This window comes from Roseateles sp. P5_E1, assembly GCF_054049335.1.
On record NZ_JBFUMN010000015.1, the window covers coordinates 1 to 56,614 of the forward strand.

At 66.8% G+C, this 56,614-nt stretch carries 53 protein-coding genes (1 of these 53 cut by a window edge); 40 read left to right on the forward strand and 13 right to left on the reverse strand.

Annotated elements, in window-relative coordinates:
* Positions 1 to 124 precede the first annotated feature (124 nt).
* From rpmF to acpS, 21 genes are all read left to right on the forward strand, one after another.
* A complete protein-coding gene (rpmF, locus tag ACXJKJ_RS14270; RefSeq protein ID WP_056204281.1) occupies positions 125 to 310 on the forward strand; it encodes a 50S ribosomal protein L32 in 186 nt (61 codons plus the stop codon).
* A gap of 111 nt (positions 311 to 421) precedes the next feature.
* Positions 422 to 1,519 carry a phosphate acyltransferase PlsX gene (plsX, locus tag ACXJKJ_RS14275; RefSeq protein ID WP_457326064.1) on the forward strand — a complete coding sequence of 366 codons (1,098 nt, stop codon included), beginning with the start codon at positions 422 to 424 and terminating at the stop codon, positions 1,517 to 1,519.
* Entirely contained in the window at positions 1,516 to 2,514 is a 999-nt protein-coding gene (locus ACXJKJ_RS14280) for a beta-ketoacyl-ACP synthase III (RefSeq protein ID WP_457390584.1), read from the forward strand. The genes plsX and ACXJKJ_RS14280 overlap by 4 nt, the downstream gene beginning before the upstream one ends.
* Positions 2,515 to 2,571: 57 nt before the next feature.
* Positions 2,572 to 3,519 carry an ACP S-malonyltransferase gene (gene fabD, locus ACXJKJ_RS14285; protein WP_457390585.1) on the forward strand — a complete coding sequence of 316 codons (948 nt, stop codon included), beginning with the start codon at positions 2,572 to 2,574 and terminating at the stop codon, positions 3,517 to 3,519.
* Position 3,520: 1 nt separating this feature from the next.
* The gene (gene fabG / locus ACXJKJ_RS14290) at positions 3,521 to 4,264 is read left to right on the forward strand and encodes a 3-oxoacyl-ACP reductase FabG (protein WP_056204269.1); all 744 of its coding nucleotides are present in this window, start codon (positions 3,521 to 3,523) and stop codon (positions 4,262 to 4,264) included.
* Between the two features lie 87 nt (positions 4,265 to 4,351).
* Positions 4,352 to 4,591 carry an acyl carrier protein gene (acpP, locus tag ACXJKJ_RS14295; protein ID WP_056204266.1) on the forward strand — a complete coding sequence of 80 codons (240 nt, stop codon included), beginning with the start codon at positions 4,352 to 4,354 and terminating at the stop codon, positions 4,589 to 4,591.
* 36 nt (positions 4,592 to 4,627) lie between these two features.
* Positions 4,628 to 5,872 (forward strand): beta-ketoacyl-ACP synthase II, encoded by a 1,245-nt coding sequence (fabF, locus tag ACXJKJ_RS14300; protein WP_056204262.1) that lies wholly within the window; start codon positions 4,628 to 4,630, stop codon positions 5,870 to 5,872.
* A gap of 15 nt (positions 5,873 to 5,887) precedes the next feature.
* Complete coding sequence (locus ACXJKJ_RS14305; protein WP_457390586.1) at positions 5,888 to 6,301, forward strand: hypothetical protein; 414 nt, start codon at positions 5,888 to 5,890, stop codon at positions 6,299 to 6,301.
* The gene (locus ACXJKJ_RS14310; RefSeq protein WP_457322302.1) at positions 6,298 to 6,891 is read left to right on the forward strand and encodes a sigma-70 family RNA polymerase sigma factor; all 594 of its coding nucleotides are present in this window, start codon (positions 6,298 to 6,300) and stop codon (positions 6,889 to 6,891) included. Before ACXJKJ_RS14305 ends, ACXJKJ_RS14310 begins: the two co-directional genes overlap by 4 nt.
* Entirely contained in the window at positions 6,885 to 7,433 is a 549-nt protein-coding gene (locus ACXJKJ_RS14315) for an RseA family anti-sigma factor (protein ID WP_457390587.1), read from the forward strand. Before ACXJKJ_RS14310 ends, ACXJKJ_RS14315 begins: the two co-directional genes overlap by 7 nt.
* Positions 7,434 to 7,488: 55 nt before the next feature.
* A complete protein-coding gene (locus ACXJKJ_RS14320; protein WP_457390588.1) occupies positions 7,489 to 8,958 on the forward strand; it encodes a DegQ family serine endoprotease in 1,470 nt (489 codons plus the stop codon).
* A 514-nt stretch (positions 8,959 to 9,472) separates the two neighbouring features.
* A complete protein-coding gene (lepA, locus tag ACXJKJ_RS14325; RefSeq protein ID WP_056204249.1) occupies positions 9,473 to 11,281 on the forward strand; it encodes a translation elongation factor 4 in 1,809 nt (602 codons plus the stop codon).
* A gap of 21 nt (positions 11,282 to 11,302) precedes the next feature.
* Complete coding sequence (gene lepB, locus ACXJKJ_RS14330; RefSeq protein ID WP_082533020.1) at positions 11,303 to 12,286, forward strand: signal peptidase I; 984 nt, start codon at positions 11,303 to 11,305, stop codon at positions 12,284 to 12,286.
* Between the two features lie 7 nt (positions 12,287 to 12,293).
* Positions 12,294 to 12,677 (forward strand): DUF4845 domain-containing protein, encoded by a 384-nt coding sequence (locus ACXJKJ_RS14335; protein WP_457355644.1) that lies wholly within the window; start codon positions 12,294 to 12,296, stop codon positions 12,675 to 12,677.
* A gap of 16 nt (positions 12,678 to 12,693) precedes the next feature.
* Positions 12,694 to 13,386: a ribonuclease III gene (gene rnc, locus ACXJKJ_RS14340; protein WP_457390589.1), complete on the forward strand. Its 693-nt coding sequence runs from the start codon at positions 12,694 to 12,696 to the stop codon at positions 13,384 to 13,386.
* Positions 13,383 to 14,309: a GTPase Era gene (gene era, locus ACXJKJ_RS14345; RefSeq protein ID WP_457355642.1), complete on the forward strand. Its 927-nt coding sequence runs from the start codon at positions 13,383 to 13,385 to the stop codon at positions 14,307 to 14,309. Before rnc ends, era begins: the two co-directional genes overlap by 4 nt.
* Before the next feature lie 102 nt (positions 14,310 to 14,411).
* The gene (recO, locus tag ACXJKJ_RS14350) at positions 14,412 to 15,182 is read left to right on the forward strand and encodes a DNA repair protein RecO (RefSeq protein WP_457390590.1); all 771 of its coding nucleotides are present in this window, start codon (positions 14,412 to 14,414) and stop codon (positions 15,180 to 15,182) included.
* Between the two features lie 121 nt (positions 15,183 to 15,303).
* Positions 15,304 to 16,749, forward strand: coding sequence for a hypothetical protein (locus ACXJKJ_RS14355; protein WP_457390591.1), 1,446 nt, complete (start codon positions 15,304 to 15,306; stop codon positions 16,747 to 16,749).
* Entirely contained in the window at positions 16,736 to 17,215 is a 480-nt protein-coding gene (locus ACXJKJ_RS14360) for a hypothetical protein (RefSeq protein WP_457390592.1), read from the forward strand. Before ACXJKJ_RS14355 ends, ACXJKJ_RS14360 begins: the two co-directional genes overlap by 14 nt.
* A gap of 37 nt (positions 17,216 to 17,252) precedes the next feature.
* Positions 17,253 to 18,020, forward strand: a complete 768-nt coding sequence (locus ACXJKJ_RS14365) for a pyridoxine 5'-phosphate synthase (RefSeq protein WP_056204223.1) — start codon at positions 17,253 to 17,255, stop codon at positions 18,018 to 18,020.
* On the forward strand, positions 18,017 to 18,415 hold the full coding sequence (gene acpS / locus ACXJKJ_RS14370) for a holo-ACP synthase (RefSeq protein WP_056204219.1): 399 nt from the start codon (positions 18,017 to 18,019) through the stop codon (positions 18,413 to 18,415). Before ACXJKJ_RS14365 ends, acpS begins: the two co-directional genes overlap by 4 nt.
* A gap of 22 nt (positions 18,416 to 18,437) precedes the next feature.
* On the opposite strand, the gene ACXJKJ_RS14375 is transcribed toward acpS, so the two are convergent.
* The 4 genes from ACXJKJ_RS14375 to ACXJKJ_RS14390 form a co-directional block, all read right to left on the reverse strand.
* On the reverse strand, positions 18,438 to 19,454 hold the full coding sequence (locus ACXJKJ_RS14375; RefSeq protein ID WP_056204208.1) for a hypothetical protein: 1,017 nt from the start codon (positions 19,452 to 19,454) through the stop codon (positions 18,438 to 18,440).
* A 123-nt stretch (positions 19,455 to 19,577) separates the two neighbouring features.
* The gene (locus tag ACXJKJ_RS14380; protein WP_056204205.1) at positions 19,578 to 21,281 is read right to left on the reverse strand and encodes a COG3904 family protein; all 1,704 of its coding nucleotides are present in this window, start codon (positions 21,279 to 21,281) and stop codon (positions 19,578 to 19,580) included.
* 59 nt (positions 21,282 to 21,340) lie between these two features.
* Positions 21,341 to 22,897, reverse strand: coding sequence for a POT-type proton-dependent oligopeptide transporter (locus ACXJKJ_RS14385; RefSeq protein ID WP_457390593.1), 1,557 nt, complete (start codon positions 22,895 to 22,897; stop codon positions 21,341 to 21,343).
* A gap of 89 nt (positions 22,898 to 22,986) precedes the next feature.
* A complete protein-coding gene (locus ACXJKJ_RS14390; protein ID WP_457390594.1) occupies positions 22,987 to 25,911 on the reverse strand; it encodes an Rne/Rng family ribonuclease in 2,925 nt (974 codons plus the stop codon).
* A 625-nt stretch (positions 25,912 to 26,536) separates the two neighbouring features.
* Between ACXJKJ_RS14390 and ACXJKJ_RS14395 the strand changes: the two genes are divergently transcribed.
* The 5 genes from ACXJKJ_RS14395 to sppA are packed head-to-tail and all read left to right on the forward strand — an operon-like array spanning position 26,537 to position 30,915.
* Complete coding sequence (locus tag ACXJKJ_RS14395; RefSeq protein ID WP_457390595.1) at positions 26,537 to 27,529, forward strand: RluA family pseudouridine synthase; 993 nt, start codon at positions 26,537 to 26,539, stop codon at positions 27,527 to 27,529.
* Complete coding sequence (locus tag ACXJKJ_RS14400; protein WP_457390596.1) at positions 27,526 to 28,839, forward strand: hypothetical protein; 1,314 nt, start codon at positions 27,526 to 27,528, stop codon at positions 28,837 to 28,839. Before ACXJKJ_RS14395 ends, ACXJKJ_RS14400 begins: the two co-directional genes overlap by 4 nt.
* A 37-nt stretch (positions 28,840 to 28,876) precedes the next feature.
* Positions 28,877 to 29,542 carry an HAD family hydrolase gene (locus tag ACXJKJ_RS14405; RefSeq protein ID WP_457390597.1) on the forward strand — a complete coding sequence of 222 codons (666 nt, stop codon included), beginning with the start codon at positions 28,877 to 28,879 and terminating at the stop codon, positions 29,540 to 29,542.
* On the forward strand, positions 29,535 to 29,921 hold the full coding sequence (locus tag ACXJKJ_RS14410; RefSeq protein ID WP_457390598.1) for a Rieske (2Fe-2S) protein: 387 nt from the start codon (positions 29,535 to 29,537) through the stop codon (positions 29,919 to 29,921). Before ACXJKJ_RS14405 ends, ACXJKJ_RS14410 begins: the two co-directional genes overlap by 8 nt.
* Position 29,922: 1 nt before the next feature.
* The gene (sppA, locus tag ACXJKJ_RS14415) at positions 29,923 to 30,915 is read left to right on the forward strand and encodes a signal peptide peptidase SppA (RefSeq protein ID WP_457390599.1); all 993 of its coding nucleotides are present in this window, start codon (positions 29,923 to 29,925) and stop codon (positions 30,913 to 30,915) included.
* 61 nt (positions 30,916 to 30,976) lie between these two features.
* Here the strand turns inward: sppA and ACXJKJ_RS14420 are convergent, their stop codons facing one another.
* Positions 30,977 to 31,261 (reverse strand): hypothetical protein, encoded by a 285-nt coding sequence (locus ACXJKJ_RS14420; RefSeq protein ID WP_082533018.1) that lies wholly within the window; start codon positions 31,259 to 31,261, stop codon positions 30,977 to 30,979.
* 122 nt (positions 31,262 to 31,383) lie between these two features.
* Here ACXJKJ_RS14420 and ACXJKJ_RS14425 point away from each other — a divergent pair, with 122 nt between their 5' ends.
* The 4 genes from ACXJKJ_RS14425 to ACXJKJ_RS14440 all read left to right on the forward strand — a co-directional run bounded on the left by ACXJKJ_RS14425 (position 31,384) and on the right by ACXJKJ_RS14440 (position 35,351).
* Positions 31,384 to 32,997 (forward strand): gamma-glutamyltransferase family protein, encoded by a 1,614-nt coding sequence (locus ACXJKJ_RS14425; RefSeq protein WP_457390600.1) that lies wholly within the window; start codon positions 31,384 to 31,386, stop codon positions 32,995 to 32,997.
* A complete protein-coding gene (locus ACXJKJ_RS14430; RefSeq protein ID WP_457390601.1) occupies positions 32,975 to 33,367 on the forward strand; it encodes a PPC domain-containing DNA-binding protein in 393 nt (130 codons plus the stop codon). The genes ACXJKJ_RS14425 and ACXJKJ_RS14430 overlap by 23 nt, the downstream gene beginning before the upstream one ends.
* A 143-nt stretch (positions 33,368 to 33,510) precedes the next feature.
* Entirely contained in the window at positions 33,511 to 34,782 is a 1,272-nt protein-coding gene (locus ACXJKJ_RS14435) for an MFS transporter (protein WP_457390602.1), read from the forward strand.
* On the forward strand, positions 34,779 to 35,351 hold the full coding sequence (locus ACXJKJ_RS14440) for a GNAT family N-acetyltransferase (protein WP_457390603.1): 573 nt from the start codon (positions 34,779 to 34,781) through the stop codon (positions 35,349 to 35,351). Before ACXJKJ_RS14435 ends, ACXJKJ_RS14440 begins: the two co-directional genes overlap by 4 nt.
* A gap of 22 nt (positions 35,352 to 35,373) precedes the next feature.
* Here the strand turns inward: ACXJKJ_RS14440 and ACXJKJ_RS14445 are convergent, their stop codons facing one another.
* From ACXJKJ_RS14445 to ugpB, 6 genes are all read right to left on the reverse strand, one after another.
* Positions 35,374 to 35,829, reverse strand: coding sequence for a hypothetical protein (locus tag ACXJKJ_RS14445; RefSeq protein WP_457390604.1), 456 nt, complete (start codon positions 35,827 to 35,829; stop codon positions 35,374 to 35,376).
* Positions 35,829 to 36,584: a glycerophosphodiester phosphodiesterase gene (gene ugpQ, locus ACXJKJ_RS14450; protein WP_457390605.1), complete on the reverse strand. Its 756-nt coding sequence runs from the start codon at positions 36,582 to 36,584 to the stop codon at positions 35,829 to 35,831. The genes ACXJKJ_RS14445 and ugpQ overlap by 1 nt, the downstream gene beginning before the upstream one ends.
* Entirely contained in the window at positions 36,581 to 37,636 is a 1,056-nt protein-coding gene (locus tag ACXJKJ_RS14455; protein ID WP_457390606.1) for a sn-glycerol-3-phosphate import ATP-binding protein UgpC, read from the reverse strand. The genes ugpQ and ACXJKJ_RS14455 overlap by 4 nt, the downstream gene beginning before the upstream one ends.
* A complete protein-coding gene (ugpE, locus tag ACXJKJ_RS14460) occupies positions 37,637 to 38,485 on the reverse strand; it encodes a sn-glycerol-3-phosphate ABC transporter permease UgpE (RefSeq protein WP_457390607.1) in 849 nt (282 codons plus the stop codon). It abuts the gene before it with no gap.
* A 162-nt stretch (positions 38,486 to 38,647) separates the two neighbouring features.
* Positions 38,648 to 39,535, reverse strand: coding sequence for a sn-glycerol-3-phosphate ABC transporter permease UgpA (gene ugpA / locus ACXJKJ_RS14465; protein WP_457390608.1), 888 nt, complete (start codon positions 39,533 to 39,535; stop codon positions 38,648 to 38,650).
* Positions 39,536 to 39,620: 85 nt separating this feature from the next.
* The gene (gene ugpB / locus ACXJKJ_RS14470; protein WP_457390609.1) at positions 39,621 to 40,925 is read right to left on the reverse strand and encodes a sn-glycerol-3-phosphate ABC transporter substrate-binding protein UgpB; all 1,305 of its coding nucleotides are present in this window, start codon (positions 40,923 to 40,925) and stop codon (positions 39,621 to 39,623) included.
* A gap of 235 nt (positions 40,926 to 41,160) precedes the next feature.
* Between ugpB and ACXJKJ_RS14475 the strand changes: the two genes are divergently transcribed.
* Both ACXJKJ_RS14475 and ACXJKJ_RS14480 read left to right on the forward strand, forming a co-directional pair.
* Positions 41,161 to 45,015 carry a DUF3683 domain-containing protein gene (locus ACXJKJ_RS14475; RefSeq protein WP_457390610.1) on the forward strand — a complete coding sequence of 1,285 codons (3,855 nt, stop codon included), beginning with the start codon at positions 41,161 to 41,163 and terminating at the stop codon, positions 45,013 to 45,015.
* The gene (locus tag ACXJKJ_RS14480; RefSeq protein ID WP_457325694.1) at positions 45,012 to 45,452 is read left to right on the forward strand and encodes an HIT family protein; all 441 of its coding nucleotides are present in this window, start codon (positions 45,012 to 45,014) and stop codon (positions 45,450 to 45,452) included. The genes ACXJKJ_RS14475 and ACXJKJ_RS14480 overlap by 4 nt, the downstream gene beginning before the upstream one ends.
* Here ACXJKJ_RS14480 and ACXJKJ_RS14485 read toward each other — a convergent pair.
* A complete protein-coding gene (locus tag ACXJKJ_RS14485) occupies positions 45,425 to 45,922 on the reverse strand; it encodes a hypothetical protein (RefSeq protein WP_056204144.1) in 498 nt (165 codons plus the stop codon). The two genes, ACXJKJ_RS14480 and ACXJKJ_RS14485, sit on opposite strands and share 28 nt — an antisense overlap.
* Before the next feature lie 437 nt (positions 45,923 to 46,359).
* On the opposite strand from ACXJKJ_RS14485, the gene ACXJKJ_RS14490 reads away from it, so the two are divergent.
* Positions 46,360 to 48,177: a S8 family peptidase gene (locus ACXJKJ_RS14490; protein ID WP_457390611.1), complete on the forward strand. Its 1,818-nt coding sequence runs from the start codon at positions 46,360 to 46,362 to the stop codon at positions 48,175 to 48,177.
* Between the two features lie 275 nt (positions 48,178 to 48,452).
* Here the strand turns inward: ACXJKJ_RS14490 and ACXJKJ_RS14495 are convergent, their stop codons facing one another.
* Positions 48,453 to 50,483, reverse strand: a complete 2,031-nt coding sequence (locus ACXJKJ_RS14495) for a M13 family metallopeptidase (protein ID WP_457390612.1) — start codon at positions 50,481 to 50,483, stop codon at positions 48,453 to 48,455.
* Between the two features lie 114 nt (positions 50,484 to 50,597).
* On the opposite strand from ACXJKJ_RS14495, the gene pstS reads away from it, so the two are divergent.
* The 7 genes from pstS to ACXJKJ_RS14530 form a co-directional block, all read left to right on the forward strand.
* On the forward strand, positions 50,598 to 51,641 hold the full coding sequence (pstS, locus tag ACXJKJ_RS14500; RefSeq protein WP_457390613.1) for a phosphate ABC transporter substrate-binding protein PstS: 1,044 nt from the start codon (positions 50,598 to 50,600) through the stop codon (positions 51,639 to 51,641).
* A gap of 11 nt (positions 51,642 to 51,652) precedes the next feature.
* Positions 51,653 to 52,045, forward strand: a complete 393-nt coding sequence (locus tag ACXJKJ_RS14505) for a gamma-butyrobetaine hydroxylase-like domain-containing protein (RefSeq protein ID WP_056204136.1) — start codon at positions 51,653 to 51,655, stop codon at positions 52,043 to 52,045.
* A 17-nt stretch (positions 52,046 to 52,062) separates the two neighbouring features.
* Positions 52,063 to 52,794: a bifunctional demethylmenaquinone methyltransferase/2-methoxy-6-polyprenyl-1,4-benzoquinol methylase UbiE gene (ubiE, locus tag ACXJKJ_RS14510; RefSeq protein ID WP_457390614.1), complete on the forward strand. Its 732-nt coding sequence runs from the start codon at positions 52,063 to 52,065 to the stop codon at positions 52,792 to 52,794.
* A gap of 459 nt (positions 52,795 to 53,253) precedes the next feature.
* Entirely contained in the window at positions 53,254 to 54,252 is a 999-nt protein-coding gene (locus ACXJKJ_RS14515; RefSeq protein WP_457390615.1) for an EpsD family peptidyl-prolyl cis-trans isomerase, read from the forward strand.
* 5 nt (positions 54,253 to 54,257) lie between these two features.
* Entirely contained in the window at positions 54,258 to 55,088 is an 831-nt protein-coding gene (gene epsE / locus ACXJKJ_RS14520) for a polysaccharide export protein EpsE (protein WP_457390616.1), read from the forward strand.
* A 16-nt stretch (positions 55,089 to 55,104) separates the two neighbouring features.
* Positions 55,105 to 56,538 (forward strand): chain length determinant protein EpsF, encoded by a 1,434-nt coding sequence (gene epsF / locus ACXJKJ_RS14525; protein ID WP_457390617.1) that lies wholly within the window; start codon positions 55,105 to 55,107, stop codon positions 56,536 to 56,538.
* 31 nt (positions 56,539 to 56,569) lie between these two features.
* On the forward strand, positions 56,570 to 56,614 hold the start of the coding sequence (locus tag ACXJKJ_RS14530) for a polysaccharide biosynthesis tyrosine autokinase (protein WP_457390618.1). It continues 810 nt past the right edge of the window; only the first 45 of its 855 coding nucleotides appear in the window; it begins with the start codon at positions 56,570 to 56,572; its stop codon lies beyond the right edge, outside the window.

Sequence of the window (56,614 nt, forward strand, 5' to 3'; positions counted from 1 at the left end):
CATCCGGTGCTACACTCGTGGGCTTTTCTGCGGTCTGGAGTTCGAGCTTTGATCTCACTCCCCGGGGTTGTGACCACAAGGCCCCACAGTCCGCCCCCAAATCCCGCAGAGTCTGGAGAATTTCATGGCTGTTCAGCAAAACAAGAAGTCGCCTTCCAAGCGCGGTATGCACCGTTCGCACAATGCCCTGGTCACCCCGGGTACCGGCATCGAGCCGACGACCGGCGAAGTGCATCTGCGTCACCACATCAGCCCCACCGGTTTCTACCGTGGTCGCAAGGTGCTGAAGAGCAAGGCCGACGCGGCCTGATGGTGCCCGGTGCCGCCAGGCGCGGCGCCAAACTATCGATGAATCTGCCGACCCGGCCTGCGTACCGCGCAGCGCCGGGTTTGGTCTTTGTGGCTCACGAAAACCACTGACATGACCGCAGTACCCCCGCCTGAACCGATCCGCCTGGCTGTTGACTGCATGGGCGGCGATCACGGCCCCTCGGTCACGCTGCCGGCCTGCCGCGCCTTTCTGGACAAGCATCCGGGCGCCGAGCTCATCCTTGTGGGCAAGCCCGAGGAACTGACGGCCGCAGCGGCCTGGCCGCGTTGCCGTGTCGTCGCGGCCAGCGAAGTCGTCACGATGGACGACCCCATCGAGGTCGCGCTGCGCCGCAAGCGCGACTCGTCCATGCGCGTCGCCATCCAGCAGCTCAAGGCCGACCGCGATGGCAACCCGGCTGTGGCCCATGCCTGCGTGTCCGCCGGCAACACTGGCGCGCTGATGGCCGTGGCCCGCTACCTGCTGAAGACGCTGGACGGCATCGACCGCCCGGCCATCGCCACCGTCATGCCCAACCAGCGCGGCCGCTTCACGACCGTGCTGGACCTGGGCGCCAACGTCGACTGCACGGCCGAACACCTGCTGCAGTTCGCCGTCATGGGCAGCGCGCTGGTGTCGGCCGTGGAGGGCAACGAGGAACCCAGCGTCGGCCTGCTCAACATCGGCGAGGAAGCCATCAAGGGCAGCGAGACCATCAAACATGCCGGCGAACTGCTGCGTGCCGCTGGTACGGCCGGCCAGTTGAACTTTTTCGGCAATGTCGAGGGCAATGACATCTACAAGGGCACGACAGACATCGTCGTCTGCGACGGCTTTGTCGGCAATGTCATGCTGAAGACGTCGGAAGGCCTGGCGACCATGATGGGCGGCTTCATCAAGGAAGAGTTCAATCGCAATTGGCTGACCAAGTTGGCCGGCTTGATCGCCATGCCGGTGCTGAATGCCTTCAAGCACCGTGTCGACCACCGTCGTTTCAACGGCGCCGCCCTGCTGGGCCTGCGCGGCCTGGTGTTCAAGAGCCATGGCTCGGCCGACGCCTTTGCCTTCGAGCAGGCCTTGGCCCGCGCTTATGATGCCGCCCGCAACCGGCTGCTTGACCGGGTCCACGACCGCATCGTCGCCACGCTTCAGGCCAAGGCGAATGATGCTGGAGACAACGCGGCGAACTCCGTCGCGCAGGCTGCATGAGCCCCATCGCCACCTCTACCACTCGCTATTCCCGCATTCTCGGCACCGGCAGTTTCCTGCCCGCCGACCGCGTGACCAACCAGGCGCTGGCCGACCGCCTCGCGGCCGACGGCGTCGAGACCTCTGACGATTGGATCGTCGAGCGCACGGGCATCCGCGCGCGCCATTTCGCGGCGCCTGACCAGACTGCCAGCGACCTCGCCTTGCCGGCCGCGCAGGCGGCGCTTGAAGCCGCCGGCATCGCTGCCGAAGAGATCGACCTCATCATCGTCGCGACGTCCACGCCTGACATGATCTTCCCGTCCACGGCCTGCCTGCTGCAGAAAAAGCTGGGCGTGCATGGCTGCGCGGCCTTCGATGTGCAGGCCGTCTGCTCGGGTTTCGTCTATGCGCTGAGCGTGGCCGACTCGATGATCAAGAGCGGCGCTGCCAACAAGGCTCTGATCGTCGGCGCCGAAGTGTTTTCGCGCATCCTCGATTTCAAGGACCGCACGACCTGCGTGCTGTTCGGCGACGGCGCGGGCGCCGTCGTGCTGGGTGCGAGCTCCGAGCCCGGCATCCTTGCGACAGAGTTGCACGCCGATTCGCGCCATGTCGACGTGCTATGCACGCCCGGGACAGTCGCCGGTGGCCAGGTGTTGGGCAGCCCCTTCCTCAAGATGGACGGCCAGGCCGTTTTCAAGCTCGCTGTCGGCGTGCTGGAGAAGGTGGCCCGCTCGGTGCTCGAGAAGGCCGGCCTGACCGAGGCCGACCTCGACTGGCTGATCCCGCACCAGGCCAATATCCGCATCATGCAGGGCACGGCCAAGAAGCTGAAGCTGGACCTGAACAAGCTCATCGCCACCGTCGACGAGCACGGCAATACGTCGGCCGCTTCCGTGCCGCTGGCGCTGGACGTCGCGGTGCGCAATGGTCGCATCCAGCGTGGCGACACCCTCATGCTGGAAGGGGTCGGCGGCGGTTTCACCTGGGGCGCCGCCCTGCTGAAGTACTAGCCGTCCAGATGCTGCCGCATCGGCACCTCTGATTGCTACTGATTTGGAATTGTTCTCATGACCGCACCTTTCGCCGTTGTCTTTCCCGGCCAGGGCTCGCAGGCCGTCGGCATGCTCGACGCCTGGGGCGACCACCTGGAAGTCCGCCGCACACTGGAAGAGGCCTCGTCCGCCCTCGGCGAGGACATCGGTGCGCTCATCCATGCCGGTCCCAAAGAGCAGCTGGACCTGACCACCAACACCCAACCCGTCATGCTGACGGCCGGCATCGCCTGCTGGCGCGCTTTCGTCGCCGAGACGGGTGCGGTGCCCGTCGCTGCGGCTGGTCATTCGCTGGGTGAGTACAYGGCGCTGGTGGCTGCCGGCGCGCTGAGCCTGGCCGATGCGCTGCCGCTGGTGCGCTTTCGTGCCCAGGCGATGCAGGAGGCGGTGCCTGTCGGCGCCGGCGCGATGTACGCCATCCTGGGGCTGGACGGCGAGGCTGTCCGCGCGGGCTGCGCCCAGGCCGCAGCCGAGACTGGCGAGGCGGTCGAGGCGGTCAACTTCAATGATCCCAAGCAGACGGTCATCGCCGGCAGCAAAGTGGGCGCCGACAAGGCCGCCGAGATCCTGAAGGCCGCCGGTGCCAAGCGTGCGCTGCCGCTGTCGGTGTCCGCGCCGTTTCACTCCAGCCTGATGAAGCCGGCCGCCGAGCGGCTGAAGGAAAAGCTGGCGACCGTGCAGTTCCATGCCGCCGCCTTCCCGGTCATCAACAACATCGACGTGGCCATCACCGACAACGACGCGACACTGCGCGACGCCCTCTACCGCCAGGCCTTTGGCCCGGTGCGCTGGGTCGAGGTCGTGCAGGCGCTGAAAGCCCGCGGTGTCGGCCACATCATCGAGGCCGGCCCCGGCAAGGTGCTGACCGGCATGGCCAAGCGCATCGACGCCGAGCTGCAGGCCGCCTGCGTCTTCGACCCCGCTTCGCTGGCCGAAGCCCGTGCGCTGCTGGGAGGCGGCTGAAATGACTGAATCCGCACCCAAGGGCGTCGCCCTCGTCACCGGCGCCAGCCGCGGCATCGGCCGCGCGATCGCGCTGGCCCTGGCCAACGAAGGCTGGCGCGTCATCGGCACAGCCACCTCTGAATCGGGCGCCGCTGGCATCACCGAGGCCCTTGGCCCCCAAGGCGGTCGTGGCATTGTGCTGAACGTGACCGACGCGGCCGCCAGCCAGGCCGCCGTGGACGACATCGTCGCCAAGGAAGGCGGCCTGCATGTGCTGGTCAACAACGCCGGCATCACGCGCGACGGCCTGTCCATGCGCATGAAGGACGACGATTGGGACGCCGTCGTCGACACCAACCTGAAGGCGGTCTTCCGCCTCGCCCGCGCCGCCACCAAGCCGATGATGAAGCAGCGGTCGGGCCGCATCATCAACATCACGTCCGTCGTCGGCGCCTCCGGCAATGCCGGCCAGGCCAACTACGCTGCCGCCAAGGCAGGTGTGGCCGGCCTGACGCGCTCGCTCGCCCGTGAACTGGGCAGCCGCAACATCACGGTCAACTGCATCGCACCCGGCTTCATCGCCACCGACATGACCGAGGTCTTGCCCGAAGCCCAGAAAGCCGCACTGCTGTCGCAGATCCCGCTGGGCCGCCTGGGCGCCCCCGAGGAAATTGCCGCCGCGGTCGTCTTCCTGGCGTCACCGGGCGGTGCTTACATCACTGGTTCCGAGCTGCACGTCAACGGCGGCATGTACATGGCCTGATTTGGCCCGGGCGCCCTGATCTAGGGGCGTCCATCTAGAGCCCGTAGAATGCTGGGCTGTTTTCAGCAAATCCCTCCTGGAGGATTCATGAGCGATATCGAAGCACGAGTCAAGAAAATCATCGCCGAGCAACTTGGCGTGGCGGAAGCCGACGTTACGAACGAGAAGGCTTTCGTTGCCGACCTGGGCGCYGATTCTCTGGACACCGTGGAACTGGTGATGGCCCTCGAAGACGAGTTCGGCATCGAGATCCCGGACGAAGAAGCCGAGAAGATCACCACCGTGCAGCTGGCGATCGACTACGCCGTCAAGCACCAGAAGGCCTGAAGGCTTTCTTTCTCTCGCAACTCTGATCCGCACTGCATGAGCCGTCGCCGCGTCGTCGTCACCGGTCTTGGCCTGATCAGTCCCGTCGGCAATACCGTTGCCGAAGGCTGGGCCAATATCCTCGCCGGTCGTTCCGGCATCGCCACCGTCACCCGTTTTGACGCCAGCAATCTGGCGTGCCACTTCGCGGGTGAGGTCAAGGGCTTCAAGATCGAGGACTACATCCCCGCGAAAGAAGCCCGGCACATGGATATCTTTATCCATTACGGGCTGGCGGCGTCCATGCAGGCGGTGCGCGACGCCGGTCTTCCGACCGGCGATCAATTGACCGAAGAGCAGGCCGAGCGCATCGGCGTGCTCGTCGGGTCCGGCATTGGCGGCCTGCCGCTGATCGAGGACACCAAGACCGAGCTGATGAACCGCGGCCCTCGCCGTATCTCGCCGTTCTTCATCCCGGCTTCGATCATCAACATGATCTCGGGCCATGTCTCCATCCAGTTCGGTTTCCAGGGACCGAATTTGGCGATCGTGACGGCCTGCACCACGGGCCTGCATGCGATCGGCGAAGCTGGCCGCCTCATCGAGTACGGCGATGCCGACGTGATGGTCGCGGGCGGTGCCGAAGGCGCGGTGTCACCGCTGGGCATCGGCGGTTTTGCCGCTGCCCGCGCGCTTTCCACCCGCAACGACGACCCCGCGACCGCTTCCCGCCCGTGGGACAAGGACCGCGACGGCTTCGTGCTGGGCGAGGGCGCCGGCGTGCTGGTGCTCGAGGAGTACGAACACGCCAAGAAGCGGGGCGCCAAGATCTACTGCGAGCTGTCCGGTTTCGGCATGGGCGCGGACGCGTACCACATGACCGCTCCCAACGTTGATGGCCCCAAGCGCTCCATGCGCGCGGCGCTGCGCAATGCGGGCATGAACCCCGACCAGGTCCAGTACATGAACGCTCACGGCACCTCCACGCCGCTCGGCGACGTGAACGAGACCAACGCGATCAAGCTGGCTTTTGGCGACCACGCCAAGCAGATGGTCATCAGCTCGACCAAGTCCATGACCGGCCACCTGCTGGGCGGCGCGGGCGGCATCGAGTCGGTGTTCACCGCGCTGGCCATCCGCGACCAGGTCGCGCCGCCGACGATCAACATCTTCAACCAGGACCCCGAGTGCGACCTGGACTACTGCGCCAACGAGGCGCGGCCCATGAGGATCGACGTCGCAGCGAAGAACAACTTCGGTTTCGGCGGCACCAACGGCACGCTGATCTTCAAGCGCGTCTGATCGCGCTCGCCGGCGATGCGCCGCACGCCGCCGGTCGTCGTGCATCTGCAGCCCCAACGGGCGGTGCAGGCCTTCGTGTCATGCATCGCGACCTTGGCCTCGGGTGGCCTGGCTGCCTGGGCACTCAGTTACCGGGCTCTGGCCTGGCCCATTCTGCTGGCCGTGCCTCTGGTCGCCTGGTGGGCCTGGCGCATGGCCGCCGTGCTGCCGCGACGGCTGCGCTGGGACGGCGAAGCCTGGTGGCTGGACGAGCCCTGTCGCGATGACGGGCCCCGAGTGCAACTGGCCGTGCTGATCGATCTGGATGCCTGGCTGTTGCTGCGCGCCAGCCCCGGCCCACGCTGGCTGCCTTTGTCGCGTACCCAGCAGCCCACGCAATGGACGGCACTGCGCGCGACGCTGTTCTCCGCACCGCGGGCGCCGCAATGAGTGACGCCGATGCCGACGCCCTGCTGGTGCGTGAAGCCCAGGGCGGCAGCCGCGTGGCATTCGACATGCTCGTGTTGAAGTACCAGCGTCGCGTCGAGCGCCTGCTGTCGCGCAGCGTGCGCTCGCCCGAAGACGTGGCCGACCTCTGCCAGGAGACTTTCCTGGCCGTGTATCGCGCATTGCCGGCCTTTCGCGGTGAGAGCGCGTTCTACACCTGGGTCTACCGCATCGCGATCAACGCAGCCAAACGCCACAACGCCCATCGCGCCCGCCAGCGGCCCGTCGAATCCCTGGACGACGGCGAGGGAACTTTCGGCACCGACGCGACTCCAAGCGACGATGCGACCCCCGAGGCCCTGCTCGCCGGTCGCCAGCTGGCACGGGAACTGGACGACGCGGTCGCAGCCCTGGCCGAGGATCAGCGCCGGGCGCTGTTGCTGCGAGAGGTGGATGGCTTGAGCTACGACGAGATCGGCGACCTGATGAACTGCCCGCCGGGCACYGTGCGYTCGCGSATCTTCCGCGCCCGCGAGGCCGTCGCGGCGCGGCTGCGGCCGCTGCTGGGCGGCGGCGGAGGGCGGCGATGGTGAGCGCTGCCGACAACTCACTGAACGAAGCGCTGTCCGCCGTCATGGACGGCCGCGCCACGCCGGTTGATTGGGCGCGCGTGAACGCGGCCTGGGCGAGCGACCCGGGCCTGCGCGAGCGCTGGGCGCTCTGGCATGCGGCCGGTGATGGCCTTCGCGCCACCGAACTGCCGGAACTGCACCGGCAACCTCAAGCGCTGCTCGCAGCCCTGCATGCGCAATTACCGACCGAGGTGGTCGACCACCCGCGCCGACGCGACTGGCTGGCGCCCGTCGCGGTGGCCGCCAGCTTCGTGGCCCTGGCCCTGGGCGTTGGCCTGCTGCGGCCTGCGCCTGCGCCGGACGCCCAGGTCGCCGCTGCACCGAACACAACACCGCGCGCGCAGGGACTTGGCGGCCTTAGCTTTGCGCAGACCGCTGCAGGCCGTACCCTGCCTGCCGTTGGCGCGGCGCGGGAGGCCGGATTGCCAGGAGAGGCGCCGGCAGAGATCATTGATTGGGGCTTGGCCCTGCCGGAATCCGCCGCCTCGCAGTCCCGTCCTTGAAGTGACGCTTCGATGCCCCATCTGCCTTGTCCTGCTGAATCCCTGGAACTCCCTTATGCACGCTGAGACCCGCCTTCACCCCGCGCGCGCGCGCTTTCTGTTTTCCGGCACGGCGCTGGCGCTTGCGCTGACGCTGGGGCAGGCACCCGCCACGGCGCAGTCGCGCGAGCTGCCGGACTTCGCCGAGATCGTGGAGCGCGTCGGTCCAGCGGTCGTCAACATCCGTACCGCCGAGAAGGTCAAGATGGCCGAAGGCCAGGCGGAGATGAACGAGCAGATGCAGGAGTTCTTCCGCCGCTTCGGCATCCCTGTGCCCAACCAGCGCCGCGGCGCGCCGCGCGGTGGCGGCACGCCCGACGACGACGGCCCCATGCGCCGTGGTGTCGGCTCCGGCTTCGTCCTCAGCGCCGATGGCTATGTGCTGACCAATGCCCATGTCGTGCAGGGCGCTGACGAAGTCATCGTCACGCTGACGGACAAGCGCGAACTCAAGGCCAAGCTCATCGGTGCCGACCAGCGCTCCGACGTGGCGGTCGTGAAGGTGGAGGCGACCGGCCTGCCGGTAGTGAAGGTCGGCGACAGCAACAAGTCACGCGTCGGCGAATGGGTCATGGCCATCGGCTCGCCTTTCGGCCTGGAGAACACTGTGACGGCCGGCATCATCAGCGCCAAGCAGCGCGACACCGGCGATCTGCTGCCGCTGATCCAGACCGACGTGGCCATCAATCCTGGCAACTCCGGCGGCCCGCTCGTCAACATGCGCGGCGAGGTCATCGGCATCAATTCGCAGATCTACAGCCAGAACGGCGGCTACATGGGCATCTCGTTTGCGATCCCCATCGCCGACGCGATCCGCGTGGCCGATGAGCTGCGCGCTGGCGGGCGTGTCGTGCGCGGCTACCTGGGCGTGCTGCCGGACGACATCACCAAGGAAATCGCCGAGGCCATCGGTCTGGGCAAGCCGCAGGGCGCCGTGATCCGCTCCGTCATCGCCGGCAGCCCGGCCGAGAAGGCGGGAGTGGAAGGCGGCGACGTCGTCACCAAGGTCGACGGCAAGACCGTCGACAAGGCGGCCGACTTGCGCCGCCTCGTGGCCAATGTGAAGCCCGGCGCCAAGACGACGCTGACCGTCTTCCGCCGCGGTGCGACCAAGGATGTCGTCGTCACCATTGGCGAAGACGAGCGCAGCAAGAAGCCGGGTAGCGGCAGCGAAGGCGGCAACGAGCCGGCGCCGGCGGCGACGGCACCCAGCGCGGCCCTTGGCCTGAAGGTGTCGGAACTGACCGATGCGCAGCGCAAGGAAATGAAGCTCAAGTCCGGTGTCAAGGTCGACAGTGCCACGGGTGCAGCCGCTCGCGCCGGGCTGCGCGAGGGGGACCTCATCCTGTCGGTGGACAACGTCGAGGTGTCCTCGGTGAAGGTCTTCCAAGCCCAGATCGCCAAGGCGGACAAGAACAAGGCGATGAATCTGGTCGTGCGCCGGGAGGACGTCACCAGTTTCGTGCTGCTCAAACCGGTGCGGTGAGGCGGCAAAACCTGGGCTGTCTGCTCGGGCTTTCCGCGATGCGGTAAGCCCGCTGGGCGCCCCGACCCGGGTTGTCCACTGAATATGGAAGTTGGCGCTGGCTAACTCTTAGATAAAGGCGGGGATTGTTCGCGTCCGCCGCTAAAATGGCGGCTCGATGCGTCCTGGAACGGGTGTCTGACGGTGGAATCGACGCCCACCGGCAACGCCTTGATTTGATCCACAGGCGATCCACAGGAACTTGTGGATAACCTGTGGTTAAAATTCCTTGTTGGCAGCCTGCAACGACCGGAAAACCAATACTGGTGCGGCTTCCCGGCTGGGCCTTTTGGCTACAATGAAGGCCCAACAAGCAGTTGCCATACCTTTTGTTGGAAGGCACGTCGCCTCTTCGACGTGCCTTTTTTTTAGCTGTAGCACGCCGCTTCGCGGCTTCACATCGCAAGCGATGTGAGCTTGCGCTGCAACGGCCTTCGCCGTTGTGTCCTGCTCCGTTGGCGTGCCCCCGATCTCCATGAATCACATCCGCAACTTCTCCATCATTGCCCACATCGACCACGGCAAGAGCACGTTGGCCGACCGCATCATTCAGCGCTGCGGCGGCTTGAGCGATCGCGAGATGGAAGCGCAGGTGCTGGACTCGATGGATCTCGAGCGTGAGCGCGGCATCACGATCAAGGCGCAAACCGCGGCACTCCAGTACAAGGCCAAGGACGGCCAGATCTACAACCTCAATCTGATCGACACGCCGGGGCATGTGGACTTCTCTTATGAAGTCAGCCGTTCGCTGTCGGCCTGCGAAGGCGCACTGCTCGTCGTCGATGCCTCGCAAGGTGTCGAGGCGCAGACGGTGGCCAACTGCTACACGGCGCTGGACCTGGGCGTCCAGGTCGTGCCGGTGCTGAACAAGATGGACCTGGCATCCGCCGACCCAGAGAACGCCAAGGCGGAGATCGAGGACGTCATCGGCATCGACGCCGACGACGCCATCCCCTGCTCGGCCAAGACCGGCATGGGCATCGACGAGATCATCGAGGCCGTCATTGCCCGCATGCCGGCGCCGCGCGGCAACCCGGACGGCCCGCCGCGCGCGATGATCATCGACGCCTGGTTCGACAACTACGTTGGCGTCGTCATGCTGGTGCGCGTGGTGGATGGTGAGCTCAAGAAGGGCGAGCGCATCCGCATGATGAACACCAACACGGTGTACCCGATCGAGCACATGGGGGTGTTCACGCCCAAGAGCGAGAACCGCGATGGCTTGAAGGCCGGCGAGGTGGGCTTCATCATCTGCGGCATCAAGGAGCTGGCGGCGGCCAAGGTCGGCGACACCGTCACGCTGGAAAAGAAGCTGCCCAACAATGCCGGCCCGGCCACCGAGGCCTTACCCGGCTTCAAGGAAATCCAGCCTCAGGTCTTCGCGGGCCTGTATCCGACCGAGGCCAGTGAGTACGACCAGCTGCGCGATGCGCTGGAAAAACTCAGCCTCAACGACTCGTCGCTGCGCTACGAGCCCGAGGTCAGCCAGGCGCTGGGCTTTGGCTTTCGCTGCGGCTTCCTGGGCCTGCTGCACATGGAGATCGTGCAGGAGCGGCTGGAGCGCGAGTTCGACCAGGATCTCGTCACCACCGCGCCCAGCGTCATCTACGAAGTCGAGATGAACGACGGCGAGGTCATCCAGGTCGAGAACCCGTCCAAGATGCCCGAGATCGGCCGCATGAAGGAGATCCGCGAGCCCATCGTCACGGTGCACCTCTACATGCCGCAGGATTACGTCGGTGTCGTCATGACGCTGGCCAATCAGAAGCGCGGCGTGCAGCTCAACATGGCCTATCACGGCAAGCAGGTCATGCTGACCTACGAGATCCCGCTGGCCGAGATCGTGCTGGACTTCTTCGACAAGCTCAAGAGCGCCTCGCGCGGCTACGCGTCCATGGACTACGAGTTCAAGGAATACCGCGCGGCCGACGTCGTCAAGGTCGACATCATGATCAACGGCGAGAAGGTCGACCCGCTGTCCATGATCGTGCATCGCAGCCAGAGCCAGTACCGCGGCCGCGGCGTGGCCGCCAAGATGCGCGAGCAGATCCCGCGCCAGATGTACGACGTGGCCATCCAGGCCGCCATCGGCGCCAACATCATCGCCCGCGAGAACATCAAGGCGCTGCGCAAGAACGTGCTGGCAAAATGCTACGGTGGTGACATCACCCGCAAGCGCAAGCTGCTGGAAAAGCAAAAGGCCGGCAAGAAGCGCATGAAGCAGATCGGCTCCGTGGAAGTGCCGCAAGAAGCCTTCCTCGCCATCCTGCAAGTCGACGATTAACTCCCCATGCCCCTTCAATCGATGAGCGTTCTCACCGGCGTTTTGTATGCGGCCCTGGTGGCCTACTTGGGCGGCTGGTACGCCGGCCGATGGAACGGCAACTTCGCGCTGCTGCTCTTTGTCCTGACGGCGGTGACGCTGTTCTACTGGCTGGCCGAGCGCTTTCATTTCGCGCCGGCACGCCGCGCTGCAGCCGACGCGCTGGTGTCCAACGACGCCAAGCGCCGCGAGAACCTGGCTGCTCAGGGCATCGCCCGGGTGGATGGCGACGTGGAGCCCGCCCGCCAGCAAATCCTGCAGCAGCCCTGGTGGCTGGACTGGACCGCCGGCCTGTTCCCGGTCATCCTCGTCGTCTTCCTGCTGCGCAGCTTCCTGTTCGAGCCGTTCAAGATCCCATCGGGCTCGATGGTGCCGACGCTGCTGGTCGGTGACCTCATCCTGGTCAACAAGTTCCACTACGGCATCCGCCTGCCGGTGATCAACAAGAAGATCATCCCGAACAACGACGTCAAGCGTGGCGATGTGATGGTCTTCCGCTACCCCGAAGACCCGAGCACCGACTTCATCAAGCGTGTGGCCGGCATCCCGGGCGACGAGATCAGCTACGTCAACCAGAAGCTCTACATCAACGGCCAGGCCGCGCCGGTGCAGCCCCAGGGCAATTTCTATGACGACAGCGGCTCGCCGCGCGTCTACCGACCCCGCTTCCTGGAGAAGCTCGGCGACAAGGAGCACGAGATCCTCGTGCAGCCGCAGGCCCAGACCTTCTTCCGTGCCGACCGTGCCGACGGCCCCTTCCCTTTCCAGGAGAATTGCCGCTACACCATCGAGGGCGTAACCTGCAAGGTGCCCGCCGGACACTACTTCATGCTGGGCGACAACCGCGACAACTCGCGCGATTCGCGCTTCTGGGGATTCGTGCCGGATGAAAACATCGTCGGCAAGGCCTTCTTGGTGTGGATGAATTTCGGTAACCTCAAGCGCATCGGTACCTTCTTCAATTGACACGCAGATGAGCAGCAGCCGCCTTTCGTCGCCGACCTCCTCTCGCCGCCAGCGTGGCGTCACGCTGTTCGGCCTGCTGTTCTGGGGCATCGTTCTCGCCGCCACGGCCGTCGTCGGCATGAAGGTCTTCCCGACGGTGCTGGAGTACTACACCGTGCAGCGCGTGGTCGACCGTATCTCGGCCGGCAACCCTTCCACCGTGCCTCAGGTGCGCCAGGAGTTCGACAAAGCCATCGCCGTCGAATACTCGATCCAGAGCCTCAAGAGCAGCGACCTCGTCGTGACCAAGGACGGCAATGACCGTGTCGTCATCGAGTTCGCCTGGGACAAGGAGATTGACCTCTTCGGGCCGGTCTACCTGCTGATCAAGTACCACGGCAAGTCGCGTTGACCTTGCTTCCGCTTCGATGAGCGCCGTGCTTGAGGCCCTGCAACAGCGCCTGGGCCATCGTTTCCAGCGACCCGAACTACTGGCACGCGCCCTGACCCATCGCAGCTACGGCGCCGATCACAACGAGCGCCTGGAGTTTCTCGGCGACGCCGTGCTCAGCCTGGCCGTATCCAGCCTGCTGTACGAGCGCTATGCCGGCTCCGACGAAGGCGACCTGACCCGCGTGCGCGCCCATCTCGTGCGCGAGGAAAGCCTGCACAAGTTGGCGCTGGCCATGGGCTTGCCGGCGGTGCTGAAGATGTCCGACGGCGAAGCCCGCGGCGGCGGCGCGCAGCGCCCGTCCATCCTGGCCGATGCTGTCGAGGCCGTGCTGGGCGCGGCCTTCATCGACGCTGGCTACGACGCTGCTTTGGCCATCGTGCGCCGCCTGCTCGGCGAGACCATCACGACCGCCACCAGTGCCGGTGACTTCGCCAAGGACGCCAAGACCGCGTTGCAGGAATGGCTGCAGGCCCGCCGCATCGCCGTACCCAGCTACCGTATCGTCGCGACGCGCGGCCAGGCCCATGCCCAGACCTTTGAGGTCGAATGTGCGGTGCCGGCCCTGGACGTGGCCGAACTCGGCGAAGGCCGCTCCCGCCGCACCGCCGAGCAGGAGGCTGCCAGCCGCCTGCTGGATAGACTCACCGCCGAACGAGGCAAATCATGACCACCGACGCTGTACCCCCTGCCGCCGCCACCGCTGACGGTCCTCCCCAGCGTTGTGGCCTCATCGCCATCGTCGGTCGCCCCAATGTCGGCAAATCCACGTTGCTGAACGCCCTGGTCGGGCAGAAGGTCAGCATCACGTCCGACAAGGCCCAGACGACGCGCCACCGCATCACCGGCGTGCGCACTGTCGAGGAGGCGCAGTTCGTCTTCGTTGACACGCCCGGCTTTCAGACCAAGCACAACGCCGCGCTCAACCGCACGCTCAACCGCACCGTACACGGCGTGCTGGCCGACGTTGACCTCGTGCTCTTCGTCGTCGAGGCCGGCCGCTTTGGCCTGGACGACGCCAAGGTACTGGGCCTGCTGCCCGAAGACAAGCCGGTCGTGCTGATCGCCAACAAACTGGATGCGGTGCACCGCCGCGCGGAGCTGGCCCCCTGGCTCAAGGGCATGCAGGAGCGCCGCAACTTCAGCGAGTTCGTGCCGCTGTCGGCCAAGAAGGAATCCGACGTCACCCGCCTCTTCAAGATCCTCAAGCCTTATCTGCCCGAGCAGGGCTGGTTCTACGAAGAGGATGCGTTGACCGACCGCAGCGAGAAGTTCCTTGCCAGCGAAATCATCCGCGAGAAGCTGTTTCGCCTGACCGGTGACGAACTGCCCTATACATCCACCGTCATCATCGACAAGTGGGAAGAGGAGGGCGAGCTGCGCCGCATCAGCGCCAGCATCGTCGTCGAGCGCGACGCCCACAAAGGCATGATCATCGGCCAGGGCGGCGAGCGCCTGAAGCGCATCGGTTCGGAGTCGCGCCAGGAGCTGGAGCATCTGATGGATGGCCGAGTCTTCCTGGAGCTGTGGGTCAAGGTGCGCTCGGGCTGGGCGGATACCGAAGAGCATTTGCGCAGCTACGGCTACGAGTGATCGTCAAAGACAACACGGCCACAGAGGCACGGAGACACAGAGGAAAACCTTGAATTTCCCTGTGCCTCTGTGCCTCTGTGGCTTTGTTCATCGGCCGAGCCGATGCGGCTGACGCGCCCGCCTGCGGTCCAGCAGGCCTACGTGCTGCACCAGCACGACTGGAGCGAGTCCAGCCTCATCCTCGACCTGTTCACGCGCGAGTCCGGCCGGCTCGCCGTCGCGGCCAAGGGCGCCAAACGGCCCTACTCGCAGCTGCGCGCCGTACTGCTGCCGTTGCAGCGMATCTCTGTCAGTCTCTCCAAGCCCGCCAAGGCGGAGGGTGGTGAGGTGCAGACCCTGCGCAGCGCGGAGTGGGGCGGCGGTGCGACCCTGCCGGCGGGTGCGGCGCTGTTCTCGGGCTACTACCTGAATGAGCTGCTGATGAAGCTGCTGGCCCGCCACGACCCGCATCCCCAGCTCTTCGACGCGTACGCCGACACGCTGGCCCATCTGGCCGAGGGCGACGCGGCGCTGCGTGCCTTCGAGATCAGGCTGCTGGCCGAGCTGGGCCTGCTGCCCGACCTCAGCGTCGTCACGACCACGCAGACTGCCATCGACCCCGCGCGCCGCTACCAGCTCTCGCCCGAGTCCGGCCTCATCCCGCCCACCAGCGACGCCAGCTTGCCCGGCACGCTGCTCATCCAGCTCCAGGCCGCGCTGCTGCACGGCAGCCCCGCCGCGCTGCGTCAGGCCTGCGCGGTGGAGCTGCAAGGCCTGAAGACCACGCTGCGCGGCTTGCTCCACTACCACCTTGGCCACCAGCAGCTGCGTACCCGCTCGCTGATGGTCGACGTGCAGCAATTGCTGGACGGGGCTAGGGTCAGCCGCAGCTAGGGTTGCGCCGCGGCTAGGGCCAGACGCAGCTTTCGGCGCGGCCAGGTACTGCCAAGAATGCGCGGCATGAGCTGGTGCTGCATGACTGCCCGGCGCCTTGCAATCCGACCGAGAGCCCACCATGCCGCCCAACACCGTCGACAGCGCCGTCAAGGACATCCGCCACCACATGGAGACGGGCTGGTTCAACCCCGTCACCAACGGCGACATCAAGAGCGTCAAGTCCATCCTGTCCAACCTCGACGCGGCGGACAGCCGGGCGGTCATGGCGAAGCTCGGCGCGGACGAGTTGCGCCAGATCGCCGACGAGATGAACGACGACTCGTGGTTCGGCAATGGCGGGCTGAGCCAGGGCGAGCGGCGCGACTTCTTCAACGAGATGGCCCGCGACCTCAGCGGCGCTGATCTGGCCAAGCTGTCACAGGCATTCGACCGCACCACCGGCCGCCAGACCTCGCGCGACCGCCTGCTGTCCGACGACAACATCACCGACCTGGCCGCCGCCGTCGGTCAGCACGGCAGCAACCAGACCAAGCTCGACTTCGTCAAACAGCTGGCCGGCGCCTCGACAGACCAAACCGCCATCGACACGATGAACGAGTCGCGCCTGCACGATCCGCAGGCTCGCGCGATCGCCGAGGTGATCGGCAGCATGGATTCCGCCACCGCCCAGCAGGCCCTGCAGGGCCTGCTGCCCGAGCAGCGCCAGGCGGTGCTGAAGGCGGCCACCAACGAGACCCTCCTCGTCGCGGGTGGCATGGGTGGCGGCGTCGGCGCGGTGCGCACCGACACCAAGCCGCTGGAGCAGTTGCTCAAGGTCGCCAGCGGCATCGGTGATGCCGACACCAAGGCCCGCGTCTTCGCCGACGCCGCTTCGGTGATGACCGATCTGGCGGGCCGCGGCCGGCCCGACGCCGCCGAGAACGTGCGGCGCAGCATGGGCCAGCTGATCCTGAGCGACACCAATGGCGTCATGCGCGAACTGGCCGCCAACCGCGAAACGGCCAACGGCTCGGCGCTGGCGGCCTATGCCAAGGCTTCGCTGAACGCCAAGGACTTCAATACCCTGGGCGAGATCCAGGCGCAGATCTCGCTGGGCAACGGCAAGAACGAGAACCCGGCCGCGCGCTTCGAGGCCCAGACTGCTGCTCCCGGTGGCGGCCAGCGCTTCGTCAACGCGGAGACGGCCGGCTACTACGCCGGCGCCGTGAGCKCAGCGGTCAAGGACATCACCCAGGACGCGAAGGAGCAGGGCGACCTGATCAATGCGACGCTGAAGAGCGTGCTGACGGTTGTCGACAAGACCGCGGGCCGTGCCAATCCGGCCGTGGGCATTGCCGCCTCGGTGCTGAAGGAATGGACCCAGTTCGGCGTCAAGGCCGCCATGGACGCCAAGATCAGCGACCAGGTCAGTGCCGACGACAAGCTATTCTGGGCGCTGGTGCCCAGCGTCGCCACGCGCACCCTGCCCAACGGCCGTCCCGATCTGGAGCAGGCCGCCAGCAGCGGCGCCGGTGCGGCCTTCAACGGCACCTGGATCGTCACCCGCGAACATGCCAAGCCATGAGTCCCAACTTCCCACCGACCCGGCCCGCCGCGCCTGCCTGCTCGCCGGCGTGGGCTTGCTGATGATGAGCACCGCCGCCACCGCAACGCCGGTCGTGGCGCTGCCCACTCCGCCGGCCGGCGCCGTGGCGGTGGACTGGGATCATTTCGGTGAGCCTTCGCTGTCCGCCGCTCGCCGTGCCAACGTGGTTGTCAGCAAGGCGATGCAGGCGCGGGTCGTGGACACCCAGCTCTACCGGCTGCCCGGCGATACCGCCTGGGAGGTCGTGCTGGGCCATTACCAGCAGGCTGCCACGCCGGCCTGGAAGCTCGCCGCCAGTGCCGGCCGCGTGGAGACCGGCAACCCGGCCTGGCAGCAGCGCTTCACGGCCGCCGGGGACGCGAAGCGCGGTTTCTCGGTCGTCTGGCTGCCGGCCGGTGGTGACGTGCGCGACGGACTGCTGATGGTGCTCAGCACCTCCCCCTGACGCGCCAGGGGTTGTGACGCTCCACTACGATGGGGGCATGAACCCGCTTGCCCACGCCGGCGCCCGCTGCGCGCTGTCCGTTAACGTCAACAAGGTCGCGCTGCTGCGCAACACCCGCCACCTGGGCATTCCCAGTGTGCTGCGTGCTTCGGAGCAATGCCTGCTGGCAGGCGCCCAGGGCATCACTGTCCACCCCCGCCCCGATGCGCGGCACATCCGTGCCGGCGACGTCGACGACCTCGCTGCCTTCCTGAAGGACTGGCCCCAGGCCGAGTTCAACATCGAGGGCAACCCGACGCAGAACCTGATGGACTTCGTGCGCAAGCACCGGCCCCATCAGGTCACCTTCGTGCCGGACTCGGAAGAGCAGTTCACGTCCGACCATGGCTGGATGCTGCCGCAGGACGCCGGGCGACTGAAGCCGTTGATCCATGAAGCGCAAAGCCTGGGTGTGCGCGTCAGCCTCTTCATGGACCCGAATCCGGCCGCGATGGCGGCCGTGGCCGAGCTGGGCGCGGATCGCATCGAGCTCTATACCGAGACCTTTGCCAGCGCCTTCGGTACCGAACGCCAGGACGCCGTGCTGGCCGGTTTCACGGCCACGGCCGAGGCGGCGCTCAAGGTCGGGCTGGGCATCAATGCCGGCCACGACCTGAATCGCGACAACCTCAGCCTGTTCCTGCGCCATGTCCCGGGTGTACAGGAGGTGTCCATCGGCCATGCCCTGATCGCCGATGCATTGGAGCTGGGCTACGCCGATACGGTGCGCGGCTATCAACAGGTCATTGCCACGGCCTACCAGTGATTTACGGCATCGGCACCGACGTCTGCGACATCCGGCGCATCCGCGCCACGCTCGCCAGGCGCGGCGAGCGCTTCGCCGAGAAGGTGCTGGGGCCGCACGAACTGACCGTCTTCAGGGAGCGCCGCGCCAAGGTCGACGCGCGCGGCGAGGCCTATCTGGCAACGCGCTTCGCCGCCAAGGAGGCCTTCTCCAAGGCCATTGGCATGGGAATGCGAATGCCCATGACCTGGCGGGCCATGGAAGTTGTCAAGGCGCGCAGTGGCAAGCCCGAGATCGCATTGCATGGAGCGCTGGCCGATTGGTTCGCCGCCCGGGGCTTGAGCGCCCATGTGACGGTCAGCGACGAGCAGGACTATGCCGTCGCCTTTGTCGTCGTGGAGAAGTCGGCGCCTTAGGGTCGAGTCCTGGCGCCCCCGCTCAGGGCGCCTTCTTGACCGCTGGCTTGGCGGCAGCGGGCTTGGCGAGGGACTCGCCCTTGGACTGCACGACCATGTCCATGTCCATGAACATCCGGCCGTTGTCGGGCCCGTTCATCGTCATCTTCATGTCCATGGCGAGCTGGCTGGCCAGCGGCAGGCGGTCGGCCAGGCGCAGCGAGCTCGTGCCTTTGCCACCACCCGTGATCTGCATGTGCAGCATCGGCGGTGCAGCGTCCGCGGCCGCGCCGCTGGCCGCGGATGCAGCAGCCGCGGGCCTGGGCAGCGGGGTGTCGATGTTCATGTTGAGATCCATGCTCAGGTCGAAATGCGCCACACCCTTGTCCACGCGGGCCAGCGTGTAGCGCACCAGGCCTTGCATGCCGCCGGCGCCGCCTGGCAGCGGCATGGGCAGGGCCATGTTCAGCGGCACCTCAACGCTGTCGCCGACCTTCAGCGGGCGCTGGCTCAGGGCCTTGAGCAGTTGCAGGGACTCGCTGATCGCGGCCTTGCCCTGGTTGCTCATGGCCTCGCTCAGCTCGGGTGAACCGCCCTCGACCTTCTGCACCTCGAAGCCGAAGTCCTTGGGGTTGAAGCGCGCTGCAATGCGCATGTCGGTCTTGCCTAGACTGGGCAGCGGTGCGGGCTTGCCACCGATTTCCACGCTGCCGCCCTTGGCGCCGACCGACAAGCTCAGCGGCAGCCAGCCCTCGCCGTCCGCAGCGCCGACCTGCATGGTCTGCTCCATGTGCATGCTCATCTTCATCGGCCCCATCAGCGCCATGCCCTCGGCGGCTTGAGCCGCCTTGGCGCGCTGCTCGTCCGTCGCGTCGGGGCCGGCCTCGACGCGCATCTTCATGACGGCCTGCAGGTCGATCTGCTGTCGTTGATGCTGGCCGGCACGCGGCGTGGTGTCGAAGCTGACGGCGGCGGGCGCGCTCGGTGCCGCCTGGGCGGCGAGGTTGAGGCCGAGCAGGGCGCCAAGCAAAGGCAGGCGCAGCGGGGAGGCGATGGTCACGAAAGCAACTCCATGAAAAGCGGTGCCGAATTGGCAACCGAGCGGTATCGTAGAAAGGGCGAAGGGACGACCGGCATCAGCTGGCCTGGGTAATTTCACCCAAGCGAACTTATGCGGTCCTGATCAGCGCGATGGCTGGAAGAGCAGCCGCTCCGCCAGGTCCCGGCGGGCCGGGGGCTGGCCCTGCAGGCGGTCCAGCATGGCGATGGCGGGGTCGCAGCTGGCAGCGACGCTGGGTTTGGCCGCCTCGGGCGCGTCGACCCACAGGCGCGACAGCATGCCCATGGCCGTCGGCCCCACGGTGCGCTCAAGGACCTCGATCTCAAGGGCGCTGACCGGCTTGGGCTGCCGGTGTGGCAGCGTGCCATTGGCCACGTCCTGCAGCCATTGGGCTTCGCGCACCTGCAAGGCCTGCGGGAGCTGCGGGCGCACGCCCATGCGCCCGTCGAGCAGGTCGCGGCAGGCCCCGGCACTGACGCCAGCGGGTGGTGTGCGCAGGGCCTTCAGCTGGTCGGACACCAGTTGCACATAGCGGTGGCGCAACACGGCGTCGGTGCCGCCGAGCAGATCCGGCATCTGGCGGGCCAGGGGCGACAGCACGGTGGCTTGCACCTCCTCCTCGCTGGCGCCGGCCTGGTGGGCGGCCAGCATGCGCTTGGCGATGTCGTCCACGGTGCCTGGGGTGCGCTTGTCCAGCGCCTCCCACACGGGGTGCATGTGCAATGCATCGTCGAAATCGGCCAGCGTGGCATTGGCGGCCGGCAGTGGCACCGCCAGTGTGGGTGGCGCTGGCGCGATCAAGGCGTAGGAGACCAGCTCGTCGCGCGGCACGAACCACATGCTGCGCGACGGCGTACGCAGCGTCTTGTCGATCATGGGCTGCGGCAGGCCCAGCTCGGTGTAGGTCTTGGCCAATTGCTGGTTGGCCAGTTCCTCGAAGACCGGGTTGTAGGTGCCGGTGGATGCGCGATGAAAGCCCAGCTCGCCCGTGGCCGTCATATGGCGGGGCTGCCCGGCCAGGAAGACAAGGGTGCAGGCGCTGGCGCAGGTGCCCACCGCGCGGCTGGCCTGGCCGCGCGCCTTCAAGGCCGCGGCCATGCGCTCAGCCTCGCGCACGCGGCCGCCAGGTGACGCCAGTTCCACGCGCTTGAGGTCCCGTGCTGCCTCGCTGTTCAGCAGTTGGCGCAGTCGCTCGCCGTCGCCCATGCCGATGACACCATCCAGCCGCAGGCTGCGGCCATCGGCGGAGAAGCTGAACTTGGCCTGCCCCAGCGGGTCGACGCCGCGGGCCATGGACCAGTACTCGCCCACGCTGGGCAGGAAGCCGAACACCACCGAGGCCAACAACTGCAGGGTGCTGAGCGCCAGCGTGATGCGCGCCAGCCACCCCCAGAGTGCCGAGCCGCTTTCGCGCAGATAGTTGGCCGCGGCACGCCAGGCGCCGACGATGCACCACAGGTTCAGCGCCAGCAGCAGCGGCATGGTCACCAGCAGCGAGATGGCGCTGACCTGTAGCGAGTCGCCCTTGACGCTGATCCAGGTCATCAGGCCCGTCAGCAGGAAAGCCAGTGGCGTGGCGACGAGGAAGTTGTTGACCCAGTAGCTGCGCACCAGGCTCATCTCGCCATGCCAGTGGCGGGCGAAGTAGCCGCGCTTGGATTCGCGGATCACGCGGGTGCGCGGCGACCGGGCGCCCGCCGGACGCGGGCGGTTCGAGGACTGCTGCCAGGCCGCAGCTTCGGGCGCCGGCTCAGGCGCGGCGCGTGGTGCATGGTGATCGACCAGCGTGGGATCGACGTAGGGGCGGCGATTTTGAGCGTCTGTCATGTGCCGCGCAGCTTACTGAGCCAGGCGCTGAAACCAAGGTGGCTATTCACCGCCGCACTTCAGCTGCGGTAATTGTTCAGCATCGGATAGCGCCTTGCCACGAGCGCAAACAGGGTCGCGGCCACGAGCGCGAAGCCGGCGAAGAAGAACATCAGGCAGGCGGTCTCGCTGTAGCCGGTCGACTTGATCGCCTGCAGCGCCGCCGGGCTCTTGATGCTGACGTTGGACAGCAGCACCCACAGGTTGCCGATGGTCACCGACAGGCTCCAGAAGCTCATGATCGTGCCCTTCATGGACAGCGGTGCCTGGCTGTAGGCGAACTCCAGCCCGGTGGCCGAGACCAGCACCTCGCCCAGCGTCAGCAGCGCATAGGGCAGCATCTGCCAGACGATGCTGACCGTCGTGCCTTCGTCCAGCCACAGCTGCAACACGCCGGCGACGATCCAGGCCGCACCCGCCAGCGCGATGCCTGCGCCCATGCGGCGCAGTGCCGTCACCTGCAGGCCCATGCGTTGCAGCGTGGGATAGAGCACCAGGTTGTTGAASGGGATCAGGATCATCACCAGCRSCGGGTTCAGCGCCTGCATCATGGACGACTGGAACCAGGCGGGCTTGGCCATCTGATCGGCCTGCAGCACCCAGGTSGASGCCTTCTGGTCGAACAGCGACCAGAACGGSGTGACCAGCGCGAACAGCACCAGCACGCGCAGCACGCTACGCACACCGTCGACAGCCTCGTCCGGATGCACGCCGCGCGCGCGCTCCAGCTGCATCGCCGCGCCCACGCCGCCAAAGCCCATCACCAGCACGAGGGCCAGGCAGACCGCCGGCACGAGGCCCAGGCCATCGATGCGGCTCAGCGAGTAGGCCGCACCAACGAGACCAAGCGATGCCACGGCGGCGCCAGCGCCGCCGGCCTTCAAGGCCGTCCAAACCACCTTCAAAAAGCTGTGCGGGTTGGCGCCGCGCGCCGGCTGGTGCACATACTTCTTGCGGCCGCTCCACAGGATGACGGTGGCGGCCAGCATCAGCAGACCCGGCAGCGCGAAGGCGACGCTGGCGCCATAGTTCTTCAGGATGAGGGGCATCAGCAGCGACGCGAAGAAGCTGCCGAAGTTGATGATCCAGTAGAAGGCGTCATAGACCTTCTGCGCCAGCGTCCGGTTGCTCTTGTCAAACTGGTCGCCAACGAATGAACTCACCAAGGGCTTGATGCCACCCGAGCCGAGCGAGATCAGGAACAGGCCGAAGTAGAAGCCCCGGATGTTGTCGTCGAACAGGGCCAGGCAGGCATGCCCCGCGCAGTACAGGATGCTGAACCAGAAGATGGTCGGGTACTTGCCGAAGAAGCGGTCGGCCAGCCAACCGCCCAGCAGCGGGAAGAAATAGACACCGATGACGAAGGTGTGGAACACCTCCTTGGCCTCGGCCTTGCGCAGGTCCTCGGGAATGGCCAGCAGCAGGCTGGTCATCATGAAGACCGTCAGGATGTTGCGCATGCCGTAGAAGCTGAAGCGCTCGCATCCTTCGTTGCCGATGATGTAGGGGATCTGCGGCGGCATCTTGGCCGCGGGGCTTGCCGCGGTGGCGGCGTCTGCGGTGACAGTGGTCGTCATGGGGGCCTCGGAGTTGGGGCTCTGAAAAAGAGAAACGCCGCCCGGCTTGTGGCCGAGCGGCGTTGGAGGGTGGGATCAGCCGACCCGAATCATGCCTCGAAAGGCAGCTTCACCTGGCTGAGATCCTTGCGGGTTTCCACGAGCACCAGCGGGCCCTCGTCGACAACGGCGACCGCTGCCGGCTCGCGGCCCAGCGGGGCCGGTGCGGGCTCGGCCGCGATGGCGGCCTGCACAGCGGCGATCTTGTCGGCGTCGGAGTTGACCCATTGCAGGCCGGCACCTTCGGCGATGGATTGAAGCTCGCCCATCGGCAGCTTGAAGGCTTGGACAACCGGCGCCGGGGCCGGCGCAGGTGCAGCGACCGGAGCCGGCGCGGCGGCCACGGCTGCGGGCGCCTGGACCGGCGCAGCAGCATTGGCCATCGCGTCTTCGATCAGCGAACTCTGCATCGGCGCGGCGGCCGAAGCGGCCTCCTCGCCAGCAGTGGCTTCCTGGCCTTCGACGGCACCTTCCTCACGGCGGCCTCGGTTGCGATTGCGACCGCCGCGACGGCGGCTTTCGCGGCCATGGCCCTCGGCGTCATCACCTTCGACGGGCGGCGTGGTTTCGGCGCCTGCGTCAGCAACAACTTCAGCCGGTGCTTCGACGCCGGCTTCTGCCGTGCCTTCGGTGCCCGTCTGATCGTCGCGCTCGCGGCCACCACGGCGACGGCGGCGGCCACGGCCCTGGCGCTCTTCACCGGCCGGCGTGTCGCCAGTCGGAGGCAGGGCGGCTTCGGCCTGGCTGTCGACAAAGGCCGGCGGCGCGTCGTGGACGGCGGCCAAGTCTTCGCTCAACGGCGCGGCAACCGGCAAGGCGGCCACGGTCTCGACCGGCGGGCGCTCCTGCCGCTCGCCCCGCGGGCGGCGCTCACCACGCTCCGGGCGGTCACCACCGCGTTCGGTGCGCTCACCACGTTCAGCACGCTCACCACGCTCGGGGCGCTCGCCGCGCTCCGGGCGTTGCTGCTGTTCGGGCTTGTCACCGCCTTCGGTGCGCGGCTTGCGGTCACCGCGTTCGGCACGCTCACCGCGGGCTTCCTGCGGCTTGCCATCGCGGCGGCCACCTTGGCCACGCGGCTCGTTGCGCTCACCGCGTTCGCCACGCTCGCCGCGCTCACCACGGCGGCCACCGTCGCGGCGACCATCACGGCCGCCTTCGCGCTTGGGCTTGTCCGTTGCGGCAGGCGCCGCTGCGGGCGCCTGGACAGCAGGTGCCGGGGCCGGCGCGGCATCGCCACCGCCGAAGAAGCTGAACAGGCGGCTGAAGAAGCCCTTGGCCTGCGGTGCTGGCGGCGGGGGCGCAACGACGGGCGCCGGTGCGGGCGCGGCCGCGACGGGCTCGGGCTTCGGTGCGGCGACCGGCGCGGGCTGCTCGGGCAGGATGCCCTTGATGACCGGCTCCTGCTTGTTCTTCTTCTCGACGTCGCCGCGACGCGTGATGCCGACCTCGTCGGTCGGCTCCTCGATCATCGTGTAGCTGGCCTGCAGGTTCTCCAGGCGCGGGTCGTCGTGGCGCAGGCGCTCGAGCTTGTAGTTCGGCGTCTCGAGGTGCTTGTTGGGCACCAGCAGCACGGTGACGCGCTGCTTGAGTTCGATCTTGGTGATCTCGGTGCGCTTCTCGTTCAGCAGGAAGGAGGTCACTTCCACCGGCACCTGCACGTGCACGGCGGCGGTGTTGTCCTTCATGGCCTCTTCCTGGACCATGCGCAGGATCTGCAGTGCCGAGGACTCGGTGTCGCGGATGTGGCCCGTGCCGTTGCAGCGCGGGCAGGTGATGTGGTTGCCTTCGCTGAGTGCCGGGCGCAGGCGCTGGCGGCTCATTTCGAGCAGGCCGAACTTGCTGATSGAGSCGAACTGCACGCGGGCGCGGTCCTGGCGCAGCGCGTCGCGCAGGCGCTGTTCCACGTCACGGCGGTTCTTGCTCTCCTCCATGTCGATGAAGTCGACGACGATCAGGCCGCCCAGGTCGCGCAGGCGCATCTGGCGGGCGATTTCGTCGGCCGCTTCGAGGTTGGTGCGGGTGGCCGTCTCTTCGATGTCGGTGCCGCGGGTCGAGCGGGCCGAGTTGACGTCGACCGACACGAGGGCTTCGGTGTGGTCGATGACGATGGCGCCGCCGGACGGCAGGTTCACCGTGCGGCTGAAGGCCGTCTCGATCTGGTGCTCGATCTGGAAGCGGCTGAACAGCGGTGCGTCGTCGCGGTAGCGCTTCACGCGATGGCCCTGGTCGGGCATCACGTGGTTCATGAACTGGCTGGCCTGCTCGTACAGGTCGTCCGTGTCGATCAGGATCTCGCCGATGTCCGACGTGAAGTAGTCGCGGATCGCGCGGATGACCAGGCTGGATTCCTGGTAGATCAGGTAGGCGCCCTTGCCGCCCTTGGCCGCGTCATCGATCGCGGTCCAGAGCTTGAGCATGTAGTTCAAGTCCCACTGCAGCTCGGGCGCCGTGCGGCCGATACCGGCGGTGCGTGCGATCAGGGACATGCCCTTGGGGTACTCGAGCTGGTCGAGGTTTTCCTTCAGCTCCTCGCGGTCCTCGCCCTCGATGCGGCGCGAAACGCCACCGCCGCGCGGGTTGTTGGGCATCAGCACCAGATAGCGGCCGGCCAGGCTGACGAAGGTGGTCAGCGCCGCGCCCTTGTTGCCGCGCTCTTCCTTCTCGACCTGGACCAGCAGCTCCTGGCCTTCCTTGATCGCGTCCTTGATGGTCGCGTTCTTGACGTCGGTGCCCTCGCGGAAGAACTGGCGCGAGATTTCCTTGAACGGCAGGAAGCCGTGGCGGTCCTCGCCGTAGTCGACGAAGCAGGCTTCGAGCGAGGGCTCGACCCGCGTCACGACGGCCTTGTAGATATTGCCCTTGCGCTGCTCACGGCCTTCGATTTCGGTCTCGAAGTCCAGCAGCTTCTGGCCATCAACGATCGCGAGGCGCCGCTCTTCCGGCTGCGTCGCATTGATCAGCATGCGTTTCATGTCATCACTCCTCTCGCGCCGGGCGGCTTGTCAGCCGCCGCGAAACGCGCACGTTCATCGCGCCGCCAAGCCAAAGCGCTGGCGGCTAAAGATGCACGGGCAATGACTCGAGAACCGAGGAAGGAATCGCCCTGGACCGAAAGCGCGGCCGACCGTGGGGGTCAGCGCGCAGTTGGCGTTGGCGCGTGCGCCGCAGCAGCGGTCATGCGAGCCGAGCCGCCGGCTCCCGCGCGCACCCGCCCGGCAACAAGCCGGGGCAGGGCGGCCACACCGGGATCTAGCCGGGGCCGCAGAGGTGCGTGTGGGGGGAGGGGCATGCTCATCTGCATGGGCTGCTGGACGCTGGTGACAGCTCGCGCGGCCCGAAGGCCAGGTGCTCTGTCGCCATGGAAACCTTGTTGTCTGCGGGCGCCGGGTTCCTTGAAACAATCAAGGGCAGCGGGGCTCGCGGGTTCTTGTGTCATCGCTCTGCCGCGTCGGGCAGCGGGCCGTTCACTCACTCGGGGAGGAAACCTGCCGGCCGCCTTTCGCGTTGCATCGCCTGTGGCCGCCAGGGTTGTGCCCCGTCGGCCACACGTTACCGCCGCTAAAATCAAACAAATCAAATACTTACGGCAGCAACGTGGTGAAAAGGATTATAGGGGTAGGCCAAGTGCCGCCCGACACCACGCAAACCCCTGGCACGGCGCCAGCCGTGCGCCGGGTCACGGTGGACGAAGGCTCCGCCGGGCAGCGCTTGGACAATTTCCTGCTGCGCGAACTCAAGGGCGTGCCCAAGACCCACGTCTACCGCGTCATCCGGGCCGGCGAAGTGAGGGTCAACAAAGGCCGGGCCCAGGCCGACACCCGGCTGGAAATTGGTGACGAGGTGCGCATCCCGCCGGTGCGCCTGCCCGAGCGCCCGGCTCAGCCCGAGGCGCCGGCGCGTGAGTTTCCGGTGGTGTTCGAGGATGAGCACCTGCTCGTCATCRACAAGCCGGCCGGCGTGGCGGTGCATGGCGGCTCGGGCGTCAGCTACGGCGTCATCGAAGCCCTGCGCCGCTCGCGGCCGACGGCCAAGTTCCTGGAGCTGGTGCACCGCCTCGACAAGGAAACCTCCGGCCTGCTGATGATCGCCAAGAAGCGCAGCGCGCTGGTGGCACTGCAGGATCAGCTGCGCGAGCGCGAGACGGGCAAGACCTATGCCGCCCTGGTCTGGGGCGACTGGCCGGCCAAGCTCAAGGTCATCGACGTGCCGCTGGTCAAGTTCGTCGGCGGCGACGGCGAGCGCTGGGTGAGGCCGGGCAAGGCGGATGAGGAAGGCGCCAAGCGGTCGATCAGCCTGGTGAAGGTCGTCCAGCGCACGCCGCATTTCAGCCTGCTGGATGTGACCATCAAGACCGGCCGCACCCACCAGATCCGCGTCCACCTGCAGCAGGCCGGTCACGCCATCGTCGGCGACCCCAAGTACGGCGACTTCGAGCGCAACCGCGAGCTGGCGCGCGGGCGTGCCAAGTTCGACCGCATGTTCTTGCATGCGCGAAAGCTGCAGTTCCAGCATCCGGCGACGGGGGAGACGGTGACCTGCGAGGCGCCATTGCCTGCCGATTGCCGAAGCCTGGTGGACAGTGCCGCATGAAGTTGTGGCGGGCGCTTGAGCGGTTGGGCCGGGCGGCCTTCATCGTCGCGGCCTCTCTGGGCGGCTCGTGGGTGGCCGCCATGACGATCATGCCGCCTGCGCCCATTCCCCTGCAATTCGAAGCGCGCACCGATCGACTGACACGCGACGGCCTTGTCGCCCTGAACGAGTTGGCGGTGCGTGCCGCGCAGTGCCCGGCGAACGAGCTGGCCCTGCACTTGTCGCCGGCCAAGAGAGCGCAGACGGCGCTGGCCAAGCGCCGCGTGGCAACAGTTCAGAAGCGGATGGAGCAGTTGGGGCTGAAGCTGGCGGTCGAGATGAAGCCGTTGCGCAATGGGCAGGCCCGCCCCCGGCACCGCGACACGCTGTTGGCGGATGTGGGCGCCGCCGACGACGTTTGGTGCGACCTGCGAGCGGGATCGCAGGCATTCGCCTGGGCCGAGGCAATGGGGCAATACGTCGAGGGCGCCGAGCCGAGGATGCCGGCCTTCTGGCAGCGCTTGTCCAAGCAGGGCAGGTCGGGCCTCGCAATGCCTCTGGCGGTCGCGGCCGTTTGCGCAGGGCCCGGTTGTACGCGGCATCCGGAGCTCTACCATTGGTTGGCCGAGCAGTCCCTGCGGGATGCGTCGATGCAAACTCGGCGTTGGTGGTTGCTTCAGCTCTGGGCGCGTGCCGAGGACGCCGCGGTGGAGCGATTTCGGCAGCGCTGGGGCCTKGCGCCTTTGACGCTCCAAGAGCGAGCCGGCCATGCGCACGAATTGGCTGCTGGCGGCCTGCCGTGGGCGGTGATCGAGCAGCGATTGCGCGAACCCGAGGTGATGTCCTACTTCGGTGAGCAGCCAATGATCCTGGGCGGGCCTGGGCCGCATTGGCTGTTGGGCGTGGCGACCCAGCAAGGCCAGCTCGATGCTTTTGACCGGCTCATCGAAGCCGCCGGGCCAGCCAAGGGCTGCTTCGTCATGGCAGCCTTCTGGGAAGCAGGCGGGGATCAGGAGCAATTCGAGGCGTGGAGGCCGCATTTCGCAAGCTGGGCGCGCGGTGCCACCATGCCATATCAGCCGAAGGGTTCTCCCGTCAGCTGCAATCCCGTCGCCGCAGTGCTGAGAGAAGCCTTCTGCACTGGCAATGCGGCCGACGTGGCAGCGCGCTACGAAGCCATCTGGGACATCCTGCTTGAGGCTGGCGTGACACTCGAATCGCCCGCAGTCCGGCTGTTCACCGAACCGGCCGCCGAAGGCGCCCGTCAGCCTTGCCGGCTGGAGCCGATCCCCGGTTATGCATCTCGCTTGCGCCAAGTCGAGCGCCCCTGAGTCTCAAGGCGAAAGCCCGAACATCGACAATCCCTTCATGACCTCCCGCCCGCAACAATTCGACCTGATCGCCTTCGACTGGGACGGCACCCTGTTCGACTCCACGGCGCTGATCGCCCGCTGCATCCAGCGCGCCGCCGTTGACCTGGGCCTGCCCGAGCCCGAGTTCGAGCGCGCCAAATATGTCATCGGCCTGGGCCTGCGCGATGCCCTCGAACATGCCGTGCCCGGCCTGGCCGCCGAGCGCTACCCCGAGCTGGGCCTGCGCTACCGCCACCACTACCTCGCCTCGGAGCACGAACTCTCGCTGTTCGAAGGCACGCTGGAGATGCTGGAGGCCTTGAAGGCGCGGCACCACTGGCTGGCGGTGGCGACCGGCAAGAACCGCGCGGGCCTGGACCGCGTGCTGGCGTCAAGCGAACTGGGGCATCTGTTCGACGGCACGCGCACAGCCGACCAGACGCGTTCCAAGCCGCATCCGCAGATGCTGCTGGAGCTGATGAAGGAGTTCGGCACCGAGCCCGAGCGCACGCTGATGATCGGCGACACGACGCACGACCTGCAGCTGGCCATGAATGCCGGTGTGCCCTGCGTCGCGGTCAGCTTTGGCGCGCATGACCACGAGACCTTTGCCGAGTTCAAGCCGCTCTTCGTTGCGCACTCGACGCGCGAGCTGCACGACTGGCTGATCGCACATGCCTGAGCCCGAAGCCGCGCCGCTGCAGCGCCTGTGCGCTTCGGCCGAACTCGTGGAGCGCGGCAAGGCCGTCAGCTTCGACGTCATCCAGTGGCGCGAGCCGGTGCGGGCCTTCGCGCTGCGTTTCGACGGCAAGGCGGTCGCCTACCTGAACCGCTGCGCCCATGTGCCCACCGAGATGGACTGGCAGGAAGGCGAGTTCCTGGACAGCGACAAGCGCTTCATCATGTGCAGCATCCATGGCGCCGTCTACGAACCATCGACCGGCCAATGCGTCATGGGCCCCTGTAACCGCGGCCGCTTGACGAAGATCGACCTGACCGAGCGCGATGGCGAGGTCTACTGGCACCCGACCCGGGACACCAAGCCCGCTTTTGAAGATTGATATGAGCAGCACCTCTGACGACTCCCTGCCTCCCCCGATGCCCGAGCCCGTCGGCGTGCCGGTACAGCTCACGCCGCAAAACGAGACGCTGCTGGCCCAGCTGGCCCGCGACTTCCTGCGTGAGCGCCGGCTGGAGCGGCGCTGGCGCACGGTGTTCCGGCTGTTCTGGTTGCTGCTCGCGGCCCTGCTGGTCTACAGCTTGTGGCTGCAGGGCAAGCACGTGACGCCGTCGACGACGCCGCACACCGCCCTGGTCGAGGTGCGTGGCGAGATCGCCGCCGACACCGAGGCCAGCGCCGAGCAGTTGCTGGCCGCGCTGAAAGACGCCTTCAAGGACGACGCGGCCCAGGCCGTCGTGCTGCGCATCAACTCGCCCGGTGGCAGCCCGGTGCAGGCCGGCATCGTCTACGACGAGATCAAGCGGCTGAAGAAGCAGTACGACAAGCCGGTCTATGCCGTCGTCGAGGAGATGTGTGCCTCCGGCGCGTACTACATCGCCGCAGCGGCCGACGAAATCTATGTCGACAAGGCCTCGGTCGTCGGCTCCATCGGCGTGCTGATGGATGGCTTTGGCTTCACCGGTTTGATGGAGAAGGTCGGTATCGAGCGCCGCCTGCTGACTGCCGGCGAGAACAAGGGCATGCTGGACCCGTTCAGTCCGGAGAACCCCAAGCAGCGCGCCTACGCGCAAGCCATGCTGGACCAGATCCATCAGCAGTTCATCGCCGTCGTGCGCGAAGGCCGCGGCAAGCGGCTCAAGGAGACGCAGGAGACCTTCTCGGGCCTGTTCTGGAACGGTGAGCAGGCCGTCAAGCTGGGCCTGGCCGACCACTTCGGCAACCTCGACTATGTGGCCCGCGAGGTCGTCAAGGCCGAGGACGTCATCGACTACACGCCGCGCGAGAACGTCGCTGAGCGCCTGGCCAAGCGTTTTGGCGCGGCCATGGGCGCCGGTGCGGTGAAGGCACTGAAAGAGATGGCGCCGATCCGCTGATCGGGCAACAAAAAGGCCGCAGCCATTGCGGGCTGCGGCCTTGCGCGGAGCGCTGATGCGCTTACTGCGTCTTGGTTTCGGTCTTGGCAGGCATGTCGCCGGTCTTGGCGGCAGCGTGCTTCTTCGCATGGTGCTTGGGGGCGTGCTTGGCAGCGCTGGCTGCATCGGCCGGCGTGGCGGCGACTGCAGGCGTGGCGGCGGTGGCCGGTGCGGCCTTGGTAGCCGGCGTTGCCGCCGTGGCGGGTGTGGCAGCGGTGGCCGGCGTGGCAGCCGGAGTCTGGGCCAGGGCCACGCCCGAAGCGAGCGTGATGAGGGCAGTGGCGATCGTGGTCTTCAGCGTGTTCATCTTGAGGGCTCCAAGGTGGTTCGGGGATTACGGTTCGGCTTGCGCAAGCTTGGGGTGACAACGACGCCTCGCCCGGCATCGTTGACCACGTTGCAAAGCCTTACACCGGCAGAATCGGGCGCATGAACACCGCATCCCACTTCGACTGGAGCGCTGGCTATTCAAGCCGGCGCAGCCCGCTGTTCGCGCGCAACATCGTCTCGACCTCGCATCCACTGGCGGCCCAGGCCGGGTTGCGCATGCTGCAGGCGGGCGGCAACGCGGTCGATGCGGCGATCGCGACGGCGGCCTGCATGACGCTGGTCGAACCCTGCAGCAATGGCCTGGGCTCGGATGCGTTCTGCATCCTGTGGGACGGCAAGCGGCTGCATGGCCTGAACGCATCCGGCCCAGCGCCGGCGGCGTGGACCTCGTCATTCTTCGGGGGGCAGGTCATGCCCAAGCGTGGCTGGGGCTCGGTGACCGTGCCTGGCGCCGTGGGCGGCTGGATGGCGCTGAGCGAGCGCTTCGGCAAGCTGCCGTTCGCCGATCTGATGCAACCCGCCATCGAGATCGCCGAGCGCGGCTATGCGGTGCCGCCGATCGTGCAGGGCAAGTGGGCCATGGCGGCGGCGTTGAGCGAGCTCACATCGCAGCCCGGCTTTGCTCGGGCTTTTCTGCCGCAAGGGCGAGCGCCCGAGGTGGGCGAGTTGTTTCGCTTTCAGGAAGCGGCGCGCAGCCTGAAGCTGATTGCGGAGTCCAAGGGCGAGGCGTTCTACCGCGGCGAGATTGCGCAGGCGCTCGTTCGATTTGCGGGCGAGACCGGCGGCGCGCTGACCGAGGCCGACCTGGCGGGCTATCAGCCTGAGTGGGTTACACCACTGGCGAAGGACTTTGCGGGCCATACGTTGCACGAGATCCCGCCCAACGGCCAGGGCATCGCCGCACAGATGGCGCTGGGCCTGCTGGCGCATTGCAATGTGACGGCGCACGAGGTCGACAGCCCCGAGGCCCAGCATCTGATGATCGAAGCGATGAAGCTGGCCTTTGCCGACGTCTACCGCTACGTGGCCGAGCCCGGCGCGATGACGGTCAGCGCGGCGCAGTTGCTCGATCCCGACTACCTTGCTTCGCGCGCCAAGCTCATCGACCCGCAGCGCGCCCAGGCCTTCGGTGCCGGCAACCCCATCAAGGGCGGCACCATCTATCTGACCGCGGCCGATGAATCGGGAATGATGGTCAGCTTCATCCAGAGCAACTACATGGGCTTCGGCTCTGGTCTGGTGCTGCCGGGCTATGGCATCAGCCTGCAGAACCGTGGCCATTGCTTCACGCTGGAGGCCGGCCACCCCAACCAGGTCGCACCGGGCAAGCGGCCCTTCCACACCATCATCCCGGCCTTCCTGACGAAGGACGGCGCGCCCGTGATGAGCTTCGGCGTCATGGGCGGCAACATGCAGCCGCAGGGGCATCTGCAGACGCTGGTGCGCATGCTCTGCTACGGCCAGAATCCGCAGGCTGCCTGCGATGCGCCGCGCTGGCGCTTCAACGAAGGTTTGTCGATCAACATCGAGCCGCACATGCCGGCGGCCACCATCGAGGCGCTGCGCGCGCGCGGCCATGAGATCGGCGACATCCACGACAGCTACCAGGACTTCGGCGCCGGCCAGTTCATCTGGCGGCTGGGTGATCCGGGCGTCGAGGGCTATGTGGCGGCCAGCGATCCGCGGCGTGATGGCGCGGCCGTGGGCTACTGAAGTGGAGGTCTTGCGCCTGAACCCCGGGGACGACCTGCGCGGCGCGCTGGGAGGCCGCACCGGCTTTGTCGTCGCCGGCATTGGCAGCCTCGTTCATGCGCAATTGCGTTTCGCTGGCGAACCGGAGCCGACCACCATCGCCGGGCCGCTCGAAATCCTGGCGCTCAGCGGCAGCCTGACGCCCGATGGCGCGCATCTGCATGCCAGCGTGTCCGATGCGGCGGGTCGCGTGTTCGGCGGCCATGTGTGCGCCGGCTGCGAGGTGCGCACGACGGCCGAGTTGCTGATCGCGTCTCTGCCCATCGGTTCGCTGTCGCGCCAATTCGATCCGGCCACCGGCTACGCCGAACTTGTCGTCCGCAAGCCGTGACCACCGGCACGCGACACCGTCCGGCCGCGCTGCTAGCATGCAGCGCATGACCAAGTTGCTCGACCTCGACTGACGCCCCTGCGCGTCGTTTCATCCCGGCGGGGCTGACCCGCCCGTCGAGTCCTGTCGGAGCCTCAAGCGTCATGTTCTCCAAGTTTTTCACCCTCGCGCCCGGCGACCTGCTGCGCGATGCGGTCTACCGGCGGCTGTGGTCGTCCATCCTCATCTCCTCCCTTGGCGGCCAGGTCACCATGCTGGCCCTGCCGCTGACGGCTGCGGTGCTGCTCAACGCCAGCCCCACGCAGATGGGCCTGCTGCAGGCGATGGAGATCCTGCCCTTTGTGCTGTTCTCGCTGCCCGCCGGCGTGCTGCTGGACCGTATGAGAAAGCTGCCGGTCTACATCTGGGGCGAGAGCCTGCTGGCCGTCGCCGTGGCCACCGTGCCGCTGGCAGCCTGGCTGGGTGTCTTGAGCATGAGCTGGCTCTATGTCGTCGGCTTTGTGCTGGGCTGCGTCTACACGGTGGCCGGCAGTGCGGCGCAGATCGTGCTGACGCAGGTGGTGCCGCGCGAGCGGCTGGTCGAGGCGCATGCGAAGAACGCGTTGGCCTCGTCGGGCGCTGAAGTGGCCGGCCCGGGCCTGGCCGGCGCGTTGATCAAGCTTTTCGGCGCGCCGCTGGCCCTGGCCGTGGACGCGCTGCTGCTGCTGGTGTCGGCCGCCATCCTGCGCGGCATCCAGGTCAAGGAAACGCTGGCTGAGCGCAGTGGCAAGGCGTTCTGGGTGGAGTTGAAGGCGGGCCTGCGCTTTGTGCGCGAGCGCCGCCTGCTCGTCAGCCTGGCCATGGCCACCGGCGGCTGGCAGCTCTTCCACAACGCGGCGCTGGTCGTGCAGATCCTGTTCGCGACGCGCGAGTTGCACCTGTCGCCGCAGACGGTGGGTCTGTCCTACATCGCGCTGGGCGCCGGCACGGTGCTGGCCAGCATCTTCGGCCATCGCATCAGCCGCCGCATCGGCCCGGGGCCCTGCCTGGTGCTGGGCTACGGGGCCTGCGGTGCGGGCTGGTTGCAGCTGGCTGTCGCGCCGGCCGGTCAGCTGGGCATCATCAGCTTCGGCGTGATGCTGTTCGCGTTCGGCATCGGCGCCGTGCTGATCTTCATCAACTTTCTGTCGCTGCGCCAGGCCGTCACGCCGGCGCCCATGCTGGGCCGCATGACGAGCACGATGCGCTGGCTCATCCTGCTGCCGGCCGGCCCGGGCGCGCTTATCGGCGGCTGGCTGGGCGAGCACATCGGCCTGCGCGCGGCGCTTGGCTTCTCGGGCGTGGGGGCCTGCCTGCTGGCGACATTGGCCTGGCGGCATCAGGTGATCCGCGGTGTGCGTGAGCTGCCCAAGCCTGTTGAAGTGGTGACGGCATGACCGATCCCTTGTTGATCGACATCCCGGAACGCCTGGACGGCGAACGCACCGTGCTGCTGATGCCGCGTGCCGGCGTCGGCGCGGAGCTGGCTGTCGTCATCACGCAGGCGATCTCGCATCTGCGCCCCTGGATGCCGTGGGCCCAGGAGGCGCCGACGGCGGAGAGCTCGGAGATGGTGGTGCGCCGCATGCAGGCCGACTTCATCGCCCGCCGCGACCTGTGCTTTCACATCTACGCCCGCCGCGCCGATGGCAGCCCGGGTCGGCTGCTCGGCGGCACCGGCCTGCACCGCATGGACTGGGCGGTGCGCAAGTTCGAGATCGGCTACTGGATCCGCCCCGAGGCGGCGGGCCAGGGCCATGTCAGCGAGGCCGTGCGGCTGCTGACAGCGCTGGCCTTCGGCGGGCTGGCTGCTCGCCGTGTCGAGATCCGCTGTGACCCGCGCAACGTCAAGAGCCGCGCGGTCGCTGAGCGCTGTGGTTTCGAGCTCGAAGGCGTCTTGCGCAACGAGGCGCTGGGTGTCGACGGGCATCCCCGCGACACCTGCGTCTACTCGCGCGTGTCCTGAACTTGCCGGCGAGGACCTGCCGTTACGCGGCCTGCTGCAGCATTCGCACCACGGCTGCGTGCTGCAGCTTGCCGCGAAGCTGGATCAGCACGAGCGCTGCGGGCAATGCCAGCACGCAGGCGTCGAACAACCGTGCCGCACCGGAGCCCGTCAGAAGCCTGGGCAACAGAAGTGGCCCAGCCAGAAGGTAGAACGCGGTGGCTATGAGACCGACGCCCAGCAAGGCGCCGCCTCGGTTGGCGATGCAGGTCTCCCCCGTCTGCATGTCCTGCCAGCCGAGGATGGTCGACCAGTGGTCGGCACGTTGAAGTACCAGCTTGACTGTCATGCCGTCTCTCAGCGGAGGATGGCCCCAGACCCGGGCTCCGAATATCTTGCAGGTGGGCGAGTTAAATCCGAAGTCCGTCCAGCTGCCCAGCTTGGACTGGCGCCGAACCACGTCGAACACGCGGGTGAAAGTGACGGTTTCCATGTGCATCAACCGTGCCTCTTGCCCGTGCTACCGGGACCGAGGCGATCCACGGCGTCCGTGATGATTCCGTCGATGCCGTCGGCAATGAGTCGCGCGGCAGTCGCCGCGTCGTTGACCGTGTAGACCAGCGCCCGCCAGCCCCTGGCATGCAGGCGCTCGATCAGCGCGCGGTCCATCAGTCGGTAGTTCGTGATGACGGCGACGACGCCCAGCGCCTCGGCGGCCTCGGGCCAGCCGTCCCACAGCTTGTCCAGCAGCAACGCGCGTGGCAAGGCGGGCTCGACGTCGCGGGCTGCAGCGATGGCTTCAGGCTTGAAGCTACTCAACAGCGGTGGCAGTGCGCCGGCCCACAGCCGAGCGGCCTCGCGGGCGACGGCCGCGCCGGTACGGGCCTCCTCGCCGGGGCAGGGCTTGATCTCGACATTCAGCGCGCAGCCGTTGGCCTGGCAGAAGGCGGCGATCTGGGCGAAGCGCGGCAGCGGTTCGGCGGCAAACGGGGGGCTGTGCCAGCTGCCGGCGTCGAGCCCGGCCAGCTGTGCCCAGTCTGCTGAAGCCGGCGAGCCCTGGCCGCTGGTCGTGCGGTCCAGCGTGTCGTCGTGCAGCAAAAAGGCCTGGCCGTCCTGGCTGAGCTTGACGTCGCACTCAAACGCACGAAAGCCAAAGCCTGCGCCCATGCGGAAGGCCGCCAGCGTGTTCTCCGGCGCCAGCTTGCCGGCGCCTCGATGGGCCAGCCACAGCGGATAGGGCCAATGCGTCTTCACAGCCTTTGTCCCGTCTTGGCGTCGAAGCGGTGCAGGTGCACGGGGCTGAAGGCCAGGTGCAGCCAGTCGCCCGGCTGCGGTGGGGGCAGGGTGGCGTCCAGGCGCAGCGTGAAGGGCGTGCCGGCGCCCAGCTTGCCATAGACCAGGCGCTCGGCGCCCAGCATCTCGATCATCTCCACGCGCAGGGGCCAGCCCCGGTCGGCCAGGTGCGCATGCTCGGGGCGCAGGCCCAGCGTGAGTTCGCCTTCCACGCCCGGCGGCACGTCGAGCTCGGCGCCGTCGATGTAGAACTGCCCGCCGTGCTGTCGGCCCGGCAGCAGGTTCATGGCCGGCGAGCCGATGAAGCTGGCGACGAAGGTCGAGGCCGGCTGGCCGTAGACCTCCTCGGGCGTGCCCATCTGCTCGATGCGGCCGCCGTTCATGACGATGATGCGCTGCGCCAGCGTCATGGCCTCGACCTGGTCGTGGGTGACGAACAGCGAGGTGACGCCCAGCTCGCGGTGCAGTTTCTGAATCTCCAGCCGTGTCTGCACGCGCAGCTTGGCGTCGAGGTTGGACAGCGGCTCGTCGAACAAGAAGACCTGCGGGTCGCGCACGATGGCGCGGCCCATGGCCACGCGCTGGCGCTGGCCGCCGGACAGTTCGCGCGGCTTGCGTTCCAGCAGATGGCTCAGCTCCAGGATCTTGGCGGCACGCTGCACGCGCTCGTCGATCTCGGCTTTGGGCATCTTGCGCAGCTTGAGGCCGTAGGCCATGTTCTGGCCGACGCTCATGTGCGGGTAGAGGGCGTAGTTCTGGAACACCATGGCGATGTCACGGTCCGCCGGCTCGACGTTGTTGACGACCCGAGAGCCGATGGCGATCTCGCCCTCGCTGACCTCCTCCAACCCCGCCACCATGCGCAGCAGCGTGGACTTGCCGCAGCCCGAGGGGCCGACGATGACGACGAACTCGCCGTCGTGGACCTCGGCGTCCACGCCGTGGATGACTTGCACCGCCTTGGCGCCGTGGCCATAGCGTTTGAAGAGTTTGCGGATGGAGATGGCAGCCATTTATTTCTCTGTATCTACCAAACCTTTAACGAACCAGCGCTGCATCAGGATCACCACGAGGGCCGGCGGGATCATGGCGAGCAGGGCGGTGGCCATGACGAGGTTCCAGTCATTGGCTGCCTCGCCGCCGCTGATCATGCGTTTGATGCCGATGACCACCGGGTACATGGACTCGTCGGTGGTCACCAGCAGCGGCCAGAGGTACTGGTTCCAGCCGTAGATGAATTGGATGACGAAGAGGGCGGCGATGCTGGTGGTGGACAGCGGCAGCAGCACGTCCTTGAAGAAGCGCAGCGGCGAGGCGCCGTCGATGCGCGAGGCTTCCACCAACTCGTCGGGCACCGTCAGGAAAAACTGGCGGAACAAAAAGGTGGCCGTGGCCGACGCAATCAGCGGCACGGTCAGGCCGGCATAGCTGTTGAGCATGTGCAGGTCGGCCACCACCTGGTAGGTGGGCCCGATGCGCACTTCCACCGGCAGCATCAGCGTCACGAAGATGGCCCAGAAGAACAGCTGCCGCAGCGGGAAGCGGAAGTAGACGATGGCAAAGGCCGACAGCAGCGAGATGGCGATCTTGCCGACGGCAATCACCATGGCCGTCACGAAGCTCACCCACATCATGCGGGCCACCGGCGCGCTGGAGCCCGAACCGGTGCCGCCGCCCAGGGCCGTGGCCATGTTGTCGAGCAGATGCCCGCCCGGCACCAGCGGCATGGGCGCATGCAAGATGGCCTCAGACGTCTGCGAAGCGGCGATGAAGGTCACGTAGAGCGGAAAGGCCACCACCACCACGCCTAGAGCCAGGATGGCGTGGGCCAGCCAGTCCAGCCAGGGTTTTCTTTCGACCATCAGAAGGTACCCAGAGGCTCGGCGTGACCGAGCAGACGGGACAGGCGGCCCCAATCGAGGCGCAAAGCACAGCCGTAGCTCGTGCTACGGCGAGCATTTGCAACGACGAGTGGGGGTGTCTGGGCTGGATGAGCGGGCATGTCGGGCCTTTGGGTACCTTCTCTAGTAGTTCACTTTCTTCTCGACGAAGCGGAACTGCAGGACGGTCAGGCTGACGACGATGACCATCAGCACCACGCTCTGCGCCGCCGAGCCGCCCAGGTCCAGGGCCTTGAAGCCGTCGTGATAGACCTTGTAGACCAGGATGGCCGTCTCCTTGCCGGGGCCGCCTTGCGTGGCGGCGTCGACGATGCCGAAGGTGTCGAAGAAGGCGTAGACGATGTTGATCACCAACAGGAAGAAGCTGGTGGGCGAGAGCAGCGGGAAGGTCACGTCCCAGAAGCGCCGCCAGGGGCTGGCGCCGTCGATGGCGGCCGCCTCGATGAGCGAGCGCGGAATGGACTGCAGGCCGGCCAGGAAGAACAGGAAGTTGTAGGAGATCTGCTTCCACACCGCGGCCATGACGATCAGCGTCATGGCGTGGTCGGGGTTGAGCAGGTGGTTCCAGTCGTAGCCCAGGGCCCGCAGCCCATAGGCCACGATGCCGATGGACGGCGCGAACATGAAGAGCCACAGCACGCCGGCGATGGCCGGCGCCACGGCATAGGGCCAGATCAGCAGGGTCTTGTAGATGCCCGCGCCGCGCACCACGCGGTTGGCCATGACGGCCAGCAGCAGAGAAATCGACAGGCCCAGCACCGCCACCAGCAAGGAGAAAACCGCCGTGGTCTTGAACGAGTCGAGATAGCTCGCGTCGGCCCACAGCGCCTTGAAGTTGTCCAGGCCAACCCATTCGGTTGACAGGCCGAAGGCATCCTGCTGCTGCAGCGACTGCAGCAGCGCCTGGGCCGCCGGCCAGAAGAAGAACACGCCGATGACCGCCGCCTGCGGCGCCAGCAGCAGCCACGGCAGCCAGCGGGAGCGGAAGACGACGCGTTTTTCTTGCGCCATGTCAGTGCCCGCTCGGCCGTCCGGAGGGCACTGGCGCCCCCTCGGGGGGCAGCGAGCATGGCGAGCGTGGGGGCCTCATCTCAGTTCAGAGCTTGGCCGTTCTAGCGAATTTTTCGAGCTGCTCGTTGCCGCGCTGAATGGCGGCATCGATACCTTCCTTCGCGGTCTTCTTGCCGGCCCAGATCAGCTCGAATTCCTCATCGACGATGGTGCGGATCTGCGGGTGGTTGCCCAGGCGCACGCCACGCGACTTGTCGGTGGTCTTGCGGATCATCTGGTTGACGGCCACGTCGCTGCCCGGGTTGGCCTTGTAGAAGCCGCTGGCCTCGGTAGCAACAAAGGCCGCCTTGGTGGCCGGCAGGTAGCCGGTGCGCTTGTGGCTTTCSGAGGCGACATCGGCCCGCGCCAGGTAYTCGAAGAACTTGGCCACGCCCTTGTACTCGGCCGGCTTCTTGCCTGCCATCACCCAGAGGCTGGCGCCGCCGATGACGGTGTTCTGCGGTGCGCCGGGCACGTCCGGGTAGTAGGGCAGGGCGGTGATGCCGAAGGCGAACTTGGCGTTCTTCTTGATGTCGCCGTAGATGCTGGACGAGGCCGTGGTCATGGCGCACTCGCCCGACACGAAGGTGGCGTCGGACGTATTGCCGCGGCCCTTGTAGACGAAGAGCCCTTGCTTGGACATGTTGGCCAGGTTCTCGATGTGGCGCAGGTGCAGCGGCGTGTTGAAGGCCAGGCGCGCGTCCAGCCCGCCAAAGCCGTTGTTCTTCGTCGCGAACTCGACGTTATGCCAGGCCGAGAAGCTCTCCAGCTGCGTCCAGCTCATCCACGATGTGGTGAGGGGGCACTTGCTGCCGTTGGCCTTGAGCTTGGCGGCGGCGGAGGCCACTTCGGGCCAACTGGTGGGCGGCTTGTCGACGCCGGCGGCCTTCAGCGCATCCCGGTTGTAGAAGAAGACCGTCGTCGAGCTGTTGAAGGGGAAGCTCAGCATCTGGCCGTTGGGGGCCGTGTAGTAGCTGGCCACCGCCGGCACGTAGGCGCTGGGGTCGAAGGGGATGCCGGCCTCCTTCATGATGTCCGCCACCGGCTTGATGGCGGCCTTGCTGGCCATCATGGTGGCCGTGCCGACCTCGAAGACCTGCAGGATGTGGGGTGCATTGCCGGCCCGGAAGGCGGCGATGGCCGCGGGCATGGACTCGTCGTAGGTGCCCTTGAAGGTGGGGATGACCTTGTAGTCCTTCTGGCTGGCGTTGAAGTCTTTGGCCAGGTCGTTGACCCATTCACCGCGCGCGCCGCCCATGGCGTGCCACCACTGGATCTCGGTCTGGGCCTGGGCCGGGCTGGCCAGGCCCAGGGCAGCGCCCAGCGCCATGACATAGGCGAACGACTTCATTGCAGTGTCTCCATGCGGTGTTTTGCGGGCCAGCATAGCGCCGCTTGATGAGCGACGAATGGCGGGCAAACACGGTGGCGCCCTGGGGGCAACCCCCCTCGGTTAGGATTCCAACCCTTGCCGCGAGGGGCCGTGGCCACAAGCCGGGTAGTCCTTGCCCGCCCTGCTGCCGACCCGAGCCGCTGCCCGCCCGAACCAGCCTGCGAAGGCTACTTTTCCGGTCACGCCGGTTGCCATGAACGCTCCGCATCCCCTGATGCCCACCGCTGAAGCGGCTGAGAGCGCAGCCCCCCGGTTGCGCGAGATTCCCTACAACTACACGTCGTTCTCCGACCGCGAGATCGTCATCCGCCTGCTGGGCTCCCGGGCCTGGGAGCTGCTGGACCAGTTGCGGCTAGAGCGCCGCACGGGCCGCTCCGCGCGCATGTTGTACGAGGTGCTGGGCGACATCTGGGTGGTGCAGCGCAACCCGTATCTGCAGGACGACCTGCTGGACAACCCTCGCCGCCGTGGCCAGCTGATCGAGGCCCTGCACCATCGCCTGGGCGAGGTGGAGAAGCGCCGTGACGCCGCTGCCGATGCGCAACGCGACGCGTCGGTCGGTGAGCTGCTGAAGGCGGCGCGTGGTGCAGTGGCCGAGTTCGCACTGATGTTTGAGCGCGTTGCTGAACTGCGCAAGCGCTCGGCCAAGAAGCTCGCCAAGCACACCGCCAAGGACAACATCAAGTTCGACGGCCTGTCGCGSGTGTCCCACGTGACGGACGCGACCGACTGGCGCGTCGAGTACCCCTTCGTCGTGCTGACGCCCGACACCGAGGCCGAGATGGCCGGCCTCGTGGGCGCCTGCTTCGAGCTGGGGCTGACCGTGATTCCGCGAGGCGGTGGCACGGGCTACACGGGCGGCGCGATTCCGCTGGTGTGGAACAGCGCCGTCATCAACACCGAAAAGCTGGAAGCGCTGCGCGGCGTCGAGATGCTGCGCTTGCCCGGCCTGGACCGCGAGGTGCCGACCATCTTCAGCGAGGCCGGTGTCGTCACGCAGCGCGTAGCCGACATGGCCGAGGCCAACGGCTTCGTCTTCGCGGTGGACCCGACCAGCGCCGAGGCGAGCTGCATCGGCGGCAACGTAGCCATGAACGCCGGCGGCAAGAAGGCCGTGCTGTGGGGCACGGCGCTGGACAACCTGGCCAGCTGGAAGATGGTGACGCCCGAGGCCAAGTGGCTGGAGGTCATCCGCCTCAACCACAACCTCGGCAAGATCCATGACGTGGAGATGGCCAGCTTCGAGCTGCGCTACTTCGACGCCTCCGGCACCAAGCTGGAGAAGACCGAGCGCCTGGACATCCCGGGCCGCGTCTTCCGCAAGGAGGGCCTGGGCAAGGACGTGACGGACAAGTTCCTCGCTGGCCTGCCGGGCATCCAGAAGGAAGGCTGCGACGGCCTCATCACCAGCGCGCGCTGGATCGTGCACCGCATGCCGGCGCACGTGCGCACTGTCTGCCTGGAGTTCTTCGGCAACCCCAAGGACTGCGTGCCCAGCATCGTCGACATCAAGGACTACATGTTCTCGATTGCCGACACGGGTGTGCTGCTGGCGGGCCTGGAGCATTTGGACGACCGCTATCTGAAGGCAGTGGGCTACGCCACCAAGAGCAAGCGCGGCGGCCTGCCCAAGATGGTGCTGGTGGGCGACATCGTCGGCGACGACGCGGATGCCGTGGCGCGTGCGACGAGCGAGGTCGTGCGCCTGGCCAATGGCCGCTCGGGCGAGGGYTTCGTTGCCGTCAGCGCCGACGCGCGCAAGAAGTTCTGGCTGGACCGCAAGCGAACGGCGGCCATCAGCAAGCACACCAACGCGTTCAAGGTGAACGAGGACGTCGTCATCCCGCTGCACCGCATGGGCGAGTACACGCTGGGCATCGAGCGCATCAACATCGAGCTGAGCCTGCGCAACAAGCTGGCGCTGGTAACGGCGCTGCAAGCCTTGTTCCTGACGGGCAAGCTGCCGCTGGGCAAGAGCGACGACGCGGGTGACATCCCGAGCGCGGAGCTGCTGGAAGACCGGGTGCAGCAGGCGCTGGCCTTGCTGCGCGAAGTGGGCGACCTGTGGCAGCAATGGCTGGATGGCCTGGACAGCGGCTTCTTCGAGGGCCTGCAGACGCACGAGCTGCGCGCATCGTGGAAGACGCAGATCCTCAAGCCCCTGCAGGCCCTCTTCAACGGCGCGGCCTTCGAGCCGCTGATTGCCGAGCTCAAGCGCATCCACAAGGAGGTGCTGCGCGGCCGCGTCTGGGTGGCCCTGCACATGCATGCCGGCGACGGCAATGTGCATACCAACATCCCCGTCAACAGCGACAACTACGAGATGTTGCAGACGGCGCATGCGGCCGTGGCGCGCATCATGACGCTGGCGCGCTCGCTGGACGGTGTCATCTCCGGCGAGCATGGCATTGGCATCACGAAGATCGAGTTCCTGACCGACGACGAGATCGCCAACTTCACGGCCTACAAGAAGCGCGTCGACCCCGAGGGCCGCTTCAACAAGGGCAAGCTGCTGAAGGATGCTTCCCTGCCGGCCGACCTGCGCAATGCCTACACGCCGTCCTTCGGCCTGATGGGGCACGAGTCGCTGATCATGCAGCAGAGCGACATCGGCGAGATCGCCAACTCGATCAAGGACTGCCTGCGCTGCGGCAAGTGCAAGCCGGTCTGCGCCACGCACGTGCCGCGCGCCAACCTGCTCTATTCGCCGCGCAACAAGATCCTCGCCACCTCGCTGCTGGTCGAGGCCTTCCTGTACGAGGAGCAGACGCGCCGCGGCGTGTCGATCAAGCACTGGCAGGAGTTCGAGGACGTGGCCGACCACTGCACGGTCTGCCACAAGTGCCTCTCGCCCTGCCCGGTCAAGATCGACTTCGGCGACGTGACGATGAACATGCGCAACCTGCTGCGCAAGATGGGCCAGAAGACCTGGCGGCCGGGCAATGCGGCGGCCATGTTCATGCTGAACGCGACCAACCCCGAGACCATCAAGTTCATGCGCACGGCCATGGTGGGCATCGGCTTCAAGGCGCAGCGCTTCGCGGTCGACCTGTTCAAGCTCGCGGGGCGCAAGCAGACCAGCGCGCCCCCGGCCACGCTGGGCGCCGCGCCGATCAAGGAACAGGTCATCCACTTCATCAACAAGAAGCTGCCCGGCGGCCTGCCCAAGAAGACGGCGCGGGCGCTGCTGGACATCGAGGACAAGGACTACGTGCCCATCATTCGCCCGCCGTCGATGGCGAGCGAGACCGAGGCGGTGTTCTATTTCCCCGGCTGCGGCTCGGAGCGGCTGTTCAGCCAGGTGGGCCTGGCCACGCAGGCCATGCTCTGGCATGCCGGCGTGCAGACGGTGCTGCCGCCCGGCTATCTGTGCTGCGGCTACCCGCAGCGCGGCTCGGGCCAGTTCGACAAGGCCGAGAAGATGATCACCGACAACCGGGTGCTCTTCCACCGCGTCGCCAACACGCTGAACTACTTGGACATCAAGACGGTGGTGGTGTCGTGCGGGACCTGCTTCGACCAACTGCAGGGCTACAAGTTCGAGGACATCTTCCCGGGCTGCCGCATCATCGACATCCACGAGTACCTGCTGGAGAAGGGCATCACGCTCGGGTCCAAGACCAGCTACCTGTACCACGACCCCTGCCATTCGCCGATGAAGCTGCAGGAGCCGATGAAAACGGTGAAGGCGCTGGTGGGTGACAACGTCGTGAAGAGCGAGCGCTGCTGCGGCGAGAGCGGCACGCTGGGCGTGACGCGGCCAGACATCTCGACGCAGGTGCGCTTTCGCAAGGAAGAGGAACTGCGCAAGACCGAGACGCAGCTGCGCGACAGCGGCAAGGTCGGCGCGAACGACAACCTGAAGATCCTGACGTCCTGCCCGAGTTGCCTGCAGGGTCTGTCCCGCTACGGTGATGACTTGCAGAACGGCCTGCTGGAGGCCGACTACATCGTCGTCGAGATGGCCAACCAGATCCTCGGCCCCAACTGGATGCCGGAGTACGTGGCCAAGGCCAACAACGGCGGCATCGAGCGGGTGCTGGTGTGAGCTGCCCCTTGTGCGAGGGCGACGGCGGTTTCGTCGTCGCTCGCACGCCGCAGTTCCGCGTCGTGCGCGTCGTCGATGGCGACGAAGCGCAACGTTTCCCGGCCTTTTACCGACTCATCTGGAGCGCCCATGTCGCCGAGTTCAGTGACCTGTCGGTCACGGATAGACACGCCTGCATGGACGCTGTCACCGAGATCGAGCGGACCTTAAGGTCTTTGCTCGCGCCGACCAAGGTCAACATCGCCAGTCTCGGCAATGTCGTGCCTCATCTGCACTGGCATATCGTCGCGCGTTTCGACTGGGACAGCCATTTCCCAGCGCCAATCTGGGCCATGCCCCAGCGCGAACTGGGCGGCCCGGCGGTAGAGCGCCTGCCGCTGGCGCTTGCTCGCGTCGACGCCGCCGTGCTTCACTCGTTGACCATCGCGATCCGATAGCCACGCCCGGCGCCGGCGACCTGCTGGTTGTTGCGGTCGTCGGGATCGATGAAGTCGACGCGGAAACGATAGATCTGCGCGCCGGCCGTCTTCTGCGGGCCGCACTCCAACATGTTGGCCGCGTTGCGCACGGTGCGCTCGATGCGGTTGGAGATGCCGTCGGTCCTGACAGCAGTGACTTCACCGCCGTCGATGACGATCTGCACCTTCACTTGGCCGACACGGCGCTCGTTCTCCCAGGTGGTCTGCAGCGCGTCCTGCAGTTGGCGGTCGAGGCTGGCGCAGGCGTCGTGAATGTCGTAGCGCACGGGCGCCTCGACGACACGGCCGCTGACTTCGACGCGCTCCAGATCCCCTGGGGCGGCCAGCGCGGGGCCTGCAGTCAGGGTCAGCGCGACTGCACACGCGACGCCGGCAAACAGGCTGTTGAGCAAAGGGGTGCGCTGGGCAATCGAATAGCGGTTGGACATGACGAGCTCCTGTGGGTTCTTGGTGGGGGGGCGGGCGCCGCAAAACGCGTCGACCTGTGTTCAGGCTAGGCGCGTGAATGAGCGGCCCCAAGCCGCAAGCGATGAGTTGCCGGTGCCATGTGACGACCCGCTGAAAACCGCGACCGAATTGCTGCCGGCTTGTTTCGCTCGCTCGAGCGTGCGCATGCCATTGGTCACGGGCGCTGTCATCCGTGATTGCCCGCTAGGGTTACTTCCGTCACTGCGGCTGGTGACAAGGCTGCCTTCGTGCCGCGGACACACTGCGGCCCGCTTCGGATGCGCCATGCCGGCCAGGACGGTTTTGTTGTTGGGTTGAGTCCTGCCGGCGAGCTGAACACAGTGGTGCTCCTCGTGGAGATCCCGCGGGCCGAGCCGGTGCGCCGTCCGCCACGGTGACTTTTCCGGAACCACCACAAATGAGTTTTGCTTTTGCCAACAAGAGAACCCTGCTCGCACTGGCCTGTGGCCTGCTGACGGCGGGTGCCAGCCAGGCTGGCGTATCCAACACCCAGGTCGACGTGGGCGTTGCCAGCCTGGTGCGTGCGAGCAGTACCGACCGCCTCATCGTCAGCTACCGCGACGCCTCCCAGGTCGATGCCCAGGACGCCACCGTACTGCGCGCCGTCGGCATCGCTACCAACGCACTGGAAGCTCGCCTGAATGTCGTGAACTCGGCGCTGGCCCTGCGCGGCGCCAAGGCCCGCGTGCTGCGCCAGATGGGCACTGGCGCCCACATCTACAAGCTCGACAAGGCGCTCTCGCACGGCGAAATGCTGAGCCTGGCCAACCAGCTCAAGGCCGCCGACCCCAACATCGCCTACGCGGAACCCGACCGCAAGATGTACCCGATGTTCACGCCCAACGACACGAGCTACAGCTCGCAGTGGGACCTGTACGAGACGACCGGCGGCATCCGCGCCCCGGCGGCCTGGGACCTGTCCACCGGCTCGGGCGTCGTCGTGGCCGTCATCGACACCGGCTACCGCCCGCATGCCGACCTGTCGGGCCAGATCGTCGCCGGCTACGACATGATCAACGACACGGCCGTCTCCAACGACGGCAGTGGCCGTGACAGCGACCCGAGCGACCCGGGCGACTGGACCGCCGCGGGCGAATGCGGTACCGGCGAGCCGGCCAGCAACTCCAGCTGGCACGGCACGCATGTGGCCGGCACCATCGCGGCCAAGACCAACAACTCCACCGGCGTGGCGGGCATCGCCTTCAACGCCAAGGTGCAGCCCGTGCGCGTGCTGGGCAAGTGCGGCGGCTACACCTCCGACATCGCCGACGGCATGGTCTGGGCCTCGGGCGGCAGCGTCTCGGGCCTGCCCACCAACGCCACGCCGGCCAAGATCATCAACATGTCCCTCGGTGGCGGCGGTGCCTGCGACACCACGTCGCAGAATGCCATCAACAGCGCCCGTTCGCGCGGCACGAGCGTCATCGTCGCAGCCGGCAACGAGAACCAGAACGCCAGCAACTCCAACCCGGCGAACTGCTCCGGCGTGGTTGCCGTGGCAGCCACGGATCGCAATGGTGCTCGCGCCTACTACTCGAACTACGGCTCCATCGTGACGCTGGCGGCGCCCGGTGGTGACGTGCGCTCCAGCAGCAGCAACGGCATCCTCAGCACGCTGAACGCCGGCACCAAGGCGCCGGGCGCCGACAGCTATGCCTACTACCAGGGCACGTCGATGGCCACGCCGCATGTGGCCGGTGTCGTCGCGCTGATGATGAGCGCCAAGCCGACCGCCACGCCCGACCAGATCAAGGCCGCGCTGATCAGCAGCGCGCGAGCCTTCCCGGGCAGCTGCTCGCAATGCGGCGCCGGCATCCTGGATGCGGCGGCTGCGGTGGCGGCCATCACGGGCACGGGCGGCCTGCCGACGGTCAACGAGACCGAGTCCAACGGCTCGATCTCGGCGGCCAACACCGTCTCGGCACCGGCCAACGTGGCCGGCACCATCGGCTCGACCAGCGATACCGACTACTTCAAGGTGACGCTGCCGGCCGGCAAGACGCTGGCCGCGACGCTGACCATGGGCAGCAGCAGCAACGACTTCGACCTCTACGTCAAGAACAGCTCCGGCACGACGGTGGCCAGCAGCGAGAAGGCGGCGGGGCAGGTCGACAGCGCGAGCTACGCCAATGGCGGTTCAGGCTCGATCACGCTGTATGTGCAGGTGCTGCGCTACAGCGGCACGGGCTCGTACACACTGAAGCTGCAGTGGTAAGCGGTTTGGCTGCTTGAATGGGAACGGGGCTTCGGCCCCGTTTTTTCTTTGTGGCATTTGCGGTTGTTCTTTTTGTTCGGTGCATTGCCGGGAGTCCGTCCCGGCGGCCGGGTAACTTTCTTCTTCGACACCCTCCTGGCGCGTCAGAGAAAAGTTACCCGCCCTCGCGGGGCGGATTCCCGCGGCACTGCACACGGGTCATGAGGACCGCGGCAAGAGCGACCAAAAAAGAAAACGGGGCCGAAGCCCCGTCTCAGTTCAATCAACAACCCGACTCACCACACCGTCAGCGGATCACTCGCCACCATCGCACTCCCCGCCTTGCACGAGAACGCCTGCGCGAAGTAAGCCGAATTGCTCATCGGCGTCAGCACGCGGAACTTGGCCGGCGAGTGCGGGTCGGTTCGCACCTGGTTGATGAGGAACTCGGTGCGCACCTTGGATCGCCAGACCAGCGCGTTGCTGATGAAGAAGCGTTGTGCCGGCGTGTAGCCTTCGATCTTCCGGTCCGCGCCACCGCTGCGCTTGAGCGCGCGCTGCAGGCCCTCGTAGGCGATGGGCAAACCCGACATGTCGGAGATGTTCTCGCCCAGCGTGAGCCGGCCGTTGATGTTGTAGCCGGGCAGCGGCGAGATCGCCGCGTAGCGGTCGGCCACCTTGTCGGCACGGGCCTTGTAGCCGGCGGCGTCGGCCGGCGTCCACCAGTCGGTCATTGAGCCGATGGCGTCGAAGTTGCGGCCGCTGTCGTCGAAGTGGTGGGTGATCTCGTGGCCGATGACCGTGCCGATGGCGCCGTAATTGGTCGCATCGTCAGCCTTGGCGTCGAAAAACGGCGGCTGCAGGATGCCGGCCGGAAGGGTGATCTCGTTGAGGCCGCCCGCCTGCGCATTGACGATGTGCGGCGCCATGCGCCAGCGGCCGCGCTCCACCGGCGAATCCAGGTCCTTGACCTGCTGGCCACTGTGCCACAGCGAGACCCTGAGCCAGTTGCCGGCATAGTCGTTGGCGCCGAGCTGCAGGCCTTCGTATTGCGGCCACTTCTCGGGCGCGCCGATCTTGGCCTGCATGCTGGCCAGTTTTTCCAAGGCCTTGGCCTTGGTGCCAGGCGTCATCCATTCCAGCTTCTCGATGCGCTCCTTCATGCTGGCGCGCACGTCTTCCACGAGCAGCCCCGCGCGCTTTTGCGCCTCGGGCGAGAAGGCGCGTGTAACGAACACTTCTCCCAGCGCCAAGCCCATCGGCTCGCCGCCGGTGCGCCCGCCGATCTGCAAGATGACGTCCTCGCTGCGCGGCGGGGGCGCTTGCAAGCCGGTGATGGTCTTGCCGCGGTACTCGAACGAGGCCGTGGCGTAGGCCTTGGGCAGGCGGGGCGACAAAGTGTCCAGCACGCGTACCGCCAGGTAGCGGCGCCACAGGTCCAGCGGCGCATCAGTGGCCAGCTTGGCCACGCGTGTGGCGAATTCCGGCTGGCCCACGAGGAAGCGCTGCGGCGGCTTGGCGCCCGCGGTCAGCACGGCCAGGTAGGCGCTCCAGTCCAGCCCCGGTGCGGCGGCGGCCAGTTCCGCCGGGCTCATCGGGTTGTAGCTGGCGTTCGGATCGCGCAACCTGGCGCGCTCGCGGGTGGCCTCGGCCAGTTGGGCCTCGAAGCCGATCAGCGCGTCCAGCTCGGCGTCACTGGCCGGGCGGCCGGCGGCGGCGAGCAGGGTCTGGGCGAAGCTGCGGTAGGCGGCGCCGACGGTGCGGGTGCGCTCGTCGCTGCGGAAGTAGTCGTCACGGTCCGGCAGGCCCAGGCCCGACTGCGAAAGCGCCAGCACGTTGCGGCGCGTGTCCTTGCGGTCGGCCTGCACGCTGAAGTTCAAAGGTGCGTGGATGCCGCTGCGATTCAGCAGCGCCAGCAGGGTGGGCAGGTCTTCGCGGCGCTGCAGGCCGTCAATCCGGTTCAGCAGCGGCGTGATCGAACTGATGCCGCGCGCCTCGACGGCGGCCTCGTCCATGCCGCTTGAGAAATAGGCCGCAATGAGCTTCAGGCCCGGTGTGTTCTGCAGCGCCGGCTTGTCGGCCAATTCCTTCAGTGCCTTGTCCAGCACCGCGTCGTTGTTCTGGCGCAGCTGATCGAAGTTGCCAATGCGGCCACGGCTGGCAGGCACCTCGGTGGCGGCCTCCCAGTTGCCATTGACGAAGGCGTAGAAGTCGTCGCAGGGGCTGACGTCCTTGGACAGGCCGCTCAGGTCGAGGGCCTGGGCGGCGGCGGCCAGGCCGAGCAGGGCGGTGGCAGCGGCCAGGCGATGGCGGGCGAATCGGGGCATGGAGGTGACGAGCTGGAAGCCGTGAAACCGGGAGATTAGAGCGGCCACCGCCATCGCGGGCCGGAAGACACAAGGCATGATTACGGGTTTTCACCAAGTCACTTGCTCCTGGTCATGCCCGTTTTCCTGCGCCCGATGCTGGCCCTCGCTGCCTCACTTCTGCTGTCCTCAGCGGCCCTTGCCCAACCCGTGCAAGGGCAGGGCGCCACCTTTCCATCCAAGGTCTACGAGACCTGGGCGCGCGCCTTCGAGAAGGCCGGCGGCGGCGCCGTTGCTTACAAGGGCACGGGCTCGGGCGACGGCATCAAGCAGATCGGTGCCCGCAAGGTGGATTTCGGCGGCACCGACGCGCCGCTGCCGCCGTCCGAGCTGGCCAAGCAGAAGCTGGTGCAGATCCCGATGCTGATCGGTGGCGTCGTTCCGGTCGTCCATCTGCCGCTGGCCGCGCCGCTACAGCTCGACGGCGAGGTGCTGGCCGACATCTTCCAGGGCCGCATCAAGGTCTGGAACGATGCCCGCATCGCGGCGCTGAACCCGGGTGTCGGCCTGCCTGGCCTGGCGATCAAGCGCGTCGTGCGTGCCGAGAAATCGGGCACCACCGAGGGCTTCAGCCGCTATCTCGCGGGCGCTTCGGCCGCGTTCAAGACCGACGTCGGCATCGGCCAGTTGCCCGCCTGGCCGAGCGACCCGCTGAAGGCCGAGGGCAATGACGGCATGGTGCAAACGCTGCGCGCCACGCCGGGTGCCATCGCCTATGTCTCCTACGACCGTGTGCTGCGCGACAAGCTGGCCGCCGTGAAGCTGCGCAACGCGGCCGGCCGCTTCGTGCTGCCGACCGAGCAGGGCTTTCGTGCCGCCGTCCTGGAGAGCGACATGCACCGCCAGGGCGACGACCTCGCCACGCTGCTGGACCGCCCGGGCAACGACGCCTGGCCGATCACCTTGACCAGCTTCGTGCTGGTGGATGCCGAACCCGCCACGGCCACCAGGACGCAGGGCGCGCTGAAGTTCCTCTACTGGTGCTTCATGCATGGCGACGACCTGACCCGCGGCACCGGCTTCGCGCCGCTGCCCATCGGCGTGCAATCTCGTCTGGCAGCGCGCTTTACCCAGGTGCGGCCCAAGGACGGCCAGCTGCCGGCCTACCAGAGCTTCTAAACTGCCCAGCCATGGCCGCCCCGACAGAACTCACCGTCCACCAGCACTCTCGCGTCCTGGAGATCGCCTTCGACGACGGCGCGCGTTTTCGCATCCCCTTCGAGCTGATGCGCGTCTACAGCCCCTCGGCCGAGGTCATGGGCCATGGCCCGGGCCAGGAAGTGCTGCAGACGGGCAAGCGCGACGTGGGCATCACCGGCCTGGAGCCGGTCGGCCACTACGCCGTGCGGCCCGAGTTCTCGGACGGTCACGCCAGCGGCCTGTTCACCTGGGACTATCTCTACAAGCTGGGCAGCCAGCAGGACGCTCTCTGGCGCGACTACGAGGCCCGCCTTGCCGCCGCTGGCAAGAGCCGCGACGACGCCATGCCCGTCAAAGGTGGCGGCAGCTGCCATTCGCATTGAATCCCGGCACTGAATCCATGACTCAAACGCATTTCGGTTTCCAGCAGGTCGACGAGAACGAGAAGGCCACCAAGGTCCGTGGCGTCTTCGACTCGGTCGCTTCCAAGTACGACCTGATGAATGACCTCATGTCGGCCGGCATGCACCGGGCCTGGAAGGCCTACACCGTGCAGGTCGCCAACCTGAAGCCGGGCGAGCGAGCCCTGGACATTGCCGGCGGCACCGGTGACCTGTCGCGCGCCTTCGCCCGCAAGGTCGGCGAGACCGGCCTCGTCGTGCACACCGACATCAACGAGGCCATGCTGCGCCAGGGCCGCAACCGCTTGTTGGACGAGGGTCTGATCCTGCCCACCAGCCTGGCCGACGCCGAGAAGCTGCCCTTCAAGAGCGAGAGCTTCGACCTCGTCAGCGTTGCCTTCGGCTTGCGCAACATGACGCACAAGGAGCAGGCCCTGGCCGAGATGTGCCGCGTGCTCAAGCCGAGCGGGCGGCTGCTGGTGCTGGAGTTCTCGCGCATCGCAGAGCCGCTGAAGAAGCCGTACGACTGGTACTCCTTCAACATCCTGCCCAAGCTGGGTTCGCTGTTCGCTGGCGACGCCGAGAGCTACAAATACCTGGCCGAGTCCATCCGCATGCACCCCGACCAGGCCACGCTCAAGGCCATGATGAAGACGGCCGGATTCGGCCACGTGGACGTGCACAACCTCAGTGCCGGCATCGTCGCCCTGCACGCCGGGATCAAATGTTGACCCCTCGCTCAGTCTTGCCCTGCTGGACGCGGGCAGCCTAATCGGCCTTGCAGGCCGCGCAGCGGTCAAGCCCGCTGCTCTGCGGCAGGCACGGCGAGTCCACTGGACTCACCATGTCCGGCCTCAGCCCCCGGGGGGATGGCGATGCTTGCCGCATTGAGCGGCAAGCACATCGCCTGAGCGGGCCGGCTAGGGAGCGGCCCGTCGCTCGGCCCGAAAGTCGAATACCGAATATTGCGTATCGAATGACGCCGGAAGGCGTCATCCTCAATCGCAAGCGACCACCCCCCAAGAACGTGGGATCTTGGGAACTTCCCGCTTGTATTTGCTCTAACTGCCGGTCGCCGACGAACCCAGTTATGGCTTCGTGGGCCCCGCAGAAGCGACATATCGCGCCGCTACACTCGTCCGCTCTTTGGGGCGGGTGCCCTTTCTCTGCATAACAAGGACCTTCATCAGATGGCAAACCGACAGAACAAGCACCGTGCCCACCTGCTCTTGGCAGTCGTCGCCGTTGCGGCGCTGCTGACGGCCTGCGGTGGTGACAAGGGCGACAAGGCATCCCAGACGGCGGCCAAGGTCAACAAGGAAGAGATCACCGTCCACCAGATCAATTTCGTGCTGCAGCGCCAGCAGGGCCTCAAGCCGGAGCAGGCCGAGGCCGCCAGCCGTCAGGTGCTGGAGCGCCTGATCGACCAGGAACTGGCGGTCCAGAAGGCGCAGGAGCAAAAGCTCGACCGCGACCCGCGCGTCGTGCAGCAGATCGAAGCCGCCAAGCGCGAGATCATCGCCCGGGCTTACGCCGAGCGCGTTGGCGAAAGCGTTGCCAAGCCCAACAACGAAGAGATTGCCAAGTACTACAACGACAAGCCGGCCCTGTTCAAGGACCGCCGCATCTACAGCCTGCAGGAACTGCAGATCGAGGCCAAGCCGGAGCAGTTCGAGACCATCCGCGCCAAGCTCGCGGCGGCCAAGAACCTCAACGAGTTCGCTGAATACCTGAAGTCCGCCGACATCCGCTTCAACGGCAACCAGGCCGTGCGGGCCGCCGAGCAGCTGCCCCTGGCCGGCCTGGACGCCATTGCCAAGATGAAGGATGGCGACTCCATGGTCAGCCCCAGCCCCAACGGGATGACGGTGCTCTTCCTCGTCGGCTCGCGCAGCCAGCCCGTGGATGAAGTCCGCGCCCGCCCTGCCATCGAAGCTTTCCTGATGAACCAGCGCAAGGCCGAAGTCGTGCAGAGGGACATCAAGGCGCTGCGTGACAGTTCCAAGATCGAATACGTCGGCAAGTTCGCGCAGGCGGCTTCGGCGGCTGGCAGCGTAGCGCCTTTGGCGCCCGTCACGGCTGATGTTCCGGCCCCGGTCGCCCCTGTTCCGGCCCCGGCTCCCGCTCCCGCTCCCGCGGCCAGCGGCCTCGATCCGGCTTCCATCTCCAAGGGTATGGGTCTGAAATGATGATGATGCGTCTTCACCAATTCCTTATCTCCGCTGCTCTCGGACTTGCCACCCKGGGTGCGCAGGCCGAGGGTGCTGCCCCGACTGTTACCGCCACGGCAGCCGAATACCGCCTGGGCGCTGGCGACGTCGTGCGCATCGTCGTCTATCAAAACGTTGACCTGACGCTGGAGACCCGGGTCTCAGAGAACGGTGTCATCAGCTTCCCTCTGCTTGGCAATGTGCGCATTGGCGGGCTGAGTGTCAGCGCTGCCGAGAAGCTCATCGCCGACGGCCTGAAGAACGGCAACTTCGTCAAGTCGCCGCAGGTCACGCTGATCCTGATGCAGGTCAAGGGCAACCAGGCCAGCGTGCTCGGCCAGGTCAACCGTCCAGGCCGCTATCCGATCGAGACGGCCGACATGCGCATGACCGACCTGCTGGCCAACGCCGGCGGCGTTGCCAGCACGGGCGCGGAAATCCTCGTCCTCAGCGGCACGCGCGCGGGCAAGCCCTTCCGCATGGAGATCGATCTCCCCACCGTTTTCGGTCCCAGTGCCGAACACGGTCGCCCGAATGACGTGCTGATCCAGAACGGCGACGTGCTCTGGGTCGACCGCGCACCGCTGGTCTATATCTATGGCGAAGTGCAACGCCCCGGCCCGATGCGGCTGGAGCGCGGCATGACCCTGATGCAGGCCCTCGCCACTGGCGGCGGCCTGACCCAGCGCGGCACCGAGCGCGGCATCCGCGTGCACCGCAAGTCGGCCGACGGCAAGGTGCAAGTCATGCAGCCGGGCATGGACGACAGCCTGAAGGACGGCGACGTGGTCTACGTCAAAGAGAGCCTGTTCTGATTTTGAGGATCCAGCAATGAACTTTGTCCAATTCCTGGCCATCCTGCGTGCGCGCTACAAGATGGCGCTTGGCGTGTTCGCCGCTATCGTTGTGCTGGCCCTGGCGCTCAGCCTGGCCTGGCCCAAGAGCTACACGGCGACGGCCTCGGTTGTCATCGACTCGACTAAGCCCGACCCGTTGGCGGCCGTGCTGTTTCCGGGCGGCGTCAACCCGAGCTTGATCGCGACGCAGATCGACGTGATCCAGAGCGACCGTGTCGCCTTCAAGGTCGTGCGCAATCTCAAGCTCAACGAGAACCCCCAGATCCGCGAGCAATGGCAGAGCGCGACCGATGGAACTGGCTCCATCGAGCAGTGGCTGAATGTGCTGTTCCAGAAGAGCCTGGACGTGAAGCCCTCGCGCGAATCCAACGTCGTCACCGTCACCTACAAGGCCGCCGACCCCAAGTTTGCAGCGGCCCTGGCTAACGCCTTTGTGCAGGCCTATCTCGAAACCAATGTCGAGATGCGCGTCGAGCCGGCGCGGCTTTACTCGTCCTTCTTCGATCAACGAGCCAAGGAAGCGCGCGACGTCCTCGAGAAAGCTCAGTCCAAGCTGTCCGACTTCCAGAAGGACAAGGGCATCATCGCCACCGATGAGCGGCTGGACGTCGAGAACGGCCGGCTGAACGAGCTGTCGTCGCAATACGTCGGCCTGCAGTCGCTGGCGTCGGATTCGGTCAGCCGCCAAGCTGCCGCGCGCGGCGTGGGTGCCGACCGCATGCAGGAAGTGTTGAACAACCCGCTGATCGCGGGCCTCAAGGCTGACCAGGCCCGTTTGCAGGCCCGCCTGCAGGAGCTCACGTCCAAACTCGGCGAACAAAACCCACAGGTCATCGAGGCGCGCGCCAACCTGGCCGAGCTCAAGGCGCGGATTGACGCCGAAACGACCAAGGTGGGCAGCTCGCTAGGTATCGCCAACAACATCAACCAGCAGCGCGCCGGTGAGATCAAGGCTGCGCTTGAGGCCCAGCGCGCCAAAGTGCTGCAGATGAAGGCCGTTCGTGACGACGGCGCCGTGCTGGTGCGAGATGTCGACAACGCTCAGCGCACCTATGACATGGTCATGCAGCGCTTCAACCAGTCGACGATGGAGAGCCTTGCCACGCAGAGCAATGTGTCTGTGTTGTCGCAAGCCATTCCGCCCCTCACGCCGTCAGCACCCAAGATCGTGCTGAATATGGCCGTGGCCATCTTCGCCGGCACGTTGCTGGCCGTTGCCGTCGTCGTTGCGATGGAAATGCTGGATCGCCGCGTTCGCAGTGTCGAAGACGTCGCCCAAGCGGTGGGTCTGCCGATCATCGGCGTGCTGCCGTCGCCGAATGCCCGTCGCCGCCTGTTCGGCCGGACGGCCAAGGCCAATCTGATGCAGCAACGCCTGCTCGGCCAAGTGCCAGGCAAGGCGGCCTGAGCTGATGAACGCCGCAACTTCTGGAGCCTCCGTGAACGCCCCTGCCGACCTGCATGACCGCCCGATTGGCGACCTG

Excerpts from the sequence above, each read along its gene's own strand:
- ACXJKJ_RS14515 (WP_457390615.1), top strand. The coding sequence starts at position 53,254 with ATGGCAAACCGACAGAACAAGCACCGTGCCCACCTGCTCTTGGCAGTC.
- sppA (WP_457390599.1), top strand. The coding sequence starts at position 29,923 with ATGAGCAGCACCTCTGACGACTCCCTGCCTCCCCCGATGCCCGAGCCC.
- ACXJKJ_RS14435 (WP_457390602.1), top strand. The coding sequence starts at position 33,511 with ATGTTCTCCAAGTTTTTCACCCTCGCGCCCGGCGACCTGCTGCGCGAT.
- ACXJKJ_RS14305 (WP_457390586.1), top strand. The coding sequence starts at position 5,888 with ATGCGCCGCACGCCGCCGGTCGTCGTGCATCTGCAGCCCCAACGGGCG.
- fabF (WP_056204262.1), top strand. The coding sequence starts at position 4,628 with ATGAGCCGTCGCCGCGTCGTCGTCACCGGTCTTGGCCTGATCAGTCCC.
- ACXJKJ_RS14410 (WP_457390598.1), top strand. The coding sequence starts at position 29,535 with ATGCCTGAGCCCGAAGCCGCGCCGCTGCAGCGCCTGTGCGCTTCGGCC.
- pstS (WP_457390613.1), top strand. The coding sequence starts at position 50,598 with ATGCCCGTTTTCCTGCGCCCGATGCTGGCCCTCGCTGCCTCACTTCTG.
- ACXJKJ_RS14360 (WP_457390592.1), top strand. The coding sequence starts at position 16,736 with ATGCCAAGCCATGAGTCCCAACTTCCCACCGACCCGGCCCGCCGCGCC.
- ACXJKJ_RS14440 (WP_457390603.1), top strand. The coding sequence starts at position 34,779 with ATGACCGATCCCTTGTTGATCGACATCCCGGAACGCCTGGACGGCGAA.
- ACXJKJ_RS14445 (WP_457390604.1), bottom strand. The coding sequence starts at position 35,829 with ATGCACATGGAAACCGTCACTTTCACCCGCGTGTTCGACGTGGTTCGG.
- ACXJKJ_RS14365 (WP_056204223.1), top strand. The coding sequence starts at position 17,253 with ATGAACCCGCTTGCCCACGCCGGCGCCCGCTGCGCGCTGTCCGTTAAC.
- lepA (WP_056204249.1), top strand. The coding sequence starts at position 9,473 with ATGAATCACATCCGCAACTTCTCCATCATTGCCCACATCGACCACGGC.
- ACXJKJ_RS14420 (WP_082533018.1), bottom strand. The coding sequence starts at position 31,261 with ATGAACACGCTGAAGACCACGATCGCCACTGCCCTCATCACGCTCGCT.
- plsX (WP_457326064.1), top strand. The coding sequence starts at position 422 with ATGACCGCAGTACCCCCGCCTGAACCGATCCGCCTGGCTGTTGACTGC.
- ACXJKJ_RS14490 (WP_457390611.1), top strand. The coding sequence starts at position 46,360 with ATGAGTTTTGCTTTTGCCAACAAGAGAACCCTGCTCGCACTGGCCTGT.
- lepB (WP_082533020.1), top strand. The coding sequence starts at position 11,303 with ATGAGCGTTCTCACCGGCGTTTTGTATGCGGCCCTGGTGGCCTACTTG.
- ACXJKJ_RS14405 (WP_457390597.1), top strand. The coding sequence starts at position 28,877 with ATGACCTCCCGCCCGCAACAATTCGACCTGATCGCCTTCGACTGGGAC.
- ACXJKJ_RS14425 (WP_457390600.1), top strand. The coding sequence starts at position 31,384 with ATGAACACCGCATCCCACTTCGACTGGAGCGCTGGCTATTCAAGCCGG.
- fabG (WP_056204269.1), top strand. The coding sequence starts at position 3,521 with ATGACTGAATCCGCACCCAAGGGCGTCGCCCTCGTCACCGGCGCCAGC.
- ugpE (WP_457390607.1), bottom strand. The coding sequence starts at position 38,485 with ATGGTCGAAAGAAAACCCTGGCTGGACTGGCTGGCCCACGCCATCCTG.
- ACXJKJ_RS14430 (WP_457390601.1), top strand. The coding sequence starts at position 32,975 with ATGGCGCGGCCGTGGGCTACTGAAGTGGAGGTCTTGCGCCTGAACCCC.
- ACXJKJ_RS14495 (WP_457390612.1), bottom strand. The coding sequence starts at position 50,483 with ATGCCCCGATTCGCCCGCCATCGCCTGGCCGCTGCCACCGCCCTGCTC.
- ACXJKJ_RS14280 (WP_457390584.1), top strand. The coding sequence starts at position 1,516 with ATGAGCCCCATCGCCACCTCTACCACTCGCTATTCCCGCATTCTCGGC.
- ACXJKJ_RS14380 (WP_056204205.1), bottom strand. The coding sequence starts at position 21,281 with ATGACAGACGCTCAAAATCGCCGCCCCTACGTCGATCCCACGCTGGTC.
- ugpA (WP_457390608.1), bottom strand. The coding sequence starts at position 39,535 with ATGGCGCAAGAAAAACGCGTCGTCTTCCGCTCCCGCTGGCTGCCGTGG.
- ACXJKJ_RS14485 (WP_056204144.1), bottom strand. The coding sequence starts at position 45,922 with ATGTCCAACCGCTATTCGATTGCCCAGCGCACCCCTTTGCTCAACAGC.
- rpmF (WP_056204281.1), top strand. The coding sequence starts at position 125 with ATGGCTGTTCAGCAAAACAAGAAGTCGCCTTCCAAGCGCGGTATGCAC.
- ubiE (WP_457390614.1), top strand. The coding sequence starts at position 52,063 with ATGACTCAAACGCATTTCGGTTTCCAGCAGGTCGACGAGAACGAGAAG.
- ACXJKJ_RS14320 (WP_457390588.1), top strand. The coding sequence starts at position 7,489 with ATGCACGCTGAGACCCGCCTTCACCCCGCGCGCGCGCGCTTTCTGTTT.
- ACXJKJ_RS14505 (WP_056204136.1), top strand. The coding sequence starts at position 51,653 with ATGGCCGCCCCGACAGAACTCACCGTCCACCAGCACTCTCGCGTCCTG.
- rnc (WP_457390589.1), top strand. The coding sequence starts at position 12,694 with ATGAGCGCCGTGCTTGAGGCCCTGCAACAGCGCCTGGGCCATCGTTTC.
- ACXJKJ_RS14335 (WP_457355644.1), top strand. The coding sequence starts at position 12,294 with ATGAGCAGCAGCCGCCTTTCGTCGCCGACCTCCTCTCGCCGCCAGCGT.
- ACXJKJ_RS14455 (WP_457390606.1), bottom strand. The coding sequence starts at position 37,636 with ATGGCTGCCATCTCCATCCGCAAACTCTTCAAACGCTATGGCCACGGC.
- ACXJKJ_RS14315 (WP_457390587.1), top strand. The coding sequence starts at position 6,885 with ATGGTGAGCGCTGCCGACAACTCACTGAACGAAGCGCTGTCCGCCGTC.
- epsF (WP_457390617.1), top strand. The coding sequence starts at position 55,105 with ATGAACTTTGTCCAATTCCTGGCCATCCTGCGTGCGCGCTACAAGATG.
- era (WP_457355642.1), top strand. The coding sequence starts at position 13,383 with ATGACCACCGACGCTGTACCCCCTGCCGCCGCCACCGCTGACGGTCCT.